Origin of the sequence: Lysobacter capsici (genome assembly GCF_014779555.2) — a bacterium.
Lineage (GTDB): Bacteria > Pseudomonadota > Gammaproteobacteria > Xanthomonadales > Xanthomonadaceae > Lysobacter > Lysobacter capsici.
In genome coordinates, this window is the sequence record NZ_CP094357.1 from 3,208,826 (window position 1) to 3,266,496 (window position 57,671).

Annotated in this window: 49 protein-coding genes (2 of these 49 running past the window's edge); 24 read left to right on the top strand and 25 right to left on the bottom strand. The window is 67.2% G+C overall.

The genetic code is table 11. The features are described from left to right. Positions 1–834, top strand: partial view of an alpha/beta fold hydrolase gene (locus IEQ11_RS12955; protein ID WP_191820695.1) — the 3' portion only. It extends 45 nt beyond the left edge of the window; 834 of the gene's 879 nt are visible here — the last part of the coding sequence; its start codon lies beyond the left edge, outside the window; the stop codon is at positions 832–834. A 406-nt stretch (positions 835–1,240) separates the two neighbouring features. On the opposite strand, the gene IEQ11_RS12960 is transcribed toward IEQ11_RS12955, so the two are convergent. The 6 genes from IEQ11_RS12960 to IEQ11_RS12985 form a co-directional block, all read right to left on the bottom strand. Next, entirely contained in the window at positions 1,241–1,981 is a 741-nt protein-coding gene (locus IEQ11_RS12960; protein ID WP_191820696.1) for a DUF2058 domain-containing protein, read from the bottom strand. Positions 1,982–1,991: 10 nt separating this feature from the next. After that, positions 1,992–2,228, bottom strand: a complete 237-nt coding sequence (locus IEQ11_RS12965; protein ID WP_191820697.1) for a SlyX family protein — start codon at positions 2,226–2,228, stop codon at positions 1,992–1,994. A gap of 25 nt (positions 2,229–2,253) precedes the next feature. Next, positions 2,254–3,600 carry a UDP-glucose dehydrogenase family protein gene (locus tag IEQ11_RS12970; RefSeq protein ID WP_057921738.1) on the bottom strand — a complete coding sequence of 449 codons (1,347 nt, stop codon included), beginning with the start codon at positions 3,598–3,600 and terminating at the stop codon, positions 2,254–2,256. A gap of 152 nt (positions 3,601–3,752) precedes the next feature. Beyond that, positions 3,753–4,598 (bottom strand): FKBP-type peptidyl-prolyl cis-trans isomerase, encoded by an 846-nt coding sequence (locus tag IEQ11_RS12975; RefSeq protein ID WP_222837684.1) that lies wholly within the window; start codon positions 4,596–4,598, stop codon positions 3,753–3,755. Between the two features lie 151 nt (positions 4,599–4,749). Next, positions 4,750–5,694, bottom strand: coding sequence for an FKBP-type peptidyl-prolyl cis-trans isomerase (locus IEQ11_RS12980; RefSeq protein WP_057921740.1), 945 nt, complete (start codon positions 5,692–5,694; stop codon positions 4,750–4,752). 259 nt (positions 5,695–5,953) lie between these two features. Further along, positions 5,954–6,595: a glutathione peroxidase gene (locus IEQ11_RS12985; protein WP_191820698.1), complete on the bottom strand. Its 642-nt coding sequence runs from the start codon at positions 6,593–6,595 to the stop codon at positions 5,954–5,956. Positions 6,596–6,731: 136 nt separating this feature from the next. Between IEQ11_RS12985 and IEQ11_RS12990 the strand changes: the two genes are divergently transcribed. The 7 genes from IEQ11_RS12990 (at position 6,732) to IEQ11_RS13020 (ending at position 12,053) form a co-directional block, all read left to right on the top strand. Then, on the top strand, positions 6,732–7,226 hold the full coding sequence (locus tag IEQ11_RS12990; RefSeq protein WP_036104169.1) for a hypothetical protein: 495 nt from the start codon (positions 6,732–6,734) through the stop codon (positions 7,224–7,226). A gap of 4 nt (positions 7,227–7,230) precedes the next feature. Then, positions 7,231–7,614, top strand: a complete 384-nt coding sequence (locus IEQ11_RS12995) for a GntR family transcriptional regulator (RefSeq protein ID WP_036104172.1) — start codon at positions 7,231–7,233, stop codon at positions 7,612–7,614. Further along, entirely contained in the window at positions 7,611–8,495 is an 885-nt protein-coding gene (locus IEQ11_RS13000; RefSeq protein WP_036104174.1) for an ABC transporter ATP-binding protein, read from the top strand. Before IEQ11_RS12995 ends, IEQ11_RS13000 begins: the two co-directional genes overlap by 4 nt. Then, a complete protein-coding gene (locus IEQ11_RS13005) occupies positions 8,492–9,538 on the top strand; it encodes an ABC transporter permease (protein ID WP_096414645.1) in 1,047 nt (348 codons plus the stop codon). The genes IEQ11_RS13000 and IEQ11_RS13005 overlap by 4 nt, the downstream gene beginning before the upstream one ends. A 121-nt stretch (positions 9,539–9,659) precedes the next feature. After that, positions 9,660–10,436 carry a DUF4097 family beta strand repeat-containing protein gene (locus tag IEQ11_RS13010; RefSeq protein WP_191820699.1) on the top strand — a complete coding sequence of 259 codons (777 nt, stop codon included), beginning with the start codon at positions 9,660–9,662 and terminating at the stop codon, positions 10,434–10,436. Between the two features lie 76 nt (positions 10,437–10,512). Beyond that, complete coding sequence (locus IEQ11_RS13015; RefSeq protein ID WP_191820700.1) at positions 10,513–11,064, top strand: YggN family protein; 552 nt, start codon at positions 10,513–10,515, stop codon at positions 11,062–11,064. An 83-nt stretch (positions 11,065–11,147) separates the two neighbouring features. Beyond that, positions 11,148–12,053 carry a DUF6708 domain-containing protein gene (locus IEQ11_RS13020; protein ID WP_191820701.1) on the top strand — a complete coding sequence of 302 codons (906 nt, stop codon included), beginning with the start codon at positions 11,148–11,150 and terminating at the stop codon, positions 12,051–12,053. Between the two features lie 87 nt (positions 12,054–12,140). Here the strand turns inward: IEQ11_RS13020 and yiaA are convergent, their stop codons facing one another. Next, entirely contained in the window at positions 12,141–12,551 is a 411-nt protein-coding gene (gene yiaA, locus IEQ11_RS13025) for an inner membrane protein YiaA (RefSeq protein WP_096414649.1), read from the bottom strand. A gap of 314 nt (positions 12,552–12,865) precedes the next feature. Next, positions 12,866–13,606 carry a FadR/GntR family transcriptional regulator gene (locus IEQ11_RS13030; RefSeq protein ID WP_228464396.1) on the bottom strand — a complete coding sequence of 247 codons (741 nt, stop codon included), beginning with the start codon at positions 13,604–13,606 and terminating at the stop codon, positions 12,866–12,868. A gap of 329 nt (positions 13,607–13,935) precedes the next feature. Between IEQ11_RS13030 and IEQ11_RS13035 the strand changes: the two genes are divergently transcribed. Further along, the gene (locus IEQ11_RS13035) at positions 13,936–16,152 is read left to right on the top strand and encodes an alpha-galactosidase (RefSeq protein ID WP_191820702.1); all 2,217 of its coding nucleotides are present in this window, start codon (positions 13,936–13,938) and stop codon (positions 16,150–16,152) included. A gap of 115 nt (positions 16,153–16,267) precedes the next feature. Here IEQ11_RS13035 and IEQ11_RS13040 read toward each other — a convergent pair whose 3' ends face one another. The 12 genes from IEQ11_RS13040 to IEQ11_RS13095 all read right to left on the bottom strand — a co-directional run bounded on the left by IEQ11_RS13040 (position 16,268) and on the right by IEQ11_RS13095 (position 32,756). After that, positions 16,268–17,161 (bottom strand): aldose 1-epimerase, encoded by an 894-nt coding sequence (locus IEQ11_RS13040; protein WP_191820703.1) that lies wholly within the window; start codon positions 17,159–17,161, stop codon positions 16,268–16,270. Positions 17,162–17,185: 24 nt separating this feature from the next. Beyond that, positions 17,186–17,446, bottom strand: coding sequence for a hypothetical protein (locus IEQ11_RS13045; RefSeq protein WP_191820704.1), 261 nt, complete (start codon positions 17,444–17,446; stop codon positions 17,186–17,188). Positions 17,447–17,490: 44 nt separating this feature from the next. Next, positions 17,491–19,053, bottom strand: coding sequence for a sodium:solute symporter family transporter (locus IEQ11_RS13050; protein WP_191820705.1), 1,563 nt, complete (start codon positions 19,051–19,053; stop codon positions 17,491–17,493). Between the two features lie 114 nt (positions 19,054–19,167). Then, positions 19,168–20,052 (bottom strand): 2-dehydro-3-deoxygalactonokinase, encoded by an 885-nt coding sequence (locus tag IEQ11_RS13055; protein ID WP_191820706.1) that lies wholly within the window; start codon positions 20,050–20,052, stop codon positions 19,168–19,170. Then, positions 20,049–20,966 (bottom strand): SMP-30/gluconolactonase/LRE family protein, encoded by a 918-nt coding sequence (locus IEQ11_RS13060; protein WP_191820707.1) that lies wholly within the window; start codon positions 20,964–20,966, stop codon positions 20,049–20,051. The genes IEQ11_RS13055 and IEQ11_RS13060 overlap by 4 nt, the downstream gene beginning before the upstream one ends. Positions 20,967–20,983: 17 nt before the next feature. After that, positions 20,984–22,132: a galactonate dehydratase gene (gene dgoD, locus IEQ11_RS13065; protein WP_036104198.1), complete on the bottom strand. Its 1,149-nt coding sequence runs from the start codon at positions 22,130–22,132 to the stop codon at positions 20,984–20,986. Continuing rightward, a complete protein-coding gene (locus tag IEQ11_RS13070; RefSeq protein ID WP_191820708.1) occupies positions 22,129–22,761 on the bottom strand; it encodes a 2-dehydro-3-deoxy-6-phosphogalactonate aldolase in 633 nt (210 codons plus the stop codon). Before IEQ11_RS13070 ends, dgoD begins: the two co-directional genes overlap by 4 nt. Positions 22,762–22,772: 11 nt before the next feature. After that, on the bottom strand, positions 22,773–23,552 hold the full coding sequence (locus tag IEQ11_RS13075; RefSeq protein ID WP_191820709.1) for an SDR family oxidoreductase: 780 nt from the start codon (positions 23,550–23,552) through the stop codon (positions 22,773–22,775). Continuing rightward, on the bottom strand, positions 23,549–26,764 hold the full coding sequence (locus IEQ11_RS13080) for a glycoside hydrolase family 2 TIM barrel-domain containing protein (RefSeq protein WP_228464398.1): 3,216 nt from the start codon (positions 26,762–26,764) through the stop codon (positions 23,549–23,551). The genes IEQ11_RS13075 and IEQ11_RS13080 overlap by 4 nt, the downstream gene beginning before the upstream one ends. Continuing rightward, on the bottom strand, positions 26,764–29,508 hold the full coding sequence (locus IEQ11_RS13085) for a TonB-dependent receptor (protein ID WP_191820711.1): 2,745 nt from the start codon (positions 29,506–29,508) through the stop codon (positions 26,764–26,766). Before IEQ11_RS13085 ends, IEQ11_RS13080 begins: the two co-directional genes overlap by 1 nt. Positions 29,509–30,486: 978 nt before the next feature. Next, on the bottom strand, positions 30,487–30,666 hold the full coding sequence (locus IEQ11_RS13090) for a hypothetical protein (RefSeq protein ID WP_096414655.1): 180 nt from the start codon (positions 30,664–30,666) through the stop codon (positions 30,487–30,489). A gap of 563 nt (positions 30,667–31,229) precedes the next feature. Continuing rightward, positions 31,230–32,756, bottom strand: a complete 1,527-nt coding sequence (locus IEQ11_RS13095) for an aspartate ammonia-lyase (RefSeq protein WP_191820712.1) — start codon at positions 32,754–32,756, stop codon at positions 31,230–31,232. 389 nt (positions 32,757–33,145) lie between these two features. Here IEQ11_RS13095 and purB point away from each other — a divergent pair, with 389 nt between their 5' ends. The 3 genes from purB (at position 33,146) to IEQ11_RS13110 (ending at position 36,610) form a co-directional block, all read left to right on the top strand. Continuing rightward, a complete protein-coding gene (gene purB / locus IEQ11_RS13100; protein WP_191823918.1) occupies positions 33,146–34,522 on the top strand; it encodes an adenylosuccinate lyase in 1,377 nt (458 codons plus the stop codon). A 670-nt stretch (positions 34,523–35,192) separates the two neighbouring features. Further along, entirely contained in the window at positions 35,193–36,143 is a 951-nt protein-coding gene (gene bla / locus IEQ11_RS13105; RefSeq protein ID WP_191822714.1) for a subclass B3 metallo-beta-lactamase, read from the top strand. A 68-nt stretch (positions 36,144–36,211) separates the two neighbouring features. Continuing rightward, positions 36,212–36,610 (top strand): VOC family protein, encoded by a 399-nt coding sequence (locus tag IEQ11_RS13110; RefSeq protein ID WP_191822713.1) that lies wholly within the window; start codon positions 36,212–36,214, stop codon positions 36,608–36,610. A gap of 13 nt (positions 36,611–36,623) precedes the next feature. Here the strand turns inward: IEQ11_RS13110 and IEQ11_RS13115 are convergent, their stop codons facing one another. Beyond that, positions 36,624–37,304: a YoaK family protein gene (locus IEQ11_RS13115; protein ID WP_046656720.1), complete on the bottom strand. Its 681-nt coding sequence runs from the start codon at positions 37,302–37,304 to the stop codon at positions 36,624–36,626. Between the two features lie 273 nt (positions 37,305–37,577). Between IEQ11_RS13115 and IEQ11_RS13120 the strand changes: the two genes are divergently transcribed. The 9 genes from IEQ11_RS13120 to IEQ11_RS13160 all read left to right on the top strand — a co-directional run bounded on the left by IEQ11_RS13120 (position 37,578) and on the right by IEQ11_RS13160 (position 49,340). Further along, positions 37,578–38,849, top strand: coding sequence for a cupin domain-containing protein (locus tag IEQ11_RS13120; protein ID WP_191822712.1), 1,272 nt, complete (start codon positions 37,578–37,580; stop codon positions 38,847–38,849). Beyond that, positions 38,846–39,748: a GNAT family N-acetyltransferase gene (locus tag IEQ11_RS13125; protein WP_191822711.1), complete on the top strand. Its 903-nt coding sequence runs from the start codon at positions 38,846–38,848 to the stop codon at positions 39,746–39,748. The genes IEQ11_RS13120 and IEQ11_RS13125 overlap by 4 nt, the downstream gene beginning before the upstream one ends. A 476-nt stretch (positions 39,749–40,224) precedes the next feature. Further along, a complete protein-coding gene (locus IEQ11_RS13130) occupies positions 40,225–43,059 on the top strand; it encodes a 2-oxoglutarate dehydrogenase E1 component (protein WP_036104223.1) in 2,835 nt (944 codons plus the stop codon). Between the two features lie 66 nt (positions 43,060–43,125). Beyond that, positions 43,126–44,340, top strand: a complete 1,215-nt coding sequence (sucB, locus tag IEQ11_RS13135) for a dihydrolipoyllysine-residue succinyltransferase (protein WP_036104227.1) — start codon at positions 43,126–43,128, stop codon at positions 44,338–44,340. 143 nt (positions 44,341–44,483) lie between these two features. Then, complete coding sequence (gene lpdA / locus IEQ11_RS13140) at positions 44,484–45,908, top strand: dihydrolipoyl dehydrogenase (RefSeq protein ID WP_191822710.1); 1,425 nt, start codon at positions 44,484–44,486, stop codon at positions 45,906–45,908. Between the two features lie 139 nt (positions 45,909–46,047). Beyond that, the gene (locus IEQ11_RS13145; RefSeq protein ID WP_096414665.1) at positions 46,048–46,641 is read left to right on the top strand and encodes an LOG family protein; all 594 of its coding nucleotides are present in this window, start codon (positions 46,048–46,050) and stop codon (positions 46,639–46,641) included. Positions 46,642–46,789: 148 nt separating this feature from the next. Further along, entirely contained in the window at positions 46,790–47,776 is a 987-nt protein-coding gene (locus IEQ11_RS13150) for a hypothetical protein (RefSeq protein WP_191822709.1), read from the top strand. Between the two features lie 139 nt (positions 47,777–47,915). Then, positions 47,916–48,908 carry a YhdH/YhfP family quinone oxidoreductase gene (locus tag IEQ11_RS13155; RefSeq protein WP_057921758.1) on the top strand — a complete coding sequence of 331 codons (993 nt, stop codon included), beginning with the start codon at positions 47,916–47,918 and terminating at the stop codon, positions 48,906–48,908. Positions 48,909–48,968: 60 nt separating this feature from the next. Beyond that, positions 48,969–49,340: a response regulator gene (locus IEQ11_RS13160; RefSeq protein WP_036104242.1), complete on the top strand. Its 372-nt coding sequence runs from the start codon at positions 48,969–48,971 to the stop codon at positions 49,338–49,340. Between the two features lie 633 nt (positions 49,341–49,973). On the opposite strand, the gene IEQ11_RS13165 is transcribed toward IEQ11_RS13160, so the two are convergent. Continuing rightward, the gene (locus tag IEQ11_RS13165; protein WP_036104424.1) at positions 49,974–50,882 is read right to left on the bottom strand and encodes a DnaJ C-terminal domain-containing protein; all 909 of its coding nucleotides are present in this window, start codon (positions 50,880–50,882) and stop codon (positions 49,974–49,976) included. Positions 50,883–51,043: 161 nt separating this feature from the next. Between IEQ11_RS13165 and IEQ11_RS13170 the strand changes: the two genes are divergently transcribed. Both IEQ11_RS13170 and IEQ11_RS13175 read left to right on the top strand, forming a co-directional pair. Continuing rightward, positions 51,044–51,520, top strand: coding sequence for a peroxiredoxin (locus IEQ11_RS13170; protein ID WP_191822708.1), 477 nt, complete (start codon positions 51,044–51,046; stop codon positions 51,518–51,520). A 104-nt stretch (positions 51,521–51,624) separates the two neighbouring features. After that, entirely contained in the window at positions 51,625–52,212 is a 588-nt protein-coding gene (locus IEQ11_RS13175) for a ferritin-like domain-containing protein (protein ID WP_096414668.1), read from the top strand. 94 nt (positions 52,213–52,306) lie between these two features. On the opposite strand, the gene IEQ11_RS13180 is transcribed toward IEQ11_RS13175, so the two are convergent. Beyond that, entirely contained in the window at positions 52,307–53,359 is a 1,053-nt protein-coding gene (locus tag IEQ11_RS13180; protein WP_247024539.1) for an adenosine deaminase, read from the bottom strand. Between the two features lie 231 nt (positions 53,360–53,590). Between IEQ11_RS13180 and IEQ11_RS13185 the strand changes: the two genes are divergently transcribed. Beyond that, positions 53,591–54,259: a zinc metalloprotease gene (locus IEQ11_RS13185; RefSeq protein ID WP_191822706.1), complete on the top strand. Its 669-nt coding sequence runs from the start codon at positions 53,591–53,593 to the stop codon at positions 54,257–54,259. Positions 54,260–54,299: 40 nt separating this feature from the next. Here the strand turns inward: IEQ11_RS13185 and pbpC are convergent, their stop codons facing one another. Beyond that, a complete protein-coding gene (gene pbpC, locus IEQ11_RS13190) occupies positions 54,300–56,693 on the bottom strand; it encodes a penicillin-binding protein 1C (protein ID WP_191822716.1) in 2,394 nt (797 codons plus the stop codon). 175 nt (positions 56,694–56,868) lie between these two features. Next, positions 56,869–57,671, bottom strand: partial view of a hypothetical protein gene (locus tag IEQ11_RS13195; RefSeq protein ID WP_057921761.1) — the 3' portion only. It continues 202 nt past the right edge of the window; 803 of the gene's 1,005 nt are visible here — the last part of the coding sequence; its start codon lies off the right edge, out of view; its stop codon occupies positions 56,869–56,871.

Here is a 57,671-nt window from a genome sequence, read left to right on the forward strand (position 1 = left end):
CCCGTCTACGGGGTGATGCTGGACGCGCTCGCGTCGCGGTTCCGGATCGAGCGGCCGGCGCGCATCGGCCACGACCCGCGCTACCCGGTCAGCCTGGACTGGCCGCATCTGGTCGACGAACTCGCGGCGCGGGTCGAAGCGGCCAGCGGCGACGCGCGCCGGATCTGGCTGGTCGGGCATTCCCTCGGCGGCTACCTGAGCCTGCTGGCCGCGCACCGGCTGTCGGGCTCGGCGCTGGCCTCGCGCCTGGCCGGCGTGGTCATGCTCGACTCGCCCTTGATCGCCGGCTGGCGCGCGCGCCTGGTCTCGCTCGGCCGCCGCACCGGCCTGGACAATCTGGTGATGCCCACGCGCGCGACCTTGCAGCGGCGCAAGCACTGGCCCGACACCGACGCGGTGCGCAGCCACTTCCTGGCCAAGCCGGCGTTCGCGCGTTGGGATTCGCGCGTGCTCGAAGCCTACGTCGAGCACGGCACCCGCCGCGCCGACGACGGCGCGCGCGAGCTCGCGTTCGAGCGCGAGATCGAATACCAGATCTATCGCAGCCTGCCGACCACCTCGTTGAGCGGGCTGACCCCGAAGCTGCGGATTCCGGTCGGTTTCCTCGCCGGCACCCGTTCGCGCGAACTGCGCAATGCCGGCACCGCCGCGACCCGGCGACTGGTCGGTTCGCGCTGGGCCTGGATCGAGGGCAGCCATCTGTTTCCGATGGAGCGGCCGCTGGAAACCGCGCAGGCGGTGGCGGCGATGATTGATCGGATTATTGGGCCGGCGCAGGGAGATGTGGCGGCGGACGCTGCGGTTGTGTCGCGGTCGCGGGCGGTTGGGGCTTAGTCTTAGTCGTTGATTCGCGGGGGTGGAGCGAATCCCCGCGCCGTTGGCTCATCAGCTTCGTTCAAATACGCCAGGCGCGTGCCCCCTCTACAAAGTGGGCAATGGGTTGCGGCGGCTTCGGTGCGACAGCGGCAACGCGTTGCGACTTGAGGCTTCGCGCCTGCCGTCGTGGCCCGTTGAATAGCGGCCTGGCGATAGCCGAAGTCCACTTCGCGCAAGCACTGGACAGCTACCGCTTCTGTTCAACGCGAGCGCTGCGTGGCCGCGACGAATCAACCTTGTGGAAAATCGGCAGCCCACTTTGTAGAGGGGGCGGCGCCCGGCGCAGCCCCTTTATCGGGTCGAACCTCAGCGCGGGGATTCGCTGTTGCTGTTGCTTTCGCAACAACAACCTCCCCTATCCCACTCACCAGACCAGATCGTCCGGCACCTGATACTGCGGATCGGCGTACGGATCGTCCTCGGCCGGCGCGTTCGGGTCGACCTTCAACGCCACCGCCTGCGGGAAGATCTCTTCGGCCTGCGCCAGCAAGGCCGCCGTCACCAGCACATAGCGGCCTTCGAGCTGCAGCACGCCCAGTTCGCCGGCGTTGAGCTGCTTGAGCTGCTCGGCGTTGACGTAGACCCGCTTGATCTTGCCGCCATACGGAAAATGCCGGGCGATTTCGGCATCGGCCTGGTTCAGGCCCTGGCCCTTGACCAGTTCGGTGAGCTTGGCCCGCGCTTCGCGGCGCAGGCGCGCCTCTTCCTGCTTGGCCTGCTCGGCGGCGATGCGTTCGTCTTTCTCGCGCTGGGCGCGGATCGCGTACGCCTTGGCCAGATCGATGTCCTCGCGCGTGCGCGGCTTGCCCGGCGCGCCCGGACGCGGACCGCGCTGGTCGGGCCTGCGGCCTTCGCCGGGCCTGGACGCCGGTCGCGCCTGATCGCCTCGCGCGCCGTCGGGCCGCGCGCCGGGCGGTTTGCCGGAACGCTGCTCGCCGGGCTTGCGCGCGCCGTCGTGGCGCGGGCCGGGTTTGTTGTTGCCGCGCGCGGCGTCGGCCCGGTCAGGGCCGCCACGGCGGTCGTCGCCCTTGCGCTCGCTGCGCTCGGGCTTGGGCGCGGGCTTGAAGCCCAGGCCCAACAGTTGATCGCGAAGTGTGTCGCTCATTGCTCGGTGTTCAGTAGTGCGGCGGGGGTGGTTCGCTGCCGACATCGCCGGTCAACGGGCTGGCGGCCATCGCGGCGCGCAGGTGCTTGATCTCTTCCAGCGCACGGAACAGCAGCAAGGTGTTGCGTGCTTCCTCGCTGCGCGCGGCGGCGAGCGCATCGCTCAATTCGCCCAGCGCATGCTCTTGGAACGCGAGGCGCGTCTCCAGATCGACCAGGCGCTGTTCAAGTTCGGAGCTCACGGGCATTGCATCCATCGGCGGCGAAGACGGCTCATGCGCCGTCGATCAGGATCGAGCGGCCGCGGCCGATGCCGTAATAGGCCAGGTCCGCCGCTTCGACTTCGTCGGGATGGTACAGGTTGCGTCCGTCGAAGATCACGCCGTCGGCCAGAGCCTGGCGGACGCGGACGAAATCCGGGCTGCGGAACTGCTTCCACTCGGTCACCACCACCAGCGCGTCGGCGTCGGCCAGCGCGGCGCGGGCCGAGTCGCACAGGACCAGGTCCTCGCGCTCGCCGAAGATGCGATGCGCTTCCTCGTTGGCTTCCGGATCGTAGGCGCGCACGCGCGCGCCGGCCTGCCACAGCTGGGCCAGCAAGGTGCGGCTGGACGCTTCGCGCATGTCGTCGGTATTGGGCTTGAACGCCAGCCCCCACACCGCGAAGGTCTTGCCCGCGATCGGCCCGCCGTAATGGCGCTGGATCAGTTCGAACAAATGGCCCTTCTGGTTGTCGTTGACCGTTTCCACCGCGTCGAGCAGGTGCGCGTCGTAACCGTGCTGCTGCGCGGTGCGCGACAACGCCTGCACGTCCTTGGGGAAACAAGAGCCGCCGTAACCGGCGCCCGGGTAGATGAAGTGCCAGCCGATGCGCGGGTCCGAGCCGATGCCCTGGCGGACCATCTCGATATCGGCGCCGACTTTCTCGGCGATGTTGGCGATCTCGTTCATGAAACTGATCTTGGTCGCCAGCATGGCGTTGGCGGCGTACTTGGTCAGTTCGGCCGAGCGCAGGTCCATGACCACGATGCGCTCGTGATTGCGGTTGAACGGCGCGTACAGGCGCTTGAGCTTTTCCACCGCGAGCGGATTGGCCGCGCCGATCACGATGCGGTCCGGCCGCATGCAGTCGGCGACCGCATCGCCTTCCTTGAGGAATTCGGGGTTGGAGGCGACATCGAAAGCGACATCCACGCCGCGCGCCGCCAGTTCGCGGGCGATGGTCGCCTCGACCTGGTCGGCGGTACCGACCGGCACGGTCGACTTGTTCACGACGACGACCGGGCGTTCGATATGCCGGCCGATGGTCGACGCCACCGACAGCACGTACTTGAGATCGGCGCTGCCGCTTTCGTCGGGCGGCGTGCCGACCGCGATGAAGATCAGATCGGCGTGGCCGATCGCGGCGGCCGCGTCGGTGGTGAAGTGCAGACGGCCGGCGGCGTGGTTCGCCTTGACCATCGGCTCCAGGCCGGGCTCGTAGATCGGAATCACGCCGCGCGTGAGGCCCTCGACCTTGGCCGCGTCGATATCGACGCAGACCACGTCGTGGCCGACATCGGCCAGGCAGGTCCCGGTGACCAGGCCGACATAACCGGTGCCGAAGATGGTGACGCGCATGCGTTGGTTCTCGTTCTAGGTGAAGCGAACAGCGGGAATCGACCGCGGAAATGAAACAGGGAACAGGGAATGGAACGATCCCGCGCGCTGGCGCGTGAACCGTCCATTCCCCGTTCCCATCGGTGCTGTCGGCTTAGGCCCGCTTCATTGCGTCAATGCTTGTGGCCGTCGCCCATCGCGGCCGATTCCGCGCCGCCCGCAGCGCCCGGACCGCCGGCGTCGCCCTTGACGATGTCGAGCAGTTCCACGTCGAACACCAAGGTCGCGTTCGGGCCGATCGGGCCGCCCGGGGTACCCTGCTCGCCGTAGCCGAGCTTGCTCGGGATCCACAGCTTGAACTTGCTGCCGACCGGCATCAGCGCGATGCCTTCCTGCCAGCCCGGGACCACCGCGCCGAGCGGGAACACCGCCGGTTCGTTGCGATCGTAGGAGCTGTCGAAGGTCTTGCCGTCGAGCAAGGTGCCCTTGTAATGCACGCGCACGGTGTCGCTGACCTTGGGCTTGGCGCCCTTGCCTTCGGTGAGGATCTGGTACTGCAGGCCCGAGGCGGTGGTCACCACGCCCGGCTTCTTGCCGTTGGCGGCGAGGAACTTCTCACCGTCGGCCAGGTTGGTCTTGGCCAGCGCGACCATCTTTTCCATCTGCTTGGTGCGGACCTTTTCCTGCAGGCGCTGACGGATCTGCTGGGCTTCCTCGTCGGTCAACAGGGCCTTGTCGCCCTTGATGTTGGCCTGCATGGCCTTCTGCAGCACGGCCAGGTCCAGATCGTCCTTGAGCAGTTCCAGCGAACGGCCCATGTCCATGCCGATCAGGTAGCTGTCTTGTTCCTTCTCGGTCTTCATGCCGCCGAGCACCTTGACCTCGCTCTTGCCGTCGGCGGACTTCTCGCCGGGCTTGGCCTCGGCCGCCTTGTCGCCGGCCGGCTTGCCGGCCTTGTCGCAACCCGACGCGAACAGCGCCATCGAGGCGACCGCGAACGCGAGGGCGGTGTTACGCATGAAAGGCTTCATCAAACTGCACTCCTGAAAGACTGAATATCCGGAAGGTGGGAAACCGCGCCGGCTGCACACGTTGCCGGCCGGCAACTGAACGCTACGCGTCTGCGCGCGTCCGCCGCCGCTCCCGGCCGCGACCCGCGCAGCGGGAGGATTACAGGATGTCGAGCAACTCGACCTCGAAGGTCAACGTCGCGTTCGGACCGATGCTCGGCGGCGCGCCGTTCGCGCCGTAGGCCAGTTCGGCCGGAATCCAGAACTTGAACTTGCTGCCGACCGGCATCATCGCCAGGCCTTCCTGCCAGCCCTGGATCACGCCGTTGACCGGGAATTCGGCCGGCTGGCCGCGATCGTAGGAGCTGTCGAAAGTCTTGCCGTCGAGCAAGGTGCCCTTGTAGTTCACGCTGACCTTGTCGGTCGGCTTGGGACGCTCGCCCGAGCCCTGGCGCAGGATCATGTATTGCAGGCCCGAGCCGGTCACGAACACGCCCTTGACCTTCTTGTTCTCGGCCAGGAACGCCGCGCCGTCCTTGAGGTTCTTCTCGCCGGCCGCGGCCGCTTCGGCCTTGGCCTTGGACTGCATGCGCTCGCTGAAATTGGTCAGCAGGGTGCGCGCCTCGCCCTCGGCCAGCAGCGGCTTGCCGCCGCCCAGCGAGGTGCGCACGGCCTGCACCAGCACCGGCACTTCGATTTCGGTTTTGATCTGCTGCAGCGCCGGGCCGACCATGAAGGTGCCGATCAGCAGGCCAACCTTGCCCTTGTCGACCGCCGGCGGCTGCGAGCCCGGCGCGGCGCCCGCGGCCGGCTTGCCGTCGCGCGCGGCGATGCGCGCGCGCAGGGCGGTGTCGACGGTGCGCGCTTCGTCCTGGGTGATCAGCGGCTTGCCGCCGTCGAAGACGTTCTTGACCGCGCGTTCGAACGCGGCGGTGTCCAGGTCCGGGCCGACCGGCTTGAGCGAGGACGCCACGTCCAGGCCGATGGCATAGCTGATTTTTTCACGGTCGTTGGCGAGCACGGACTTGTCCTGGGCAGAGGCGGCGCCGCTCACGAGCGCTGCAGTAGTGATCAACACGGCTGCGCCGCGCACGAAAGCCTTCATCGGGGTAGAGCTCCTTAAGTTGCAAATCTCTGAATGTTCCAGGGGCGAACCCGGAGCGATGGATCGATACGCCGCGACCGGGCGTCAGCCCGACATTGTCGCGGGCCGGCGCTATGCCGGCAATGTTCCAGTGTGACGGCGGACAAGCCGCTAAGTTCCTGGCGACGAAAGGCGCGGACGCGGCGAAAACCCGACCGCGTGCGCAGATTCGCGCGCCTGTGCGCGCCTGCGATGGCGCGCGAGTGGCGATCCGCGCCGCTCAGGGCGACTTCTTCGCCGCCGCCGAGGTCGACGCCGAAGCCGCCCCGCCCTTCGCGCGCGGCGCGCCGAGCGCGCGCTCGATCGCCGCGACGATGCTGGGATCGTCCGGGGTGACCTTGCTGCCGTAACTCGCGATCAACTTGCCGTCGCGGCCGATCAGGTACTTGTGGAAATTCCACTTGGGCGCCTCGCCGGCGGCCTTGGCCAGGTCCTTGTACAGCGGCGTGGCTTGATCGCCGATCACGTGCACCTTCTCGAACATCGGGAACTTGACCCCGTAGGTCAGGGTGCAGAACTCCTGGATCTGTTTTTCGTCCTCGAACTCCTGGGCGCGGAAATCGCCCGACGGGAAGCCGAGCACGGCGAAACCCTTCGCCTTGTACTTGGACTGCAGGCCTTCCAGGGCCTCGAACTGCGGGGTGAAACCGCATTTGCTGGCGGTGTTGACCACCAGCACCACGTCGCCGCCATAGGCCTTGGCCAGATCGACCGGCACCTTGCCGGCCAGCGGACGGAAGCTGCGATCGAGCAAGCCGCCGCCGGCCGCGGCGGCGCTGCCGGCGGCCAGAACCAGGCACACCAGGACGGAAAGGCCGGCGATACGGGCCGGGCGCGGACGGGAAAGCGACGGGAGGGTCATCGGGGCGGGCTCGCAGGGGCGATGGGGACGGCGGGCGCCAAGTATGACTTCAGTTGGGTCAAGAGCGATTGACTCAACGTGCTTTGGTGTTATAGTTGCATACAACACCGGCCCACTAACGAGCAGGACGTTCAAGATGAACCGCAAGCTCCACAACTCGATTTCCGCCCTGATGGCCGCCGGCGGCGCCCTGGTGCTGGGCCTGGTGGTGATGATGCCGGTGCCCAATCCGGCGCTGGGCTCCCCGGCCGGCATGGCCGCGCTCGCCGCCGACGCCCCGGCCACCCGCCCGCTGGAACTCGACCTGGGCGTGGTCAAGGCCCAGATCGGCTTCGACCGCGCCTTCGTTGAACGCGCCAAGGCGCGCTCCAGCGATGTCGTCCAGGTCGCCCGCCGGATCGAGGCGCGCGCCCAGCAACTCGAAAGCAACACCAGCGCGGCCGGGATCGCCGCCTTCGCCGGCGGTCTGGCCAGCGAAGTCGCCGACCTGAGCGCGGTGGCCAACACCCTCGAATCCACCCCTGCCGCGGAGTCGGCAAGCAACGAAACCAAGCGCAAGGCCGGGACCGCCGCGCGTCGCAACCGACGGAATCTCGTGATGCCTTATTTCTCCTTCTTGTCGCGGGGCTGAACCCATGACCGCAATCCAATGGAGCGACGGCGCTCCGATCTATCGCCAGCTCAAGGAACGCGTCGTCGCGATGATGCTCGACGGCGTGCTCAAGCCCGGCGATGCCCTGCCCTCCGTGCGGCAGGTCGCCGCGGAATATCAACTCAATCCCATCACTGTCTCGCGCGCCTACCAGGAGTTGGCCGACGAGGCGTTGGTCGAAAAACGCCGAGGACTGGGCATGTACGTGACCGAAGAAGCTTCCAGGAAATTGCTCATGAACGAGCGCGAACGCTTCCTGCACGAGGAATGGCCGCTGGTCCTGGAACGCATCGCGCGATTGGGCCTGCGCACCGAGGAACTGCTCGGCGGCGTCAGCAACGGCAACGACAAGGCGGACGCACCATGACCAATGCCATCCACATCGATCCGGGCCACATCATCACCGCGCGCGGCCTGCGCAAGGTGTATCGCAACAAGCTCGCGCTCGACGACACCAGCTTCGACATCCCGGCCGGCCGCATCGTCGGCCTGATCGGCCCCAACGGCGCCGGCAAGACCACCGCGCTCAAGGCGGTGCTGGGACTGATCGCGTTCGACGGCGAACTGTCGGTGCTCGGCCGCGACCCGCGCACCCAGCGCGACGAACTGATGCGCGACGTGTGCTTCATCGCCGACGTGGCGGTGCTGCCGCGCTGGCTGCGGGTGCGCGAGGCGATCGACTTCGTCGCCGGCGTGCATCCGCGCTTCGACCGCGCCAAGTGCGAGCGCTTCCTGCACGGCACCCAGCTCAAGCCGGACCTGCGCGTTCGCGAAATGTCCAAGGGCATGATCGTGCAACTGCATCTGGCGCTGGTGATGGCGATCGACGCGCGCCTGCTGGTGCTCGACGAACCGACCCTGGGCCTGGACATCCTGTATCGCAAGCAGTTCTACCAGCGCCTGCTGGAGGATTACTTCGACGAGAACAAGACCATCATCATCACCACCCACCAGGTCGAGGAGATCGAACACATCCTCACCGACGTGATGTTCATCCGCGACGGCAAGATCGTGCTCGACTGCCCGATGGAACAGCTCAGCGACCGCTTCGTCGAAGTATTGGTCGACCGCGACAAGGCCGACCACGCCAAGATCCTCGGCCCGCTCGACGAACGCGCCCTGCCCTTCGGCAAGACCGTGATGCTGTTCGACGGCGTGCCGGCCGCGCAACTCAGCGGACTGGGCGAAACCCGCACGCCGGGCCTGGCCGACCTGTTCGTCGCCACCATGAAGGGGACCTACGCATGAATGCCACCCACGACGACCTCCAGGCCCCTCCCGCCGCCCGTCCGATGACCACGATCACGCCGCTGCAGACCTTCAAGATGCTGCTCAAGCGCGAATACTGGGAGCATCGCGGCGGCTTCGTATGGGGCCCGCTGATTGCCGGCGCGATCGCGATCGTGCTGGCGGTCATCACCGCGATCGGCCTGTCCGCGGCGTTCCACTACTACATCGGCAAGGGCGACGCGCACGGCGTCAACCTGGACTTCTCCAGCAAGGCCGAATCGGCCGGCCAGATCGGCGATCTCGCCCTGAGCGGCGGCCTGGCCATGGTGTTCATGGTGTTCGTGTTCGTGGTGTTCTTCTACGCCCTGGGCTCGATCTACGACGAACGCAAGGACCGCAGCATCCTGTTCTGGAAATCGCTGCCGGTCTCCGACACCCAGGCGGTGCTGTCCAAGCTGTTGTGGGCGCTGGTGCTGGCGCCGGTGCTGGCCGCGGCTATCGGTCTGCTGGTCGGACTGGTGCTGTGGGTCCTGGCCTGGTTGACCGCCGTGCTCAACGGCGTCGACGGCGCCTCGGCGATCTTCGTGCAGGCGCATCCGCTGCGTGTGGTCGCGCAGGTGCTGCTGTCGCTGCCGGTGTACGCCCTGTGGGCCCTGCCGACCGTCGGTTGGTTGATGTTGTGCTCGGCCTGGGCGCGCAGCGTGCCGTTCATCTGGGCGGTGGTGATTCCGCTGCTGGCCTGCGTGTTCATCGGCCTGGTCAACGTGTTCCTGGCGATCGTCACGCCCGACACCGGTTTCCCGGCGCTGCGTCTGGCCTACATCATCGGTTACCGCGGCTTGTTGAGCGTGGTCCCCGGCAGCTGGATGCTCAGTCCGCAGATCGCCAGCGACGCCCAGCGCGCCGCCGTCGACGGGCCGCAGGCATTGACCCAGTCGTCGATCGACTTCACCACCAACCTGCACGCCCTGACCACCATCGACCTGTGGGTCGGCGCGGTGATCGGCGCGGCGATGGTCTACGGCGCGATCCGTCTGCGCCGCTGGCGCGACGAAGGCTGATCGAGCGTCCGCCACCCGCCGCTCTCGCATGAGCGGTGGGTGGCCGGCTCTAACATCATCGATTGCAACCATCGCCGCTTCGCCCGCATCAAGACCTCGACCCTTTCATTCGGAGCACACGATGCGACACACCCTTCTTCTGCCGGCCGCCCTCGTGCTCGCCACGGCGAGCCTGCTGCCGCTCGCCGCCCAGGCCGGCGAACGCTGCGAACATTCGCAGCCGCGCAATCTGCAACTGGATCTGGCCGGGGTCAAAGCGGTGGTGTTCGAGATCGGCTCCGACGACCTGATCGTCACCGGCGCGCCAGGCGCCCGCGCCGCGGTCACCGGCCGGGCCTGCGCCTCGGACGCTGACGACCTGGCCGGCATGACCCTGGTGCAGACACGGGTCGGCGACAAGCTGGTGGTCCGCGCCGAGCATCGCTACAGCATCAACTTCGGATTCAACGGTTACCGCTACATGAAGCTGCAGGCCAGCCTGCCCGACAGCATGCGGGTCCAGCTCAAGCTCGGTTCCGGCGACGCCAGGATCGACAACGTGGCCGGGCTGAGCATCGACCTGGGCTCGGGCGATGTCGAAGCGCGCAACGTGCGCGGCGTGACCACCGCCGACATCGGTTCGGGCGATGTCGATCTCGAACGCATCGGCTCGCTGCAGGTGATCTCGGTCGGCTCGGGCGATCTCAAGGCCAAGCATATCGGCGGCGGCGCCAAGCTCGGCTCGATCGGTTCGGGCGACGTCGAACTGAGCCAGGTCGGCGGCACGGTCGAACTCGATCGCCTGGGCTCGGGCGATCTGGTCGTCGACGATGTGCGCGGCGATCTGACCGTGCGCAAGGTCGGCAGCGGCTCGGTCGCCCACCACGGCGTCAGCGGCCGCGTCGACGTAGACAAGTGAATACGTAACCCGTTATTTTGCGCGCGGTGTCGTGCCGCGCGCTTTCTTCCTCCGCACCATCTCTCGGAATCCCGCCATGAAGGCCATGAACGCTTCGCTGTCGCTGCTGTTGCCGGGCCTGCTCGCCGTGGCGCTCGCCGCCGGTTGTTCGCCGGCGCCGACCGCGCCGGCCGACGTGCACGGCTCGCCGCTGGGCTTCCTCAAGATCGACGACCAGCACGTGCAACTGCGCAACGGCAACGCGGTGGCGCGGATCGCCGCCGACGGCGCGCTCAGCATCGACGGCCGCGCGGTCGCCCTGACCGCCCCGCAGCAGGCGCTGAGCAAGAGCTACTACACCCACGCCACGGCGATCGGACTGGAAGGCGCGGCGATGGGCAAGGCCGGCGCGCAGTTGGCCGGCAAGGCCGTCAGCGGCGCGATCGAAGCCGCGTTCAAGGGCGGCGATCCCGATCAGGTCGGCAAGGACGTCGACGCGCAGACCGCGGAGCTGGAGAAGAAAGCCCAGGCCATGTGCATGCACGTCGCCGAGTTGCACACCACGCAACAGGCCCTCGCCGCCAGCCTGCCCGCGTTCAAGCCGTTCGCGCGTCTGGACGCGACCACGTCGCTGGATTGTCAGAAGTAATACCCGAACCCGCGCGCCTTGCGGCGATCGCGGCCGACCCGAATACTGCACGCCATTCGGGTCTGGACAAGGATCGATCGGCGATGGCGCAAGATCAGGGACGGCTGCTGCCGCCGGTGGAATATTGGTACGAGGATCAGCCGCGCGGCGACGCGCCGCCGCGCGAGGTGCCGTCGGCCAACGGCAATCTGCGCCACATCGACGCGAACTATCTGGAGCTGTCGCGCACCGAGGTCCTGATCAGGGGCATGGGGATTCTCGGCGGCTGCTTCGCGCTGGGTATTTTTGCCTACGGCCTGTTTCCGAGCTCATGGAGCCACTGGACCGTGTGGGACATCGCGCTGTCGATCGCCTCGGTCGGCGTGGTCGCGCTTGCGCTGTTCTGCGTTCGCCTGGACATCGCGGTGCCTTCCGATACGCCGGTGCGCTTCAATCGCGCCCGCGGCAAGATCTACATTTACGAACACACCTGGAAAGCCAATCCCTTCGTGCGCTGGCCGCACAGCATCAAGGTTTTCGACTGGGCCGATACCCACGCCGAGATCACCCGTCAGGCCGGTCGCAGCGTGCGTTACGCGTTGTTTCTCAGTCGCTGCAAGCCGGGCACGCTGGAAGTCGTCGATCGCATCCAGCTCGGCGGCCAGAGCATCGACGAAGCCCAGATGCGGCGCATGTGGGATTACTGTCGCGTCTACATGGAGCATGGCCCGGCGAACCTGCCGCCGCAGACGCCGCGGCTGGACGACGTCGATTTCCGCCGCAGCCTGTTCTTCTTCATGCCGTTCCTCGATCCGAGCGCGGAAGGCGCGGCCTGTCGCCAGCGCATGCACCTCATCGAATGGCTCGCCAGCCTGGCGTTGTTGCCGATGTTCTGGTTGCTGCTGCCGCTTGGCCTGATGCGCTACCTCGCCTTGCGCCTGGCGCCGAGGCCACAATGGCCGGCGGAACTGGACGCGCAATCGCGCGGCGCGCCGACGGCGGCCGCGTGACTGTTTGCCAGGCACGCGCCTGACAGGTGTCGGCCGCGGCGACACCGCGATCCAGCGCGGATCGCGGTGCGGAACGAGCGTTGCGGCTTACTCGTACTCGTCGGCCGTGCCGCTGTCGCGGGTGTTCTTCTGCACCGCGATAGCCGCGAACAGGCTCAGCGCGTAGGCCATGGCGTAAAAGCCTTTCTCGCTCAGGCTGATGCCGGCATTCCACAGGCCGATGCACAGCAACACCAGCGCGCTCATCACCGACGTCCAGGCCAGGCCGTAGTAGATGTTGGTGACCGGGATGCCTTCCATCCGGTCGCGCACCGCCTTTTGCACCGACACGGCCGCGAACAGGCCGTACAGCAGCAAGGTCAGGTAGTAACCCTTCTCGTTGAGCAGCATCTGCGTGTTCCACAGGCCGACCAGATAGGCCAGCGCGCCCAGCATGAGCGCGGTCCACGAAGCGCCGACGAAAGCCGCGGTCGGCTTATGGGAGATGGCACGGTTCATTTTGCTTCCTTGTCGAAAGTATCGGCTGACATAAGCCACTGTGCGCCGGCCCATGACGCGGCCGGCTTACCGTGCGAGCGCTCCCAGCTCGCGCCGCCACTATGCCGATTGCCGTGAACGCTGTCACCTGCGCATGGCGCCGTCGTCCGGCATCGAATGGCCGGACGTGACAGATGGCGAGGGTCTGTCTTTGACTCGGCCCGCGCTGCCGGCGCGCCATCGCTATCGCCCGGGCAGGCCGGACTTCGTCGCGACAGCGGTTCGATCGAACCGGGATCAGGCCGCGTGGCTTAGCGCCGCGCAGCGCTGCGAACTTATTTGCCGGATCGGACCGGCGCTTTGGTTACGCGCTTGCGCGGCTTGCCCTGATCGGCCTCGCGCGCCTGCGCATCGGCGATCAGCACCAGCACGTCGTTGATGATGCTCGACATCGTCGCGTGCGCGGCGACCGCATCGCCGGCCTTGATCGCATCGAGCACGCGCCGGTGCGCGGGAATGCTCGCGGTGTGGCCCTTGATGCGATTGGTCAGCTGGATCGAGATGCGCAGCGCGGTGTTCACCAGTTCGTGCAGTTGCACGTAGAACGGGTTGCCGGTGGCATCGAGGATGGCGACGTGGAAGGCGACATCGGAGGTCAGATGATCGTCCTCGCCGCGCTCGGCGGCGATCATCCGCTCCAGGCCGCGCTCGATGCCCTTGATCGCCTCGGCGTCGGCGCGGCGCGCGGCCAGGGCCGCGGCGGTGGGCTCGATGCCCAGCCGCATCTCGGTGAACGATTGCAGCAACTTGTAGGAGAACTTGCGCTCGAGCATCCAGCGCAGCACGTCGGCATCCAGCAGGCTCCAGCTGCGCTCGGGCTGCACCACGATGCCGCTGCGCGGGCGCGCCGACAGCATGCCCTTGGAGGTGAGCATCTTGATCGCTTCGCGGGTGACGCCGCGGCTGGTCGAATAGGCCTCGGAAATTTCCGCCTCGGTGGGAAAGCCGCTTTCGGCGAAACGGCCCAGCACGATTTCCCTGCCCAATGCATCGAGCAGCTGTTCCGTCAGCGTCATGCGGCCGCTCAACTGCGATCGTCCGGCGGACTCGATAGGAGGCATCTTCCGAAATGCTCGATGTGGGGTGGGTACGATATTCGCGACGCCGAACCGTTCCGGCAAGCACCCAGGCCTTGTTCGCGGACACGATAGCACGCGACCCGACATCGGCAGACGCGCGGATGCGCGGGTTTCCGGTTCGTCTCGCCGACTCGCCTGGCCCGATTCCGACGCCGACGCTCGCGTGATCCGCGGCGCAAGCGCGACGCGAGGGCGACGGTCGCGGCCGGGTCGACATCGCTATATTTGTATGATAAATACGATAATGATCAGACGGAGGGGTCTGCATGGGTTCGTTCCTGCTTCGCGCCGCGGGCGGCGCGGCGTTCATCGTGTTGTGCTCGCTTCCCGATTTGGCGCGGGCGTCGGTGGTTTTCGATGCGCAGACCCGGGTCTTTCGCCTCGACGGCGGCCAGGTCACCTACGCCTTCGGCATCAACGAGGTCGGCCAGTTGCAGGCCGTGCACTGGGGCGGACGGCTCGCCGCCGGCGATCCGCTCGGCCCGGTCAAGGCCTTGCCCGGCCACGCCAGCTTCGATCTGTCCGCATCGGTCACGCCGCAGGAATTTCCGGCCCAGGGCGGCGGCATCTATAGCGAGGTCGCGCTCAAGCTCGCGTATGCCGATGGCAATCGCGACACCGTGCTGCGCTACGTCTCGCATCGCATCGAAGGCGATGCCCTCGTCATCAAGATGAAGGACATCGCCGCGCCGCTGCAGGTGAGTCTGCGCTACACCATCGATGCGGACACCGGCGTGGTCGGGCGTTCGGCCTCGATCGAGAATCAGGGCGACACGCCGGTGCGCATCGATCAGGCCGCGTCGGCCTCCTACACCCTCGCGCCCCAGAGCGACTACCGCCTGCATCACCTCACCGGCCGCTGGATCGGCGAATGGACCTTGCAGCAGCGCCCGGTCACCGAAGGCGCGACCGTGCTGGAAAGCCGGCGCGGCTCCACCGGTCAGCAGAACACGCCGTGGTTCGCGATCGACCGCGACGGCATGTCGACCGAAGAAAACGGGCCGGTGTGGTTCGGTGCGCTGGCGTGGTCGGGATCGTGGCGGATCAGCATCGACAAGGATCAGCTAGGTGCGGTGCGCGTGGTCGGCGGCTACAACCCTTACGATTTCGCCTACCGCCTCGCGCCCGGCGAAACCCTGGATACGCCGGTGTTCTACGCCGGCTATTCCGAACGCGGCATGGGCGGCGCCTCGCGCCTGATGCATCGTTTCCAGCGTGAACACATCCTGCCCGGCAACGGCAAGCCGCGGCTGCGTCCGGTGCTCTACAACAGTTGGGAAGCCACCGAGTTCGCGGTCGACGAAGCCGGCCAGATGGCCCTGGCCGAGAAAGCCGCGCGAATCGGCGTGGAGCGTTTCGTCATGGACGACGGCTGGTTCGGCGCGCGCAACAGCGACAAGGCCGGCCTGGGCGATTGGACCGTCAATCCGAACAAATTCCCGAACGGACTCAAGCCGCTGATCGACAAAGTGCATGGCCTGGGCATGGAGTTCGGGCTGTGGGTCGAGCCGGAAATGGTCAACCCCGACAGCGATCTGTACCGCGCGCATCCGGACTGGGCGATCCAGTTTCCCGGCCGTCCGCTGACGCCGGCGCGCAATCAGCTGGTGCTCAATCTCGCCCGGCTCGATGTGCGCGATCACTTGTTCAAGGTGCTCGACGAGCTGGTCACCCGCAACGATATCCAGTTCCTGAAATGGGATTACAACCGCAACTGGTCCGAACCGGGCTGGTCGCAACTGGCGCCGGAAGACCAACCCAAGCTCTACGTCGAGTACGTGCGTAATCTGTACTGGATCCTGGCCGAGCTGCGCCGCAAGCATCCGAAGCTGGAGATCGAATCGTGTTCGGGCGGCGGCGGCCGCGTCGACATGGGCGTCATGGCCTTCACCGATCAGGTGTGGCCGTCGGACAACACCGATCCCTACGACCGGCTGAGCATGCAGGACGGTTTCAGCCACGCCTATGCGCCGGCGGTGATGATGGCCTGGGTGACCGATTCGCCGAACTGGGTCAACAAGCGCGAGACCTCGCTGGACTATCGCTTCCTGTCGTCGATGCAGGGCGGCCTGGGCATCGGCGCCAATCTCAATCATTGGAAGGACGCAGATTTCGCCACGGCCAAACGCATGGTCGAGGCGTACAAGGGCATCCGCCGCACCGTGCAGCAAGGCGATCTGTACCGGCTGCTGTCGCCGTGGGACGGCGGCCGCCGTTCGGCCACGCTGTCGGTTTCGCGCGATCAAAAGCAGGCGGTGTTGTTCGCGTTCTTGCATAGCGGGACCAAGGCGCTGCCGGATCCGGCGATCCGTTTGCGCGGGCTTGATCCGGGCAAGCGCTATCGCATCGCGCGCGTGGGTGGCGGCGAGCGGCCTGAATCAGCGCCGATTGAAGCCAGTGGCGCGTACTGGATGGAGCATGGGGTGCCGGTGAGTTTGCGCGGCGACTTTCAGGCGGCTGCGTATGTGTTCGAGGCGAAGTGACGGGCGGCTCGGTACGTAACGGCATTCGCGCCTTTGGCGCTCGGGCCCTCACCCCTGCCCTCTCCCGCCTTGCGGGAGAGGGAGCTCGTCGGCTTTCGAATGGCGTCGATAGCCGCTAATTCGGCTCGCATTCGATAGCGGTAAAACGAAAACGCCGCTGCACACGCGCTCCGGGCGCCAGCGCGGTCATGCCGTGTGCGAGCGCGCCGCCGGGCAGATGGACCGCGTCGATCGCGTGATCGACCGGTTCGAAGCAGAAGAAGTCCGCGCCCACCGGCGTGTACAGCACGAAGCGGTCGACGTCGCTGTCGATATCCAGCCCCAGTCGGCGACGCGGCCAGCGGATGCTCGCCCGGCCCGACCAACCGACGAAACCGTGATCGACGCAATCGGCGGGCAGCACGCGCGCGTCGTCGAATCGCCAGTGTTCGGGAATGTCGGCCAGCTCGGTCGGCAAAGGCGTGCGGCCATCGTTGAGCCAGACCCGATCCGCCGGCGCGCGCAGACGGGTGTCGGCGTCGCGCGGAAAGAACGGGTGCAGACCCAGTCCGAACGGCAGGCTCGCCAGGCCGATGTTGACCACGCTGAGCGACACCTCCAGCGCGCGTTCGCGCAGCCGGTAACGCAGGTTCGCGCGATAGCGATAGTCGCGAGCCGAGGTTTCGTCCAATGTCAGCAAGGCCTCGTCCGCGGCGGCGTAGGCGACGCGCCAGGCGCGTTGCCAGCCGCTGCCGTGAATCGGCCAGGGCTCGTCGTCGCGGTTGCGCGGCAAGTCGATGCGGCGTCCGTCGAACTCGAAGCCATCGTCGGAGATGCGGTTCGACCATGGCAGCAACGGATAGCAGGTCAATCGGTTGGAGTCAGGAACGACACCGTCCGGCGACGGCGCGAACGGGCTGGGACGCATCAGCGGCGCCAGTCGGCCATCGATGACGGCGTCCAGACCGAGCAGAGCGCCGCCCCACTCGGGCGCGATCCGCGCGCGCAAACCGGCGCTGGCCAGCATCATCGCCTGCACCGCCGTGCGCGCCGGTCAGCGCGCGCCGATCCGGTACGTCGCGGCGGCAGGCGGCGCCAACGAGCCGTCGCCCGGATGCTGTTGACGGCTCAACAGATCGCGCACCGCGTATTGCCTGGACGTGTCCAGATCCATTTCGGTCCGGCGGTGCGTCGATTCCCAATTGTTGAAACTCCTGCGCGGCGTAGCTGCCAGCGCGCTTGTGTCCGACGCCCACGCGGGCAGCTGACTCGACCCCAGGATCATGACGACAGCGAACGCAAACAGCTTGCTCAAACGCGTGGATCGCATGCGAATTCTCCCGGGAAGATCGACCGCCATCACCAGAACACGGCGTACAACACGGCCACTATCACCACCACGATGAGCGCACCGAGGTTGAAACTGGTCGGGGTGCGGTAACTCACGTCGTCGGTGCGGATCAGATCGCTGCCGGTCCGTGTCTTGCTCAACAGCGACACCACCACCGCCAGCACCAGCGCCAGCAGGAATACCACGCCGACGCGATTCATGAACGGATAGTCCGGCCACATCACCCGCACCGCGATCGACAGCAGCACCGATCCGATCGCCGCGGCCAGCGCGCCGGCTTCGTTGGCGCGTTTCCAGAACAGGCCCAGCAGGAAGATCACGGTAATGCCCGGAGTGAAGTAACCGGTGAAATCCTGGATGTACTGGAAGGCCTGATCGAAACTGCCGAGCAAAGGCTTGGCCGCGAGCATGCCCAGCGCCACCGCGATCAGCGAGGCGACGCGGCCGACCCGAACCAACGTCGCCTCGTCCTGATCCGGACGCAGCTTGGCGTAGAAATCCAGGGTGAAGATGGTCGCCACCGAATTGATCTTGGACGCCAGCGACGCCATGATCGCCGCGATCAAGGCCGCGAACACCAGGCCGAGCACGCCGGTCGGCAGCAGACCCATCATGGTCGGATAGGCCTGATCGGGCTTGCTCAAGCCCGGCGCCAGCACCACCGCGGCGATGCCCGGAATCACCACGATCACCGGCACCAGCAACTTCAGGAACGCGGCGAACAGCACGCCCTTCTGCGCCTCGGCGATGTCCTTGGCCGCCAGTCCGCGCTGGATGATGTATTGATTGAAGCCCCAGTAGCTGAAATTCATGATCCACAAACCGCCGAGCAACACGCCCAGGCCCGGCAGATCCTTGTAGTAGGGATTGTCGCGGCTCAGGATCATGTGGAAACGCTCGGGCTGGACCTCCAGCAGGTGTCGGAAACCGGCGATCACGCCCTGCCCGTCGCCGATGCGGTTCAAGGTCAGCGCGGTGATCATCAGCCCGCCGAGCACCAGCAGCGACACCTGCACGATGTCGGTCAGCGCCACCGCCTTGAGCCCGCCGTAGACCTGATACGCCAGGGCGAAACCGCCGAGCAGCAGCAAGGCGTAGATCTGGTCCATGCCGGTGACCTGGCTGACCGCGATCGAGCCCAGCCACAGGATCGAGGTGAGATTGACGAACACATACAGGATCAACCAGAACACCGCCATGACGATGCGGATGGTGCGGCCGTAACGGTTCTCCAGGAACTGCGGCATGGTGTAGATGTTGTTGCGCAGGAACACCGGCAGGAAGAACTTGCCGACGATCAGCAAGGTCAGCGCGGCCATCCATTCGTAGGATGCGATCGCCAGGCCCAGCGCATAGCCCGAGCCGGACATGCCGATGATCTGCTCGGCGGAGATGTTGGCCGCGATCAGCGACGCGCCGATCGCCCACCACGGCAGGGACTTGCTGGCCAGGAAATAATCCTGCGCGTTCTTGCGGTGTCCCTGTTTCTCCCGCGACACCCACTGCGCCAGCAAAAAGATCCCGGCCAGATAGCCCAACACGATCACGACATCCAATGCGGACAGCATCATTCGCCTCTCTCTTCCTGGGTCCGGCGATGCGGCCTGCCGGTGATTGACTGCGAAACCACGGAAACCACGAAAAACTAGATTCGCGCACGGCCGCGGCCGCGACGCGACGGATCGTCACGCCATCGGCAGACCGCGCTGTCGCGCCAGCGCATACAGGCCGCGCGCGGACACCTGCTCGTCGTGTACCTGCACGCGATGACCGCGACGGGTCAGCGCGGTCGTGTAAGGCTCCAGCAAGGCCGGCGGCGCGATCAGATGCACGCTCTGCGCCGACGCCGGCAGCCCGCGCAGCTCATGGCCGATCAACAGGCCGGACAGGAACGAGCGCAACGCCGAGGCCGGCAACACGTCGAACAAACCGTGCGTGCGCACCGCGAACAGATGCTCGATCAGATCGCCATCCAGGACGGCATGATCCAGCCCTCTGGCGAAGCCTGGCGCATCGTGCGGCCCGGGCTGCATCAGACGGCCGAGGATGCTGTGCTGGCTCAACACCTGGAACAGTTCGCCGGTCATGGCGGTGGAGAAATCGCGGATGCGGCCGTCGTCGATACGCAGATGCTTGCAGTGGGTGCCGGCCAGGCAGGCCAGATGCGAACCGGGTCCGAGCCGGTCGAGCAATCCGCAGATCTGAGTCTCTTCGCCGCGCATCACATCGTGGACGCCGTCGGCATGAACCACGCTCAGGCCCGGCGCGATCCACAGCTCGCGGTCGCGCAGAACCGACGATTCGATCCGGCGCATGCCCTGGGCGATCTCGTCCAGCCCCGCCGGACACGCCACATAAGCGACCTCGTGCCAGCCTTGGCGGCTGCCGACCATGCCGGCCATCGCCACGACCCGTTCGTCCCAACCCCGCACGACGTCCTCGAGCACCGCTTCGAAACGGCCGGCGGATGCGAGCACGCCCTGATCGGAGCGGCGCGCGTCGATCACCTGCCCCCGCGGATCGAGCCGGAACGCGCGCAGGCTGCTGGTGCCCCAATCGATCGCGATCATCGGTCGTCGAACCTCGCTTCGGCCAGCCCGCGCACGCCCGGCACCGAAGCGACGAACACGCCGCCCGCCTCGGGCTGCAGGTCCAATTCGGCGTCGTCGAGTTCGTCGCGCGCGGTGCTGATGTAGATCCGATCCAGCGCGGGGCCGGCGAAACTCAGGCAGCTGACGTTCGAGGTCGGCACCTGCACGCTGCGATCGATATGGCCGTCGCGGGCGTAACGGACCACGCGGCCGGCGCCCCAATGCGCGCTCCACACTTGGCCGTCGCGATCCACCGTCGCGCCGTCGGGAGAAGCGGGTGCGTCCACCCGCGCGAACACCCGCGGCTCGCCCACCCTCGCCGTCTCGCTGTCGTAGGCCGCGCGCATGATCCGGCCGCTGCGCGAATCGCAGTAATACAGGCCGCGCCCGTCCAGGTCGAAACACAGGCTGTTGGGAATCGCCACGCCGGGCAAGTCCAGCACGCGCAGGCCGTGGCTCAGCGAATACTGATGGAACCGGCCGATCGGCAGGCGCCGCGGATCTTCGTTGAGCGTGCCGAACACGAAGCGGCCGTTGCGGTCGGCGCGGCCGTCGTTGATGCGCAGCGTCGGCTGGTCCGCATCGACCGGCACCAAGGCCTGCACCGGCAGATCCTCGGCATGCTCGGCCTGACTCGGGTCGGCGAAGTACAGGCCTTTCGCCAATCCCAGCAGCAATCGGCCCGATTCGCACAGCGCGAACGATCCCAGTCGATCCGGCAAACGCCAATGCCGTACCTGTCCGCTCTGCGGCCGGTAGCGCCACAAGCGCGCGGCATGGATGTCGGTCCACCACAGCGCCTGCTCGCGTTCGCACCACAGCACGCATTCGCCGAGCCGGCAGCGGCTGTCGACGGCCAGCGTCGCCACGGATTCGTGCGCGGACTCATGCATCGGCGCGACCATCGCCCTCACCACTCCGCCACGCTCCCGTCGGCGTGGCGCCACAGCGGGTTGCGCCAGTCCGACACTTCGCGGCTGCGTTCGATCACCCGCGCCTCGTCGATTTCCAATCCCAGTCCGGGCAATACGAACGGACGCACCGAGCCCTGCTCCATCGCGAAGGCGTCCTTGTTGACGATGTAATCGAGCAGTTCGCCGTCGGCGTTGTAATGGATGCCGATGCTCTGCTCCTGCAGCACCGCGTTCCAGCTGGCGAAGTCCACGTGCAGGCACGCGGCCAGCGCGATCGGACCCAGCGGGCAATGCGGCGCCAGCGCGACATCGTAGGCTTCGGCCATCGCGGCGATCTTCATGCATTCGCTGATGCCGCCGGCATGCGACAGATCGGGTTGCACGATCGCCAGGCCGCCGGCATGCAGCACGTTCTTGAATTCGAAGCGCGAATACATGCGCTCGCCGGCCGCGAGCGGAATGGCGGTCTGCGCGGCCAGGCGCGGATAGTATTCGGCCTGTTCGGCCAGCACCGGTTCTTCGATGAACAACGGCCGGTAGGGTTCGAGTTCGCGGATCAAGGTCTTCGCCATCGGCCAGCCGACCCGGCCGTGGAAGTCCAGGCCGAACTCGATGCTGTTGCCGAACACGGCGCGGATCTCGGCGACCTTGGCCACCGCCGCGTCGATCGCGCGGCCGGTGTCGAGCAGGCCGAGTTCCTCGCAGGCATTCATCTTGAACGTATCGAAACCCAAGGCAAGGCGATCGCGGATCTGCGCGATGATGTCGGCCGGTCGATCGCCGCCGACCCAGCAATACGTCTTCATGCGATCGCGCACCAGACCGCCGAGCAGCTGATACACCGGCACGCCCAAGGCCTTGCCCTTGATGTCCCACAAGGCCTGGTCGATGCCGGCGATGGCGCTCATGAACACCGCGCCGCCGCGGTAGAAACCGCCGCGGTACATCGTCTGCCAATGGTCGTTGATGCGCGCCGGATCCTGGCCGATCAGCTGTTCGCCGAGCTCGGCGACGGCCGCTTCGACCGTGCGCGCGCGGCCTTCCACCACCGGTTCGCCCCAACCCACGAGGCCTTCGTCGGTCTCGATCTTGAGGAACATCCAGCGCGGGGCGACGCGGTAAGTGCTGAGTCGGGTGATTTTCAAGGGCGCGCGCTCTGGTAGGCATCGACAAAAAGACCGCCGCGTTCGCGGGTGAGCGCGGGCGATTGACCGGGGGTGTACAGATCGCTGCCTAGTCCGGCGCCGACGCAGCCGGCTTGCAGGAAACCGGCGAGGTTGTCGGGGGTGACGCCGCCGACGGCGAACAGCGGCACCTGCGGCGGCAATACCGCCTTGATCGCGCGCACGTAAGCCGGGCCGAAGTGGCTCGCCGGAAACAGCTTGAGTGCCTGCGCGCCCGCGGCCAGCGCGGCGAAGGCTTCGCTGGGCGTGGCGAAACCGACGGCGCAGGTCAGGCCGCGCTGCACCGCATGGCCGATCACCGCGACATCGGTGTTCGGCGTGACCATCAATCGCGCGCCGGTCGCGGCCAACGCATCCACGTCGGCCGGGTTCAACACGGTGCCCGCGCCGATCACCGCGCGCTCGCCGGCGATGGCGAGGGCGAGTTCGACGCTGCGCAGCCATTCGGGCGAGTTGGTCGGGATCTCGATCAGGCCGATTCCGGCGTCGATCAACGCCAGCACATGCGCTTCGACCTCGGCCGGCGCGATGCCGCGCAGGATCGCGATCAAGGGACGCCGGGCGCTCCAGTCCACGGACGATTCAGTCATGGGCGCGGTGATCATTCGTGATACAGCTGGGTGCGCCCGCCATCGATGACGATGTCGGTGGCGTTGATGAAACGCGCCTCGTCGCTGGCGAGGAACAAGGCGGTGTAGGCCACCTCGTCGGGTTCGCCGATCCGCCGCGGCGGCAGCAGCTCGGTCTGGCGGCGGCGCGCGGCCTCGGGATCAGGCTGCGACGACAGCCAGCGCTCGATGCGATCGGTCAGGATCAATCCGGGCGAAATCGAATTGAACCGCAGGCCATGCGCCGCGTACTCCAGCCCCAGCGCCTTGGTCAGCCCGATCAGCGCGTGCTTGGCGACCGGATACGGGAACGCGCCGGGGATGATCTTGTGGCCATGCACCGAGGCGATGTTGACCACCGATCCGCGCCCGTGTTCGAGCATGATCGGCAACGCGGCGCGGCTGAAATTCCAGGCGCCGCCGAGGTTGATCGCCAGATTGCGCCACCAGTCGTCCGGCGCCAGGGTCAGCGGATCGCCGAACACGTCCACGCCGGCGTTGTTGATGACGGCATCGATGGTGCCGAACGTCTGCGCGGCGCGGTCGACGAAGGCCGCGACCGCATCGGCGTCGGCGACATCGCCGGCGACGAACAGTTCGCAGGCCGAGGTCCGCCCCGCTGGCGGCGGCGCGCGATCGTAACCGGCCACGCGCGCGCCGTGCTCGACGAACAATCGGGCGATCGCCGCGCCGATGCCGTTGGACGATCCGGAGACCAGGACCGATTTTCCGGCCAGACGTTGCCCGGGTACGGAGGGAGTGCGGTCGCTCATCGATTCGCCTCGGTGCCGGCCTGGACCGGCGTTATGCGGAACTGGTAGCGCGAAGGCGCCACCGGAATACGGTACTGCGAATGCGGCTGGCCGACCTTGCTCCACGAATCGTCGCCGCCCAGGCCGATCTGGCGTTCGTCGATCATCAGCGAGACGTGCTCGCGCGCGACGATGTCGCTGCTGTGCGCCTGCCCGATCGGCTTGCGGTCCAGATCGTCGTACGGGAAGGCCAAGGCATTGACCGACAACGGCTTGGCGCCGGTCACCCGGATGCCGACGCCGTCCTTGGCGCTCAGCGTGAGCCAGCGCACATCGACCTTGTTGCCGGTTTCCTGCGGGCGGATGTAGTCGTGGTTCTGCTCGGCGATCTTGCCGGCATACACGCCGATCTCGGCGCCGGTGTAGCGATCGGCGTAGCTCTCGTGCGGGCCGCGGCCGTACCAGCTCAGCTCGGTGACGCGGCTGGGCATGGTGAACATCAGCCCCAGGCGCAAGGGATCGGGCAAGCCGGCGTACAAGGGCTTGAACTCGCCGGTGACGTCGACCGAACCGTCGCGCGCCATCGCGTAATCGACCGTGTACTGCACGTCCGGCGCGGCGGTATCGCCGCCGATATCGAACGCCACCCGCACGCGCGCGCCGCCGTCGCCCTCGCGTTGCACCTGCACGACGCGGACACGGCGGGTTTGCGACAGCGGTTTCCAGATCTGATGGCTGGCGTAGACGCCGGTGCCGATGTCGTTGTCGGTGGGCGCGCGCCAGAAATTCGGCGCGCCGCCTTGCAGCAGGGCTTGATCGTTATAGGCGTAGCGCTGGATCAGGCCGGTGGCGCGATCGATGCGCAGTTCGACGCCGGCGGCACGCAGGGTCGCGGCCTGCGCCGTATCGCTGACCGCGACTTCGGCACCCGAACCCGCGATGGCCGGCAATGACGGCGGCGGCGACAAGGCGAACTGTTCCCACGCCACCACATGCCCGGCCGGCACCAGCGGCACCGTGTCGGCGCGGGTGCGCGCGCGCAATGTCAGCAGGTATTCCGCGCCGGGGCGCTTGGTCAGCGGCGGCACAGCGAAGTCGACCGTCTGGCTGCCGTCGGCGGGCGTGGACAAGGCCGGCCCCTTGCCTTCGCGCACGATCCGGCCGTTCTCGCGCAGTTGCCAGTCGAAATCGAAACCGCTCAGATCGATGAAGTTATGCCGGTTGCGCACGGTGAAACGGCCGGCCGCGGCGTCCACGGCTTCGAACTGGATCGGCCCGTAAACCTTGCTCAACTCGTGCAGATGCGGGTTGGGCGTGCGATCGGGTTGCAGCAGGCCATCGCCGAATTCGATCGCCTCCGCGCCGGACGGATTGGGGCCGTAATCGGCGCCATAGGCCCAGTACGCGCGGCCGTCGTCGCTGCGCTTGAGCATGCTCTGGTCGACCCAGTCCCAGATGAAACCGCCCTGCAGCCGGTCGTGAGCGTAGATCGCATCCCAGTACAGCTTCAGGCCGCCCAGGCTGTTGCCCATCGCGTGCGCGTATTCGCACAGGATCAGCGGCTTGCCCGCGAACTCCGGATGGGTCGCGTAATCGACGATGCGATCGGCCGGGTCATACATCGGCGCGTAGAAATCCACGTAGGGTTCGGGCAGGTGCTGGGCATACAGGGTGCCGTGGCCGAGGTAGCTCACCAGCCGCGTGGTGTCGTGCGTGTGCAGCCAGTTCGCCGCGTTGGCGAAGTTCGGCCCGGTGCCGGCTTCGTTGCCCAGCGACCAGAAGATGATCGAAGGATGGTTCTTGTCGCGCTCCATCATGCGCTGGACCCGCTCCAGATGCGCGCGCTCCCAGCGCGGGTCGTAGCCCAGCTGGACCTGGTCGCGCGGCCGCATACCCTCGTCGCCCTTCTGCATGTAGCCGTGCGATTCGATATTGGCCTCGTCCATCACGTACAGGCCGTACTCGTCGGCCAGCGCGTACCAAAGCTCGGCGTTGGGATAGTGCGAGGTGCGCACCGCGTTGACGTTGTTGAGCTTCATCAACTCGATGTCGCGCCGCATCGAGGCCTCGGAGATCACATGAAAGGTCACCGGGTCATGCTCGTGCCGATTGACCCCGCGGATCTTGATCGGCTTGCCGTTGACCCGCACCAGGCCGCCGGACACCTCGACCGTGCGAAAACCGATCTTGACCGCGCTGGCCTGCACCAGACGGCCGCCGGCATCGTGCAGCTCCAGCAGCAAGGTGTAGAGGTTCGGCGTTTCCGCGGTCCACGGGCGCACGCCTTCGATCGTGCCCGCCAGATTCAGCGTGCGTGGTTTCGACGACGGCTCGACCGCCGCCTCGCGCGTCAGCACGACGCGGTCGCCATCGAGCACGCTGGCCTTGACCCGGCTCGCCGCGGCGTTGCCGGTGACGCTCAGGTCCAGATTCAGTTCGCCGTTGCGATAACTCTTGTCCAAAGTGGTGCGGGCGAAGAAATCGCGCAGCCAGGTGCTCGGCGCGGCGAGCAGATAGACATCGCGCTCGATACCGCTGACCCGCCAGAAATCCTGATCCTCCAGATAGCTGCCGTCGGACCAGCGATACACCTGGATCGATACGTTGTTGGCGCCGGCGCGCAGATGGCGGGTGATGTCGAATTCGGCCGGCAGCTTGGAGTCCTCGCTGTAACCGACCTGCTTGCCGTTCACCCACACGTAGTACGCCGCGCCGGCCGCGCCGATGTGCAACAGCACCTGACGCCCATCCCACCCCTGCGGCACGGTGAAATCGCGCCGATAGGATCCGACCGAATTGATCGCGTGCGGAATAAAGGGCTGATTGGCCGGAAACGGATAGGTGATGTTGTTGTACAGCGGCTGGCCGTAGCCCTGCGCCTGCCACATCGACGGCACCGGAATGGTCTTCCAGGCCGATACGTCGAACTCGTCGCGATAGAAATCCATCGGCCGCTGGTCGACGCTCGGCGCGAACGCGAAGCGCCAATCGCCGTTGAGGTCGAGGAAGTAACGCGAATCGGCGATTCGACCGGCACGCGCGAGCTGCACCGACTCGAACGGGAACGAGGTGGCGCGCATCGGTTCGCGATCGATCGCGTTGACCTCCGGACGCTCCCATTCGGCCACCTGCGTGGACGCCTGCGGCGCGGGCGCCGCCTGCGCCCCCGCCAGGGCGCACAACGCCAGCAGCACGAACAGACCGCGACCGACGCGACGGATGGGCGTGCGCATCACCATGATCCACGGATACCGAAGGACAGCGCGCGGCCGTTCGCCGCGACCCACTGCGGACGGCTTTCGTAGCGCGAATACGCCGCTTCGGTCTCGTCGTTGACGTTGGTGGCCTCGGCGAATAGCGAAACGTTGTCGTTGAGCTTGAAATTGGCGCTCAGATCGATCTGCCCATACGGCTTGACCGTGGTCGGCTCGCCCTGCGATCCGCGCACCGCCGAGAGGTATTCGTCGCGCCAGTTGTAGGCCGCGCGGAAACCGACCCGGCCCTTTTCGTAGAACACGATCAGATTGCCCGAATTGGCCAGGCCCACCACCGCGAACTGACCGGTGGCGATGGACGGATCGAAGCTCTGCTTGCTGTCGACGTAGGTGTAGTTGGCCTGCAGGCCCAGGCCGTCGAACGGCGCCGGCAGCCGGTCGAAGGTGTACTGGAACGACAGCTCGGCGCCCTTGACCACGGCGGTATTGGCGTTGACCGGCAGGGTTTCCATGAACGGATAGCCCTGGATCGTGGTCGGCCGGGTCACGTTGGTGACGAAGTTCTCGACCTTCTTGTAGAAGCCCGCCAGGCCTAGGTAACTGGTGTCGTTGAAGTACCACTCCGCGCCCAGATCGTAGTTGCGCGCCTTGTAGGGCTTGAGATCGATGTTGCCGGTGTTGATCGACCCCGGGCCCGGCGGACGCACGCCGATGTCTTCGCTGATGCGCAGGCTGGTCAGGGTCGGCCGGGTCAGGGTGTCGGACGCCGACGCGCGCAGCACCACGTTCTCGCGCAGATTGATGCGGAAGTTCAACGACGGCAGCCAGTCGTTGTAGCTGGCGCTGCGCGAGATCGGAATCGGCGGAGTGAAATGCACCTGGGCGTTGGTCGGATCGCCCGGCGTGCCGGTGATCGATTCCACCTGCGAGGACACCGCGCGCGAAACCGCATCGGTCTTGACGAAGCGGATGCCCAGGTTGAGCGTCCACGGCATGTCGTAAAAGGTATTTTCGAGTGTGGCCTGGGCAAACGCCGCGTACGACTTCTCCTCCACCAGCCATTGGCTTTGCGGCACCGGCATCGCCCTGAAGCCGCCGTATTTCTGCAAGGCATCGGCGATGCGCTGGGCGCGGCCGGGATCGTTGGGATCGTAGAACTCGCCGCCCGGCGCGAACTGGTTGTACGCCGCCGGGCTCGACAGGAAGTCGAAGTAGCGCTGCGGATCGAAGGTCAGCCACTGGGTCGGCGCGCCGGTGGAGACGCCGTTCACCAGCGAGCCGGCATTGAACACGCTGGCCAGTTCGCTCGGCAGCCGCACCGCATAACCGCAGTACGCGCAGTTCAGATCGCTGTCGGAGGTGCGCACGGTGACGCTGTCCTTGGTCCGCTTGGAGCCGGAGATGCCGAACTGCAACTGCGACAAGGTGCCTTCGATGAAGTTGCGGGTCAGGCTGACCTTGCCTTCGTACAGCTCGTCGCTGCGGTTGTCGCCCTCGCGGTCGACGAAATGCGCGCGCAGGTCGGAGGTGTCGGTGGTCGGCAACAGATTGGAATAGCTCGGAAACGCGCCGGGATTGAGACTCCAGGTCGGATTCACGCCGACATTGCGCGCGCCCATCACCATGAAATAGCCCTTGCCGCCGCTGTTTTCCTCGGCCTTGGAATAGGAGCCGTCGAAGTCCAGCGAGGTCTGCTCGCCGACCTGCCAGGCGACGTTGACGCCGAGCTGTTGGTTGACGGAGTTGCGCGGGCTCGACGAGACGATGTGATCGTTGGCCAGCCCGCCGGTGTTGCGGCGGACGAACGAAGTGGCGGTGCCGTTGGCATCGACGCTGGCCTGCTGGACGTCGGCGGGGTCGGTGTACAGGCCGAAGGCGTTGACCTTCGAATCGATCTCGTACTTGGAGTACATGGCGTCCACGCCCACCCGCACGTTCTCGCTCGGCAGCCAGTCGATCGCCGCGTTCACGCCGGTGCGGGTGCGCTGTTCCTGGTTGACCTTGTATTGCAGGGTGCGCGGCACGGCGACGTTGTTCAGGCCGCTCACGCCGTTGATGCCGTTGCCGCCGGTCAACCAGCCTTCGTCGTCGATCACCTCGCTGGTGTGATCGCGCTGGTAGCGCACCACCCCGAGCAAGGCGCCGAAGGTGCCGTCGGCGTTGGTGTCGCTGATCAGGCCGGAGAACTTAGGCTTGGTTTCGCCCGACAGGCTGTCGCGCACGGCCGACACGCTGCCGGCGACGTGCAGGCCCTTATCGTCGAGCGGACGCCGGGTCTTGATGTTGACCGTCGCGCCGATGCCGCCTTCGCTGAGATTGGCCTGCGAGGTCTTGAACACCTCGGCGGTGCTGATCAGTTCCGACGGCAGCACGTCGAAGCTGAATTCGCGCCCGGCGTTCTCGGTCGCCATGGTCCGGCCGTTGAGCAGCACGGTGTTGAACTCCGGCCCGAAGCCGCGCACGGTGATGAAGCGCGATTCGCCGCCGGAGCGGTCCACCGATACGCCGGCGATGCGCTGCAGCGAGTCGGCGACGTTCTGATCGGGGAACTTGCCCACGTCCTCGGCCGACACCGCATCGACGGTGCCGATGGCGTCCTGCTTGAGCGCCTGCGATTTCTGGATGCTCGCGCGGGTGCCGCTGACCACCACCGCGCCGAGCGTGGTCGGGTCTTTGTCGGCGCTTTCGGCCGCCGCGGCGGTCGGCGCATCGGCGGATTGCTGCGCTTGCGCGGCCTGGGCGACGACGGCGGACATCGCCATCGTGACCATCAGCGCGTTGCGGACACGAAGTGCGTTACGAACGGAAACGGTCAGTGCTGATTGATGCATTACCCTGCCCCGGCTGAACAGCGACATTGGCTGTTGATTGACGATCGACCGGACCTCGCCCCCGCTCGGTCCCTCCCTGCGCGACCGCCCCGGCTGAGCCGGTCGGTCGTGCTGTCCTATTTGTAGGATAAATAGTATTTATGGGATCAATGCCGATGCAAGCTGCACCGCAGCATGGAGTGCGCCGTGCTTGGCCGGTGCCGCGATTCGGGGAACATGACTCGACGCGTTGACGTGATCTAAGTCATCGACTCGACGCTGATACACGCTCGGTGACATGGTTCGCAGCGATTACGCCACAGCATGCAGTCTGCTTCGCACGCGATCGGCACGACGTTGCGAGTCCTCGCACGATCCTGCCATCAGATGCAGACGCAAACACATCGGACCTGGCTCGCAGACGCGCTCGGCGAGCCCGTCGGGTAAAGGCCGTCGTTCTGTCCGGATGCCTTCTTGAATACTTGGCCCGTGGGCTTGGCTTGCTCGCCACTCCGACTCACGCCGGCCCCGCGACCACGAACCTCTCGTCCGCGCACGGCGCTGCCGGTCGGCGCCCGCAACGCGCGGGGAAAGGCGAATGGAAAACCACGGACGGCATGGAGCCGCTGCTTCGTCGTGATCGAACGAATCGGCAAGCGCCATCGCGCAGCCGATCGAATCGCGACGCATCACGAACGCCCGCCCGAAAGCGCCGCGCGATGCGCACGGCGACGTCAATGCTGAAGGGTGCGCCCGCGACGGGCGACTTGGACGGCCGCAAGGATGGTGTCATCGCAATGCGGGCGTGCTTGGGCTTGCACTTCACCGACACCGCAGACCGAGGGTCTGCGATGGCGGGGCTGTCCGGATCCGCCGGCGGGCGGAACCGGACCCCGGACCAGGCGTGCCCCCCGGCCCGGGACGGGTGGATCAGTGCGCCGGCTTGACGCTGGCGACGGCGGCCTTGGCCGCGTCGGCGGCGACAGGAGCGACCTGGGTGGCCACATCGGCCTTTATGTAATCGCCGATTGGCCTGTCCTGCGGCGCGCAGGCGGCACAGGCGAACAGCGACACGACGGCGGCGTACCGAAAGAAAGTCTTGGACATCATGAGCGAGGCTCCATGGTGATGGCTGACCGGATCGGGGCGATCCGGGGTTCGGGGGAAAACACGTTGCGCGGACGCATCCGGCGGCTCGAGCAACGATGCACATAAAACCGCAAACATAACCCTGGCATTACGGACCGATTACCGCTCAATAACCGCCCATCGCTGCCCGGCGTTCGCGGACTTGCCCGGCGGCCTGGGCCGCCGTATTCGCGATAAACCCACACAACGCGGGCCTGTCGCGAAATCCGTCACGCGCGGGAAAGACACCGGAACCCGAAAATCCCGTCGCGCGCTGCCTGCTTTCGCACGCCGCGCCGCCGCTTTCCCGCCGCAGCGGGAGATTATCGCGCACTAACGCGCGAATATCCCCGAACACGCCCCGAGCATATCCAAGCGCCAGCGCCTGAAAACCCCACCTCGGTCGCGAAACTAAATCCTGGAACAATTCGATCCAGCGCGGCCGCGGGCCGCGCCTTCCCCAAGGCTCGGCCGCGACGACGACATCCGCTGCAGACTCTAATCACACTCTGACATGAATTGAAGCAGGCGACGTTCACCCAGGCTCAACCGCCCCCGCCACCGCCGCCACCGGCCTGGATGCCGCCGCGGGTCAGCCGGGCCGGATCGAGCAGGCGGCGCAGCTGTTTCTCCGGCAGCCCGGTGACCTCGATCGCCACCTCCAGCACCGGCCGACCTTCCTTATAGGCCTGTTTGGCGATCGCCGCGGCCTTCTCGTAACCGATCAGCGGATTGAGCGCGGTGACCAGGATCGGATTGCGGTCGAGCGCCTCGCGCACATGCGCCTCGCGCGCGCGCAACCCGGCGATCGCGCTGTCGGCGAGCAGACGCATGGCGTTGCCGAGCAGACGGATCGAATCGAGCAGGTCGTAGGCGATCAGCGGCAGCATCACGTTGAGCTGGAAATTGCCGCTCTGCCCGGCCACGGTGATCGCTGCGTGGTGACCGATCACCTGCGCGCAGACCATCGCCATCGCCTCGGGAATCACCGGATTGACCTTGCCGGGCATGATCGAACTGCCCGGCTGCAGCGCCGGCAGTTCGATCTCGCCCAGGCCGGCCAGCGGGCCGGAATTCATCCAGCGCAGGTCGTTGGCGATCTTGGTCAGGGCCACCGCCAGGGCGCTGAGCTGGCCGGACAGTTCGACCGCATCGTCCTGCGCGGCCAGGCCTTCGAACTTGTTCGCCGCCGATTCGAAGCGGGTGCTGGTCGCGGCCGACAGCGCCTTGGCCATGGCCTTGCCGAACCGCGGGTCGGCGTTGATGCCGGTGCCGATCGCGGTGCCGCCGATCGGCAGCCGGCGCAGGCGCTTGAGGCTGTCTTCGATGCGCGCCTGCGCGGAATCGAGCTGCGCGGCCCAGGTGTCGAACTCCTGGCCGAACGTCAGCGGCATGGCGTCCATGAGATGGGTGCGGCCGGTCTTGGTCGTACCCGCCAGTTCTTTCGCCCGCTTGCCGATGGTCTTGCGCAGATGCGCCAGCGCCGGCAGCAGGGATTCGACCACCGCCAACTGCGCCGACACCCGGATCGTGGTCGGAATCACGTCGTTCGAGCTCTGGCCCAGGTTGACGTGATCGTTCGGATGGATCGCGTGCTTGCCCGCGCGCGAGGCCAGGGTCGCGATGACCTCGTTGGCGTTCATGTTGCTCGAGGTGCCCGAGCCGGTCTGATAGACGTCGATCGGGAAATGCGCATCGAAGCGGCCGTCGGCGACCTGCGCCGCGGCCGCGCCGATGGCCTTGGCCACGCCGGCGTCGAGCAGGCCGAGCCCGCCGTTGACCTGGGCCGCAGCGGCCTTGACCAGCGCCAGCGCGCGGATGAATTCGCGCGGCATCGGCACGCCGGAGATCGGGAAGTTCTGCACCGCGCGCTGGGTCTGCGCGCCCCACAAGGCATCGCTAGGGACGCTGAGCTCGCCCATGCTGTCGTGTTCGCGGCGGAAACCGGGCGTGGCCGTGGCTTGCGCGGGTTTGCCGGATCTGCCGGATGCCGGCTTGGTCCGGGGCTCGACCGAGGTCGGAGCCGAGTTCCTGGCGGATTTCTGCGCCGAATTGCGGGATTTAGTCGCCATTGCCAACTCCATTAAGTCGTGGGGTGACGCTGAGTCGTGGGGGACGCGCGACCCATGGGCCATGCGTCGCATCGAGTGGTCGGGGACGCGGCGGTGCTCCGCAACAGCGAAGACCGCGCCGTGCTGGCATTACGACTGCGCTGGCGGGCGTCATGATCGCCGCGACCGCGAGGCGCGTCGAGTGCGCGCGGGTATTTCGCCCGATCCGGTGAGGTCCCAATCGCGCGAAGCTTCCTGTAGGAGCGGCGCGAGCCGCGACTGCGGGGCCTCATGTTCGCGCCGCAAACTGGTGACCCCGCGGTCGCGGCTCGCGCCGCTCCTACAGGGGCGCCCGGCACGCCGCGGGGCCTGGGGTAGAATGGCGGACTGTTTCCCGTCCTGCGTGTGCCATGTCCGCCGACCCCCAGACCGCTTTGCTCGCCCTGTCCCCGCTCGATGGCCGCTACGCCGGCAAGGTCGATGCGCTGCGGCCGATCTTTTCCGAATTCGGCCTGATCAAGGCCCGCGTCAAGGTCGAGGTCGAGTGGCTGCTGGCGCTGGCCAACGAGCCGGGCATCGTCGAGCTCAAGCCGTTCTCCGAGGCCGCCGCGGCGCGTCTGCGCGCGCTGGCCGACGGCTTGTCGGTCGAGGACGCGGCGCGGGTCAAGGAGATCGAGCGCACCACCAACCACGACGTCAAGGCGGTCGAGTACCTGATCAAGGAGCGGCTCAAGGACGACGCCGAGCTGGGCCCGGCGCTGGAGTTCGTGCATTTCGCCTGCACCAGCGAGGACATCAACAACCTCAGCTACGCGCTGATGCTCAACCAGGCCCGCCAGCACGTGCTGCTGCCGCGGCTGGACGAACTGATCCAGGCCCTGCGCGCTATGGCCCACGCCCACGCCGCGCTGCCGATGCTGTCGCGCACCCACGGCCAGACCGCGTCGCCGACCACGGTCGGCAAGGAACTGGCCAACGTGGTCGCGCGCCTGCAACGCCAGGGCGAGACCCTGGCCGGCGCGCAGATGCCGGGCAAGATCAACGGCGCGGTCGGCAACTACAACGCCCACGTTTCGGCTTATCCCGATATCGACTGGCCGGTGTTCTGCGAGCGTTTCGTCGCCTCGCTGGGCCTGGATTGGCAGCCCTACACCACCCAGATCGAACCGCACGACGGCATCGCCGAGCTGTGCGACGCGCAGCGCCGGATCGATACGATCTGCATCGACCTGTGCCGCGACGTGTGGGGCTATATCTCGCTGGGGTATTTCAAGCAGGCGGTCAAGGCCGGCGAAATCGGCAGCTCGACCATGCCGCACAAGGTCAACCCGATCGACTTCGAAAACGCCGAAGGCAATTTCGGCATCGCCAACGCGCTGTTCGAGCACTTCGCCGCCAAGCTGCCGATCAGCCGCTGGCAGCGCGATCTGACCGATTCGACCGTGCTGCGCGCGCTCGGCACCGCGTTCGGCCACGCCCTGATCGGCGTCGACGCGCTGATGCGCGGCCTGGGCAAGCTCAGCGTCAATCCCGAACGCCTGGCCGCCGACCTCGACGCGTCCTGGGAAGTGCTGGCCGAAGCGGTGCAAACGGTGATGCGTCGCCACGGTCTGCCGAATCCGTACGAACAGCTCAAGGCGCTGACCCGCGGCCAGGGCATCAACCAAGCCTCGATGCGCGAGTTCATCGCCTCGCTGGAGTTGCCGGCCGACGACAAGCAGCGTTTGCTGGCGATGACCCCGGGCAGCTACACCGGTTTGGCCGAGCGGTTGGCGCGCGAGATCTGATTCGGCCCAGGCATCCCACCGTTGCTCTTCGCAGGTACGTACCTACCTGTAGGAGCGGCGCAAGCCGCGACCGCCAATACCCAACTACGCCGAAACTTGCGCCGTAGCCGCATTACCGCGGTCGCGGCTCGCGCCGCTCCTACAGTCGCTCCGGCGGGGCTACGTTTCCTCCTGTAGGAGCGGCGTAAGCCGCGACCGCGAATACCCAACTACGCCGAAACTTGCGCCGTAGCCGCATTACCGCGGTCGCGGCTCACGCCGCTCCTACAGTCGCTCCGACGGGGCTACGTTTCCTCCTGTAGGAGCGGCGCGAGCCGCGACCGCGAACATTCAACTACGGCGAAACCCGCGTCGTGACCGCATTGCCGCGGTCGCGGCTCACGCCGCTTCTACAGTCGCTCCGACGGGGCTACGTTTCCTCCTGTAGGAGCGGCGCGAGCCGCGACCGCGAACACTCAACTACGGCGAAATTCGCATCGTGACCGCGAATACCCAACCGCGCCGAAACTTAGGTCGCGGCCGCATTGCCGCGATCGCGGCTCACACCGCTCCTGCAATCGCCAGGACGCGGAAGCAAAAATCCAGCTTGCTGTTGCCACAATTTCTTTTTGCTTCGCGCTGCATCCGAATCGGAGATAGTGATCGCCACTGTCCTGCAAGGGTTTCGCACATGCGTTTTCGTACCGGCGTGTTGGCCGTTTCGCTCGTTTCATCGCTGCTCGCGGCCTGCGCGAGCGCGCCGCACGCCGACAAGACCCGCATCGCGACGGTCGTTCTGCCCGCGCCCTGCTCCGCCGATCCGAGCTGGGACGAGCCGACCGCGCCGCGCCACATTTACGCCAACACCTGGTATGTAGGCACCTGCGCGATCAGCGCGATCCTGATCACCTCCGACGCCGGTCACGTCCTCATCGACGGCGTTACCGACAAGGCCGCGCCGCGGATCGAGGCCAACATCCGCGCGCTAGGTTTCGAACCGGAGGACGTGCGTTACATCGTCAGTTCGCACGAACACCTCGATCACGTCGGCGGGATCGCCCGCCTGCAACGCGACACCGGCGCGAGCGTGGTCGCGCGCGAACCCGCCGCGACCGCGCTGGAACGCGGCCACAGCGATCGCAGCGATCCGCAGTTCCTGAGCGTGGCGAAGTTTCCGCCGGTCGCTTCGGTGCAACGCATCGGCGACGGCGAGACCCTGCGCGTCGGGCCGCTCGTGCTGACCGCTCACGCCACGCCGGGCCACACCGCCGGCGGCACCAGTTGGACCTGGTCCTCGTGCGACGGCGCGGTCTGCCGCGCCATGATCTACGCCGACAGCGTCACCCCGTTCTCCGACAAGGTCTATCGCTACAGCGAAAACGCCGGCATGGTCGCGGCCTTCCGCAACAGCCTGACGACCATCGCCGAGTTGCCCTGCGACATCCTGTTGACGCCGCATCCCAGCGCAAGCCGATTGCTCGAACGCCTGGACCCGGCCTCCGGCGTCGCCCTAGCCGACACCAATGCTTGCCGCGCCTACGCCGCGACCGGCACCGAGAAACTCGACGCGCGCCTCGCCAAGGAACGGGCCGGCCGGGCCGGCAACGTGCCGAGTCACGAGAAGCCCGCGCCCAGTCATTGAAACGCGTCGCCACGCCGCCTTAGCGCGGCCCGCGCGACACTCCTGTCTTGATCCTCCGGAGCGTGACGATGCAGCAGCTGATCAATATCGACGTCCCCGACCTCGACGCGGCGATGCGTTTCTACACCCAGGCCTTCGGCTTGCACGTCGGGCGCAGACTGGGCGCGGAGGTGATCGAACTGCTCGGCGGACAGGCGCCGATCTATCTGTTGCGCAAACCCGAGGGCTCGGCCGCCGCGGGCGACGACGTCCGCCGCTACGCGCGGCATTGGTCGCCGCTGCATCTGGATGTGGTGGTCGACGACCTCGACGCGGCCTTGCGCAGCGCATTGACCGCCGGCGCGCGCCAAGAAGGCGCGATCCGCGGCGCGAACTGGGGCCGGATCGTGCAGATCGCCGATCCGTTCGGCCACGGTTGGTGCCTGCTGCAGTTTTTGGGACGCGGCTACGACGAGATCGCCGACTGAGCGCGTCCCAAGCTCACCCGCCTTGCACGGGCCTGCGCAACGCCCAGTGCCGGTAAAGCGCATACGACACCCCGGTGATCCCGGTCAGCATCGCCGGGACATACAAGGCCCGGTAGCTCCACGCCTGAAACAACACCGCGCCGATCGCGCCGCCGGCCAGGAAGCCGCAGATCACCACCAGGCACAGCCACACCCGTCGCGTGCCGACCGGCAGCCCGCGCAGCCAATGGCCCAGCGCGACGCCGACGTCGGTGAACAAACCGGTCAAATGGGTGGTGCGGATCAGCGCGCCGCTGTAGGTCGTGGCCATCGCATTCTGCAGGCCGCAGGCGACCGCGGCGAGCATCACCCCCGCATGCACGTCGCGCTCCATCAGCGGCACCGCCGCGAACAGACAGGCCGCCTCCACCGCCAGCACCACGCCATAGCGACGACCCAGCTTCAAGGTGCTGTCCTGGATGATCAGGCCGCTGAGCACCGCGCCGAACACGAACGACAACGCGACCAGGACCAGATCCAACGCCACCCGGCCCTGGCCGTGAGCGAGCGCGACCCCGAGCAAGGTCGTGGTGCCGGTCAGATGCGTGACCGCCTGGTGCTCATAGCCGAGATAACCGATGGCATTGATCATGCCGGCGATCGCGGCCAGGCAGGCCGTGCCGATCCAGACCCACCGCGGCAGTACGATTCCCATTGCGTCCCCCTGGTCCTCGTCAGTTTAGCCGCCACGGTCGGCGCTCGAACTTCGGGCCGCGCCTTCGCTGCGGCTCGATCGCATCGACTCGGGCCAAGTCCAGCAGCCCAAGCCGGCCCGCAAAGGCCGGACAGCGGCGAATTCCGATCACCGCGCACACCTATAAAGCGGGCCGAACCGACCGGTTCGGTGACGCACGCGCCGCACCCGGCATCGTCACATCGGCGACAATGCCGTTATCCGCGCGAACCGAGCGCGATCCGATCTGTAGCCATGGCCAAGAAACCCGTCGCAAGCCCCGCCCGCCGCCAGACCGCCGCTCCGGCGATCGAGGTCGACGCGGCCGCCCATCCGCCGCTGGGCATGAGCCCGGCCGTGTTCCTGCGCGATTACTGGCAAAAGCGCCCGCTGCTGATCCGCAACGCCTTCCCCGGCCTGCAGTCGCCGATCCAGCCCGAGGACCTAGCCGGCCTGGCCTGCGAGGAAGGCGTGCTGGCGCGGGTGATCGAGCACGATCGCGAGCGCGATGTGTATTCGCTGCGACATGGGCCGTTCGAGGAAGCCTTTTTCCCCGGCCTGCCGGGACAGGACTGGACGCTGCTGGTGCAGGACGTCGACAAGTGGGACGCCGACGTCGCCGCGCTGCTGCCGGCGTTCGCTTTCCTGCCGCGCTGGCGCATCGACGACATCATGGTCTCGTTCGCCGCGCCGGGCGGCTCGGTCGGCGCGCATGTCGACCAGTACGACGTGTTCCTGCTGCAGGCCCAGGGCCACCGGCGCTGGCAGATCGACGCGCGGCCCGATGCGCCGCAGGACTTCCGCCCCGACGCCGACCTCAAGCTGCTGCGCGAATTCGACCCCAGCCACGACTGGGTGCTCGGCCCCGGAGACATGCTGTACCTGCCGCCGGGCGTGCCGCACCACGGCGTCGCGCAGGACGCCTGCCTGACCTTCTCGGTCGGCATGCGCGCGCCCTCGGCCGCCGAGCTGATGGGCGATTACATCGACACCCTGGCCGGCGAAGCCGACGACAGCCTGCGCTATCGCGACCCGGATCTGAGCCCGCCGCGCGATCCCAACGAGATCGACGCGACCGCGATGGGCCGGGTGGTCGAGGCCTTGAACGCGATGCGCATGAACGACCCCGACCGCCTCGGCGACTGGTTCGGCCGTTTCATCACCGTGTACCGCGCCGCCGGCGAGGTCACCGCGGGCGGCGATGAGCCGCGCTCGCGGATCGAGATCGAATGGGACCTGGAACGCGGCGCCTCGCTGTGGCGGCATCCGTGGTCGCGGATGGCCTGGCGCAAGGCGCATGCCAAGGGCCAGGCCGCGCGGCTGTACGTCAGCGGCCAGGAATTCGCCCTGCCCGCGCGCGACGCCCAGGCCATCGCCGCGGCGGTCGAGATCGATGCCGAAGCCTATTCGGCGCTGTCCGAGACCGGCCGCGCCTGCGTGCAGGAACTGATCGCCGGCGGCCATTACCGTCTCGGCCTGGACGATGACGGCGACGACGACGGCGAGGACGCGGGAGACGGCGAATGAGCGCGGGGTTCCAGGTCGTCGCGGTGCTCGATTACGCCGCCGCCTTGCCGGCGCTGAGGCAGGTGCGCGAGACCGTGTTCGTGCAGGAACAAAATGTCCCGGCCGAACTGGAACTCGACGCCCACGACCCGCTGTGCCAGCACGTATTGGCATTCGCCGACGACGGCACGCCGATCGGCACCGGCCGGCTGACCCCGGACCGGCGCATCGGCCGCATGGCCGTGCTCGCCCCGTGGCGCGGCCGCGGCGTCGGCGAGGCCTTGCTCACGGCGCTGCTGCAACGGGCCGGCGAGCTGGGCTGGCGCGAAATCACCCTGCACGCGCAATTGCCGGCGCAGCGGCTCTACGCGCGTCACGGTTTTCTGCCGTACGGCGAGCGCTTCTTCGAGGCCGGGATCGAACACCGATCGATGCGCCTGCTGCTGGGCGCGGCCAACCCGGTCGAGACCCGCGACGCGGCCCTGGCGGCCATGCTCGGAGTGATCGCCGGCGCCCGCCGCGGCCTGTCGATCTACAGCCGCGAACTCGACCCGGGCCTGCTCGACCGCACCGATGTCACCACCGCGCTGCGCCGGTTCGCCACCGGCGGCGGCGTGACCCGCATCGTGCTGCACGACCCGGCCGCGCCGCAGCGCGCCTTGGCGCCGTTGATCGGCCTGGCCCAGCGCCTGCCCAGCGCGTTCGCGTTCCGCGCGATCGAGGAGCCGGTCGACCAGACCTACGCCTCGGCCTATGCGGTCAACGACCGCGACGGCTGGTACTACCGCACCCTGGGCAATCGTTTCGACGGCGAGACCCGGCTCGACGGCGGCCCGCGCGCGCGCCAGCTGCGCGCCCACTTCGATCCGGTGTGGGAACGCGCGCGGCCGTGCAGCGAGTACCGGGCGCTGGGAATCTGAAGACCCGAAGCCAGCGAACCTCAGCCCCTGCGCATGCGCAAGGTGCCCGGAACAGACAGGGCCACCTTGGCGAAAACGGCCTCAACCTCGACGGGCCATGTCGCTCGGCGCGCGGCCACGGCATCGCGGACCGGCCCGTGTCGAGGAAAGGCCACCTGCAGAAAACCTCCGCGGCCTGGTCGAGAGATATCGTTTTCATCGACATGCCCTGGGGCTCGCGGACCTGCCCGCCCCACCCTTGGCGCTTGAAACGCCGCGGCCCCGACCCAAGACCTGAGCGGCATTGCCGGAACGGTCCGAATCGCGCTTATCGACCCCGCGATCGACGAAATCGAACCGAATCGGCCACTTAGACGTAAGTAGTTATGCCGCTGGGCTTAACACTACCGCTATAATTCTCAGCCTTGTCCGCGCCCAGCGCCTCCGTGCGCCCGCGCGACGCCACTTCCGCCCCCAAGAGTTTCCCGATAGCCATCGTGGACAGCCTCCTCAAGCAGTTTTCGCAATCCTCGCAACTCGGCGCCAACGCCGCCTTCATCGAAGACCTGTACGAGCAGTACCTGGTCGATCCCGACAGCGTCGGGGCCAAGTGGAAAAGCTACTTCGACGGCTTCAAGGGCCGCGAAGCCGGCGATGTTCCGCATTCGGCCGCGATCGAGAGCATCGCCCAGGCCGGCAAAGCCGCCGCCCGCGGCGCGATCGCCTCCCCGGCCGGCGGACCCAGCGGCAGCGACGAGCGCGAACGCGCCGTCGGCAAGGTCATCACCGCCTACCGTTCGCGCGGCCACCTGGCCGCCGACATCGACCCGCTGGGCCTGCTGGTCAAGCCCGACGCGCCGGACCTGGCGCTGGGCTTCCACCGTCTGTCCGAGAGCGATCAGTCGGTCGAATTCTCGACCGGCGGCGTGGCCGGCCAGGAGCGGATGAAGCTCGGCGACCTGCTGACCCTGCTCAAGGCCACCTACACCGGCCCGATCGGCGCGGAGTTCATGCACATCGCCGACGCCGAACAGCGCCGCTGGATGTACGAGCGCCTGGAAACCGCGGCCGGCAAGTACGGCCGCAGCGTCGAGGACAAGAAGCGCATCCTCGAGCGGCTGACCGCCGCCGACGGCCTGGAGCGTTACCTGGGCACCAAGTACGTCGGCCAGAAGCGCTTCTCGCTGGAAGGCGGCGACGCGCTGATCCCGCTGATGGACGTGACCATCCGCCGCGCCGGCGAACAGGGCGTGCAGGACGTGGTGATCGGCATGGCCCACCGCGGCCGCCTCAACGTCCTGGTCAACACCCTGGGCAAGCCGCCGCGCAAGCTGTTCGACGAGTTCGAAGGCAAGTTCGAGCACGACGAGCACGCCCACACCGGCGACGTGAAGTACCACATGGGCTTCAGCGCCGACGTCGCCACTCCCGGCGGCCCGGTCCACCTGGCGCTGGCGTTCAACCCCTCGCACCTTGAAATCGTCAACCCGGTGGTCGCCGGCAGCGTGCGTTCGCGCCAGACCCGCCGCGGCGACAAGGGCCGCGCCCAGGTGTTGCCGATCCTGCTGCACGGCGACGCCGCGTTCGCCGGTCAAGGCGTGGGCATGGAGCTGTTCCAGATGTCGCAGGCGCGCGGCTTCGCCGTCGGCGGCACCGTGCACGTGGTCATCAACAACCAGGTCGGCTTCACCACCAGCGAGCGCCAGGACGCCCGGTCCACGCTGTACTGCACCGACGTGGCCAAGATGGTCGGCGCGCCGATCCTGCACGTGAACTCCGATCACCCCGAAGCGGTGGTGTTCTGCGCCGAGCTGGCGCTGGACTTCCGTCAGCGCTTCGGCCGCGACGTGGTCATCGACCTGGTCTGCTACCGCCGCCACGGCCATAACGAGGCCGACGAGCCGGCCGCGACCCAGCCGCTGATGTACCAGGTGATCCGCAAGCACAAGACCCCGCGCGAGCTCTACGCCGAACAGCTGGTCGGCGAAGGCACGCTCAAGGCCGAGGACGCGCAGGCGCTGGTCGACCAGTACCGCGACAAGCTCGACGCCGGCGCGGTCACCACCGAGCTGGTCGAGGTCAAGCCCGACGAATTCACCATCGACTGGTCCAAGTACCTGTCGGGCAAGCTCAGCGATCCGGTCGACACCACCTTCGATCGCGCCAAGCTCGACGCGCTCGCGACCCAGATCAACGCGGTCGCCGACACCGTCAAGCTGCACCCGCGCGTGGCCAAGATCTACGAAGACCGCCGCAAGATGGCCGCGGGCGAACTGCCCGGCGACTGGGGCTTCGCCGAGAACCTGGCCTACGCCAGCCTGATCAGCGAAGGCTACAAGCTGCGCCTGGTCGGCCAGGACAGCGGCCGCGGCACCTTCTTCCACCGTCATGCGATCCAGCACGAGCAGACCAGCGACGAGTACATCCTGCCGCTGCGCCAGCTGGTCAAGAACCCGTCCGACGTGACCATCATCGACTCGCTGCTCAGCGAGGAAGCGGTGATGGCGTTCGAATACGGCTACTCGACCGCCGATCCCATGACCCTGGACATCTGGGAAGCGCAGTTCGGCGATTTCGCCAACGGTGCCCAGGTCGTGATCGACCAGTTCCTGTCCTCCGGCGAAGCCAAGTGGGGCCGTCTGTGCGGCCTGGTGCTGCTGTTGCCGCACGGCTACGAAGGCCAGGGCCCCGAGCACAGCTCGGCGCGCCTGGAGCGCTTCCTGCAGCTGTGCGCGCTGGAGAACATGCTGGTCTGCGTGCCGACCACGCCGGCCCAGGCCTATCACATGATCCGCCGGCAGATGCGCATGAGCACGCGCAAGCCGCTGGTGGTGATGACGCCCAAGTCGCTGCTGCGCCACAAACTCGCGGTGTCGAGCCTGGACGAACTGGCCGACGGCGAGTTCCAGCATCTGATCCCGGACGCCGCGGCCAACGTCAAGAAGGTCAAGCGCGTGGTGCTGTGCTCGGGCAAGGTCTATTACGACCTGTACGAGCAGGCGCAGAAGGACGGGCTGAACGACGTGGCGATCGTGCGCATCGAACAGCTGTATCCGTTCCCGCGCGAAGCCCTCGCCGCCGAGCTCAAGCGTTTCGGCGCGGCCGCGGACGTGGTGTGGTGTCAGGAAGAACCGCAGAACCAGGGCGCCTGGTACCAGATCCGCCACCACCTGACCGCCTGCCTGGGGCCGAAGCAAGCGCTGCACTACGCCGGACGCGCGCGTTCGCCGTCGCCGGCCGCCGGTCACCTGGCCGACCACATCGCCGAGCAGACCAAGCTGGTCGCCGACGCGCTGGTCAATTCGCTGCACGGAGAATCCAGCGCCGAATAAGGCGCTGGTGCTCCGACGACCCCAATTACGCATACCCACTTACAAGCACTCCAGGATGCCTGCCCCATGAGCACCGAGATCAAAGTCCCCGTTCTGCCCGAGTCGGTCTCCGACGCCACCATTGCCACCTGGCATAAGAAAGTCGGCGATGCGGTCAAGCGCGACGAGAACCTGGTCGACCTGGAAACCGACAAGGTCGTGCTCGAGGTGCCCTCGCCGGTCGACGGCGTGCTCAAGGAAATCAAGTTCGAGGAAGGCTCGACCGTGACCAGCTCGCAGCTGATCGCGATCGTCGAGGCCGGCGCCGCCGCCAGCGCGCCCGCCGCCGAAGCCGCGCCGGCCGCGGCCAAGGTCGACGCGACCCCGGCCGCCGGCGCGCAGCCGATCACGCCCAAGGCCGAAGCGCCGAAGGCCGCCGCCGCGAGCGCCAACGACCAGCTGCCCCCGGGCGCGCGCTTCACCGCGAACAAGGAAGGCATCGACGCGGCGCAGGTCGAAGGCACCGGCCGCAAGGGCGCGGTGACCAAGGAAGACATCCTCAATTACGCCAAGAACGGCGGCGTCGGCAACGCCGCCGGCGCGCGTCCGGAAGAGCGCGTGCCGATGACCCGCATGCGCGCGCGCATCGCCGAGCGCCTGATGCAGTCGAAGAACTCGATCGCGATGCTGACCTCGTTCAACGAAGTCAACCTCGGCAAGGTCATGGCGATGCGCAAGGAACTGGGCGAGTCGTTCGAGAAGGCCAACGGCGTCAAGCTGGGCTTCATGAGCTTCTTCGCCAAGGCCGCGGCCAACGCGCTGCAGCGTCACCCGGTGGTCAACGCCTCGGTCGACGGCAACGACGTGGTCTATCACGGCTATGCCGACATCTCGATCGCGGTGTCGACCGAGAAGGGCCTGGTCACGCCGGTGTTGCGCAATGTCGAGCGCATGGGCTTCGCCGACGTCGAGAAGGCCATCGGCGATTACGCCAAGAAGGCGCGCGACGGCAAGTTGGCGCTGGAAGACCTGCAGGGCGGCACCTTCACCATCACCAACGGCGGCACCTTCGGCTCGCTGATGTCGACCCCGATCGTCAACCCGCCGCAGTCGGCCATCCTGGGCATGCACGCGATCAAGGAACGCGCGATCGTCGAGAACGGCGCCGTGGTCGCCGCGCCGATGATGTACATCGCGCTGAGCTACGACCACCGCATCATCGACGGCAAGGACGCGGTGCTGTTCCTGGTCGATATCAAGAACCAGCTCGAGAACCCGCATCGCATGCTGCTCGGCATGTAATGCAACGAGCCCCTCTCCCGCTTGCGGGAGAGGGGTTGGGGTGAGGGCCTTCCGCAGCAGCGACGCCCTCCCCGCCCCCTCATCCGCCCTTCGGGCACCTTCTCCCGTAAACGGGAGAAGGGAAAAGGAATAAGGAATATCAGATGTCTGAGCAATTCGACGTAGTCGTCATCGGCGCCGGCCCCGCCGGCTATCACGCCGCCATCCGCGCCGCCCAGCTCGGTCTGAAGACCGCCTGCATCGACGCGGCGCTCGGCAAGGACGGCAAGCCCGCGCTCGGCGGCACCTGCCTGCGCGTGGGCTGCATCCCGTCCAAGGCGCTGCTCGACAGCTCGCGCCAGTTCTGGAACCTGCAGCATCTGTTCGGCGAACACGGCATCAGCGCCGACAACGCCAAGATCGACGTCGCCACCATGGTCGGTCGCAAGGACAAGATCGTGAAGCAGTTCACCGGCGGCATCGCGATGCTGTTCAAGGCGAACAAGATCACCCCGTACTACGGCTTCGGCGTGCTGCACCCGGGCAACATCGTCAAGGTCAAGCAGCACGACGGTTCTGAGGTCGAGCTCAAGGGCACCAACGTCATCATCGCCGCCGGTTCGGATTCGATCGAACTGCCGTTCGCCAAGTTCGACGGCGACAAGATCGTCGACAACGTCGGCGCGCTGGACTTCACCGAAGTGCCCAAGCGCCTGGGCGTGATCGGCGCCGGCGTGATCGGCCTGGAACTGGGCAGCGTGTGGAAGCGCCTGGGCTCGGAAGTCACCATCCTCGAAGCCCTGCCCGACTTCCTCGCCGCCGCCGATGCCGAGGTCGCCAAGACCGCGGCCAAGGAATTCAAGAAGCAGGGCCTGGACATCAAGCTCGGCGCGAAGGTCAGCAAGGCCGACATCCAGAAGGACGGCGTGCACCTGACCTACAACGACGGCAAGTCCGATCAGGAACTGGTGGTCGACAAGCTGCTCGTCGCGGTCGGCCGTCGCGCCGCCTCGAAGGGCCTGCTCGCCGAAGGCACCGGCGTCAAGCTCAACGAGCGCGGCCAGATCGAAGTCGACGAGCATTGCCACACCGGCGTCGACGGCGTGTGGGCGATCGGCGACTGCGTGCGCGGGCCGATGCTGGCGCACAAGGGCTTCGAGGAAGGCATCGCGGTCGCCGAACTCATCGCCGGCCTGCCGGGCCACGTCAACCTCGACACCGTGCCGTGGGTGATCTACACCGAGCCGGAAATCGCCTGGGTCGGCAAGACCGAGCAGCAGCTCAAGGCCGAGAACATCCCGTACAAGACCGGCAGCTTCCCGTTCGCGGCGATCGGCCGCGCGGTGGCGATGGGCGAGCCGGCCGGCTTCGTCAAGGTCATCGCCCACGCCGAGACCGATCGCGTGCTGGGCCTGCATCTGGTCGGCGTCGGCGTGTCCGAACTCGTGCACGAAGGCGTGCTGACCATGGAGTTCAACGGCTCCGCCGACGACCTCGCCCGCATCTGCCACGCTCACCCGACCCTGTCGGAAGCGATCCACGACGCGGCGATGGCGGTCGACAAGCGCGCGATTCATAAGGCGAATTAAGCCGGGAATCGGGAATGGAGAATCGGGAATCGGAAGAGCGCAACGCGCCCGTCCGGTTCCCGATTCGCTTTTTGGGCCTCCCGAAACCCGTGTTTGCCGTTCCGATTCCCTATTCCCCATTCCCGATTCCCGCCCCCCCATGAAAAGCATCTGCATCTACTGCGGCTCCAACGCCGGCGCCAAGCCGATCTATACCGAACGCGCGATGGCGCTCGGCCATCGCCTGGCCAAGGACGGCATCGCCCTGGTTTACGGCGGCGGCAACGTCGGCCTGATGGGCGTGGTCGCCGATGCCGTGCTCGAGGGCGGCGGCGAGGTGATCGGGGTGATCCCCGAGCAACTGGTCAACTGGGAAGTCGCCCATCGCGGCCTGAGCAAGCTCGAAATCGTCGGTTCGATGCACGAGCGCAAGGCGCGCATGTTCGACCTGGCCGACGGTTTCGTCGCCCTGCCCGGCGGCTTCGGCACGCTCGACGAAATGTTCGAGATGCTGACCTGGCGCCAGCTCGGCATCGGCAACAAGCCGTGCGCGTTTCTCGACATCGACGGCTTTTATGCGCCGCTGATGGCGATGCTCGACCGCATGGTCGCCGAACGCTTCGTGCATGCCGACCAGCGCAACGACCTGTGGCACGGCGACGACATCGACGCGATGCTCGGCTGGATGCAGGGCTACACCCCGGCCGCGGCCTCGAAGTGGATGGACGAGAAGCGCCGCAAGGCCTTGCGCTGACGCCACGACCGCGCCGGCGGCGTTCGCGCGCCGTCGGTGCGGATGCGTTCGTTGCATGAGCGCGCAGCCCCGCGCCTTGGCGATCGGCGCCCTCGGCAACGCGCCGGGCGACCCCGTATAGTCGGCCAACCCCAGAAAGGATTCGAGGATGGCCCTGACCACCCGCCGCGGATTGCTGGCCGCCTGGCTGATCCTGGCGTTGCTGCCGACCGCCTCGCGCGCGGCCGAGCCGACTAAGCCGGCCGCGCGCAGCGGCGATTGCGACCTGGCCAAGGAACTGCCCGCCGATGCCGACGCGCGCAGCCGCCGCATCGCCTGCGACATCCCGCTCAAGTACCAGAGCGACGTGCTGATCGCCGAGAACGTCGGCAGCCTGATCCGCCGCCACGACATGGCCGCGTGGCTGACCAGCGACGAATTGCTCAAGATCGGCGCGCTGAAGGATTTCCCCGGCTCGCCGAAGGGCTGGCTGACCGACGACCGGGGCGACCGCGTCGACGTGAACTATTTCAGTCAGGACGGCGACACACTGATCTCGTTCGCGCAATCCAGCCTGCACATGCAGCCGTTCGGCGTGCGCGACACCAAGCGTCTGGACCCGCCGCGCCCGGCCAATCCGCGCGAACAAAAATTGATGGCCGCGCAGACCCTGGCGCGCACGCAGAAGCCGCTGTACTGCAGCGACACCCCGCCCAACCTCGTGGTGTTCGACGTCGAGGAAGACCACAAGCCGCAGATCTTCGTGTTCATGATGCCGCCGTGGCAGGACGACGACGTGCCGATGGGCGGCTACACCATGTTCCGCATGGACCAAAGCGGCGAACGCATCCTCGATCACTACGAACAGACCCGCAGTTGCCTCAACTACGACGGCAAGCAGCTGAAGAAGGCGCAGGCGTTCTACGTCAGCCACCTGACCTCGGCCGCGCCGACCATGTTCCACGTGTTCATGAGCCTGCAATATCGCAAGCCGCTGATCGTGTTCACCACCCAGAACCAGTTGCTGTGGAAGGTCGAACTCGGCCGCATCCAGTTGCTCGACAGCGACGACAAGGAATTCAAGCGCGCCCGGAAATGGTCCAAGCGGATCAAGTCCGAGCGCGAGGTGGTGCCTACTTCCAGTGATATTGGTTGAGGTGAGGCGGGAATCGGGAATCGGGAATCGTAAAGAGCAAAGCACGCATCCAGGCTTTTACGATTCCCGACTCCCCATTCCCGATTCCCGGCCCCAAACCCTCAGCTATCATCGCGCCGTACACCACGAGCCCGCGCCGATGACCATTCCCAGCAGCTTCAACGCCTTCCGCATCCACAACGACGCCAGCGGCTACCGCAGCGGTATCGAGCAGGTCACGCTGGACGATCTCGCGCCGGGCGAGGTGGTGATCAAGACCGCGTTCTCGTCGGTCAATTTCAAGGACGCGCTGGCCGGCACCGGCGAGGGCAAGATCCTGCGCCGGTTTCCGCTGGTCGGCGGCATCGACGTCGCCGGGCACGTGGTCGCCTCGCGCGATGCGGGCTTCAAGGAGGGCGATGCGGTCCTGGTGACCGGTTGCGGCCTCAGCGAGACCCGCGACGGCGGCTACGGCGAATACGCGCGCCTGCAGGCGCAGTGGGTGATCCCGCTGCCGGCCGGCCTGAGCCTGCGCGAGAGCATGATCCTCGGCACCGCCGGCTTCACCGCCGCGCTCGCGCTGCATCGGCTGCTCGACAACCGGCAGACGCCCGAACACGGCCCGCTCGCGGTCACCGGCGCCACCGGCGGCGTGGGCTCGCTGGCGCTGGACATCTTCAGCCGCGCCGGTTTCGAAGTGCATGCGATCAGCGGCAAGGCCGATCAGGCCGAGTACCTGCGCTCGATCGGCGCCAGCCAGGTGCTCGACCGCGACGCGCTGGCGACCGCGCGACCGATGGAATCGGTGCGCTTCGGCGGCGGCCTGGACAACGTCGGCGGGCCGATGCTGGCCAGCCTGCTCGCGCAGACCGCGCCCTACGGCAACGTCGCCACCGCCGGACTGGCCGCCAGCGCGGAACTGGACAGCACGGTCATGCCGTTCATCATCCGCGGCGTGTCCCTGCTCGGGATCGCCTCGGCCGGGACCGCGCGCGACATCCGCGACAGCGTCTGGCAGCGCCTGGGCAGCGACTGGAAACCCGCGCACTTGGAGCGGATCTGCACCCGCGAGGTCGGTTTGGCACAGTTGCCGCAGGTCTTTGGTGGCATGCTGGCAGGCGGTTCGGTGGGCCGAACCCTGGTCGTGATCTAGTTGGCATTGCAGCCGCGCGCCGCGTCGCTACAATCGGCCGCAGATCCTTGGGGGAAACACATGGCGCGTATTTTGATCGTCGACGATTCGCCGTCCCAGTTGATGGGCATCCGTCGCATCGTCGAGAAATTGGGGCACGAAGCACTGACCGCGGAAGACGGCGCCGCCGGCGTCGAGGCGGCCAAGCGCGAGCTGCCCGACATGATCCTGATGGACGTGGTCATGCCGAACCTCAACGGCTTCCAGGCCACCCGCTCGATCTGCCGCGAGGCGACGACCAAGCACATCCCGATCGTGCTGGTCACGACCAAGGACCAGGACACCGACCGCGTCTGGGGCATGCGCCAGGGCGCCAAGGCCTACATCACCAAGCCGTTCAGCGAGACCGACCTGTCCGAGATCATCGGCCAGTTGCTGCCCTCGGCCGGCTGAACGGGCGGCGCGGGCGATCCGCGCGGTTTCGGGTAGACACGATCCCGGCTTCGGCCGGGATTATTTTTGGCTGGTCGTGCGCGCCGCCCGACTGTTTTGGCTGGCGTCGGCCGGTTCCGTGCGGCGCTGGGCGCGCCCGCGGGGACGCAATGCACCTGCGCATACCTGAGACTTTCCGGCTCGCGGCGCCCACCTGCCGGCATCACGAGACTATCGGGCTCGCGTCGCATGCAGCTGTTGCCTCCGCGCGACTACCCGCCTGCAACGCGCCCGCCTTCCGTCATCCCCGCGAAGGTGGGGGGCCAGAGACTTCAGAGTTCTGTCGCGGTGAAGCCCTGGATTCCCGCGTTCGCGGGAATGACGGCTTGAAGTGTCGCTGGATATTTGGCTTGCGCCAAAGTAAAGCGGAGCCCGTGTTTACGGGAATGACGGCAAAGAGTTACGGCGCGAATCAACGAAGTAAATCACGCAGGAATCAGTCGCAGAAGTCAGAGCCGTCGCGACCGACACCACGACGACGAAGCCCTAACGATCAACCGCGCATCGCCACGCCAGCGCGCACCATCGCCTTACCCGCGCGCGCCTCACTCCTCGCGACTCACTTCTCACTCCTCAGGACTCACTCCTCACAACTCACTCCCGCCGCCAATCCTCCCCAAACGCCACCCGCATCGTCTCGTACGCCTCATGCTGCGCATCGGTCTGCGGCCGCGGCGCCAGCACTTCGAGTTCGACGATCTGGTCGCCCGCCGGGGTGCCCGGCAGGCCGCGACCGCGCAGGCGCAATTTGCGGCCGGCTTCGGAATTGGCGGGAATCTTCAGGTCGACCGGCCCGCCCAGGGTCGGCACGCTGATCGTCGCGCCCAGCGCCGCTTCCCACGGCGCCAGCGGCAACACGTGGATCACGTTGCGGCCGTCGACTTCGAACTGCGGATGCGCGGCGTATTCGATTTCCAGCAACAGATCGCCGTGCGTGCCCTGCCCCGCGAGCCGGATCAGCTGACCCGGGCGGATGCCCTTGGGCACGCGCACGTCCAGGGTCTTGTTGTTAACCGAAATGCGGACGCTGCCGCCTTCGTGGACCAGTTCCAGCGAGATCGCCAGCTTGGCGCGGGTGTCGCCGCGCGGCGGCGCCGGACGCGCGCCGGCGTTGCCGCCGAAGCCGCCACCGGCCGAGCGCCCGCGACCGAACAGATTCTCGAAGAAATCGCTGAAGCCGCCGCCCGCGCCGCCACCGGCGAAGATTTCCTCGAAATCCGGATTGCCGCCGCCATAGCCGCCGCCGAAGCCGCCCGGCGGCGCCTGCACTTCGTCGCCCGGCCGATAACCGCGCGCGCGCAGTTGATCGTAGGCGGTGCGCTTTTGCGGATCGCGCAAGGCCTCGTAGGCTTCGTTGACCGCCTTGAATTTTTCTTCCGCGCCGGCCTCCTTGCTGACGTCGGGATGGTACTTGCGCGCAAGCCGGCGATACGCCGTCTTGATCTCGGCTTCGCCCGCGCTGGGCTCCAGGCCCAAAGTTTCGTAGTAATCCTTGAACTGCATCGATCGCTCCGGCGGCGTCGCGCGGCCGCGGCGCTGTCCGCCCAGCCCGCCTTGACGCATCATTAACCCGACAGCATGGCGACTATGACCGCGATTTCAAGTCGTTGACGCGGTGTTTAGACCCGCCTGCCTAGACTCGCACCCACTATCAGGAGAACCCCATGAGCATCCAGGTCGGCGAACGCCTGCCCGAAGTCGTACTCAAGCGCATCAACCAGGGCATCGAATCGGTCGACACCCGGGCCCTGTTCGGCGGCCGCAAGGCGGTGCTGTTCGCGGTGCCCGGCGCCTTCACCCCGACCTGCTCGGAAAAGCACCTGCCCGGTTTCGTCCAGCATTTCGAGGACTTCCGCGCCAAGGGCATCGAAGTGGCCTGCCTGGCGGTCAACGACCCGTTCGTGATGCAGGCCTGGGCGCAGAGCCAGCACGTGCCCGACGGCATGATCATGCTGTCCGACGGCAACGGCGACCTGACCCGCGCGCTCGGCCTGGAACTCGACGCCAGCGCCTACGGCATGGGCTCCCGCGCCAAGCGCTTCGCGCTGTACGCCGACGACGGTGTGGTCCAGCAACTGCACGTCGAGGAACCCGGCGAATACCGCGTGTCCTCGGCCGAGTACATGCTCGAACAGGTCTGATCGCCACGACCGCCGCGGGCCCGAATGCATCCGGGCCCGCGTTCTTCCCGCCCACCACGCCAGCCTGAGGTTCCCTGCCCTTCCCCCGACTGCCAGGAGACGTCATGTCCGCCAAGCCCGTCAGCAAGCTATCGACGCACAAACCCGCCGCGAAACCGTCGGCCTTCGTGACCGATATCGCCGCCATCCGCGCCCGCGCCCGCAAGCACATCGAGGACGGCGCGATCACCGACAGCTACACCGCCGATCGCGAAGCGGTGATCCGGCTGCTCAACGAGGCCCTGGCGACCGAGATCGTCTGCGTGCTGCGCTACAAGCGCCACTACTTCATGGCCAGTGGGCTGATGGCCGACGCGGTCAAGTCCGAATTCCTCGAGCACGCCAACGAAGAACAGGCGCATGCCGACCTGATCGCCGAACGCATCGTGCAACTCGGCGGCGAACCCGACCTCAATCCCGACGTGCTGTCCAAGCGCTCGCACGCCGAATACGTCGAGGGCAGCGACCTGCGCGACATGGTCAAGGAGGATCTGGTCGCCGAACGCATCGCGATCGACAGCTACCGCGAGATCATCAACTTCATCGGCGACAAGGACACCACCACCAAGCGCATGATGGAGAGCATCCTGGCGCAGGAAGAAGAACACGCCGACGAACTGGCCGACATGCTCGACGGCTGGACCGGCCGCTGAGCGACGCGTCCAGGTTCCGCAAAAAACAACCCCGCCGAACGCGGGGTTGTTTGTTTGCGCGGATAGCTCGCCCGGCGCGAAGCGCGCTTGCCGGTCAGAACGTGGCGAACACCTGATCGAGCCGGTCCATGTAGGCGCGCTTGGCCGAGGCGTCGATGAAGCTGCCCTCGAAGCTGTTGGCCGCGAGTTGCCACGCCTGCCGCGCGCCCAGGCCGGTGGCGGCGAAGGTCTCGGTGAAGTTCTGGTTGACGTAACCGCCGAAATACGCCGGATCGTCGGAATTGACCGTGGCGACCAAACCCGCGTCGAGCAAGGCGCCGAGGTTGTGCTGAGCCAGGTCCGGGAACACGCACAGTTTCAGGTTCGACAGCGGGCATACCGTCAGCGGGATGCGGTCCTGGGCCAGACGCTGCATCAGCGCCGGGTCCTTGACGCTCTGCACGCCGTGATCGATGCGCTCGACCTTGAGCACGTCGAGCGCGCTCCACACATAGGCCGGCGGCCCCTCTTCGCCGGCGTGCGCGACCAGGCGCAGGCCCAGTTCGCGGCAGCGCGCGAACACTTGCGCGAATTTCTCCGGCGGATGGCCCAGTTCGCTCGAATCCAGGCCCACGCCGATGAACTTGTCGCGAAATGGCAGCGCCTGTTCCAGCGTTTCGAACGCCTCGCGCTCGCTGAGATGGCGCAGGAAGCACAGGATCAGCAGCGCGCTCACGCCCAGCTGCGCCTGCGCGTCGACGCAGGCGCGATGCAGGCCGTTGATCACCGTCTCGACCGCCACGCCGCGCGCGGTGTGGGTCTGCGGATCGAAGAACATCTCGGTGTGCACGACGTTGTCGGCGGCGGCGCGCTGCAGATAGGCCCAGGCCATGTCGTAGAAGTCCTGCTCGGTAAGCAGCACGCTGGCGCCGGCGTAGTAGATGTCGAGAAAGCTTTGCAGATTGCTGAAGGCGTAGGCCTTGCGCAGCGCTTCGACATCGGCGTACGGCACGCTGACGCCGTTGCGCCGGGCCAGGGCGAAGATCAGCTCGGGTTCCAGCGAGCCTTCGATATGCATGTGCAGCTCGGCCTTGGGCATGCGGCGCAGCAGCTCGGGCAGACGCTGCGCGTCGATGCGGCCGAAGTCGTGGGTAGTGCGGGTGGCCACTGGATTCTCCGTGTCGGCGCTTGGTGTGGTGCGAATCGGACGAAAAGCGCCCGGTTCCGGCATTGCGGCCGCCATTGTCGCAGGCCGGGCCGTCTGGTGTGGGCGATGTATAGCATTGCGCGCGGCCCGATGCAGCCCGCCCCGCGTGATGCGTCGCCGCGCCTGCGACAGCAGTCGCAAGCGCGCGTTACCATGCCGCGGTGAACCCGACTCCATCGCTTGTGAACGCCGATGCCGACCGATCGTAGCGAACCGACCTTGTTCCGCCTGTTCGGCGCGCCGGTGAGCTTTCACTGGTCGGTGCTGCTGATCGTGTTGCTGGCGCTGTTGTTCAGTCGCGATCCGGCCACGGTGATGAGCGGCATCGCGGCCTACCTGTCGCTGATCGTCGCCCACGAGGCCGGCCACGCCTGGGTCGCGCGGCATAACCGGCTGCGGGTGCACGCGCTGCGGATTTTTCCGCTGCACGGCGTGTGCAACTACGAAACCGCGCGCACGCCCGGCCAGGAGATCGCGGTCGCCTGGGGCGGTGTCGGCGCGCAGATGCTGTTGTTCGCGCTGGCGATCGCCTTGTCGCTGCTGAGCCCGCACTTGCCCGAACCGCTGCGCTCGCCGCTGGGCGCGGCCGTGCTGGTGTGGGGGCCGATGAACCTGTTGAACGCGATTCTCAACCTGCTGCCGATCGCGCCGCTGGACGGTCGCACCGCCTGGGGCGTGCTGCCATGGGCATTGCAGCGCTTGCGCCGCGAACGCGCGGATCACAAGCGGCCGGCGACCTCGGTGAAACCCGCGCCATCGACAAACGCGTCGTCAAAAAATGCGTCGTCGAACAAGCCAATGTCGAGCAGCGGTTCCGGCGATAAAGTCGTGTCGCTGGACGAACGACGCAAACAGCGCTGAGTCGAGCCGTATAGCGCGCAGTCGCCACGGCGATCGCCGCTCACCGCAATACCCGGAACCTGATCCGCGACCACGCCCCGGTATCGGCCAAGGCGGTCAAGGTGTGATCGCCGACTTCGCCGAAATCGTGATCGAAGCGCGCGCGTCCCTGCGATTCGCCGATCAGCCGGCCATCGAGCAGCCAGCGCACCCGTGCGTCGCTGCCGAGCGCGCGCAGCGACAACCGCAGCGGCGTGGCGTTGCCCGGCGCGCGCGCCAGGGTGGCCAGATCGTCGATGCCTTCGATGCGCAGCTCTTCGATCGCGTCGCGGCCGTCGTCGATGCAGTCGGGCGACAACGCCGGCAGGCGCGCGGCCTTGCGCGTATCCGCCGCGAGCCAGGGCGACGCCAACGCCGGCCAGCGCGCCAGTTCCAGGGCCTTGCGCTCATGCGGCTTGGCGCAATCGGCCGACAGCCGCAAGCCGCTGCGCGCATCGACCTCGTAGCGCTCGATCCCCGCATTCCACAGCCGCGCGTCGCGCTCGGCCAGGGTCGGCGGCACCGAACCGTCCAGGGTCCAGGCTTGCATGCGCCGATGGCATAGCTGCGGCGCGTTCGGGTCCGGCGGCAGGCCCAGCGGCCAGCACACTTCGATCTGTTCGACGTTGGCCGGCTGCGGCCGCGGCGTCGCGTCGCCGCGCTGGCGCGGCAGGCTGTCGATCACTTCGAACAGCAACGGCAGCGCGGTCACCGCGCCGTACTGGCCTGGCAGCGGCGTGCCGTCGGGCCGGCCGACCCACACACCGACCGTGTAACGCCGCGTGCTGCCCAAGGCCCAGGCATCGCGGAAACCGTAACTCGTGCCGGTCTTCCAGGCCACGCGCGGGCGGCCGCTCGCATCGAGCGTCTGCTCGACGCTGCCCGGGCGCGGATTGGCTTCGAGAATTTCGCGCACGATCCAGGCCGCGCCCGGCGACAACAGCCGTCGCTCCAGCACCGGCGCGTCGGGTTGATAGCGCACGCGCCCGGCGACGCCATCGCGATTGAACGCCGCATACGCGCCGACCAGATCTTCCAGTCGCGCGCCGGTGCCGCCGAGGATCATCGCCAGATTCGGCTGCGCGCCGCGCGGCCATTGCAGGTCGATGCCGGCATGGGCCAGCCGCGCCGAGAACCGCACCGGGCCGACCCGATCGAGCAGATCCACCGCGGGCACGTTGAGCGACAGGCGCAGCGCGGTCGCCGCGCCGACCGGTCCGTTGAACGCGGCATCGAAATTGCCCGGCCGGTAGCCGTGGAAGGATTGCGGCGCATCCACGAACAGGCTTTCCGAATGGATCAGCCCGTCGTCGAGCGCGAGCCCGTAAAGAAACGGTTTTAGCGTCGAACCCGGCGAACGCCAGGCCTGGACCATGTCGACATGGCCCAGGCGCGCGGCGTCGCCGAAGGTCACCGAGCCCACATAAGCGCGCGCTTCCAGACTGGCGTTGTCGACAACAAGCAGCGCCGCGGAAGTGCGTTCGGGCAAGCTGGAAAAATACGCCGCGACCCGATCTTCCAGGGTGCGTTGCAACGGCAGGTCGATGGTCGACAGCACCCGCGCCGCCTTGGGATTGGCGAAGCGCAACCGCTGCGCGAGCAAGGGCGCGTAGCGCGGCGGTTGCAGCGAGCGCGCGACCACCGGTTCGACCCGCGCATCCTCGACCTGCGCGCGCGACCACACGCCCAGCGCGGCCATGCGCGCGAGCACCTTGTCGCGGGCCACGCGCGCGCGTTCGGGTTCGCGATCCGGACGCAGCCGGCTCGGCGATTGCGGCAGCACCGTCAGCAACGCCGCTTCGGCATGCGACAGACGCGAGGACGGCTTGCCCAGATAGGCCCAGCTCGCCGCTTCCACGCCTTCGACGGTGCCGCCGAACGGCGCGCGGTTGAGATACAGGGCGAGGATCTGCGGTTTGCTCAGATGCACTTCGAGTTGCAATGCGCGCAGCATCTGCCGCGATTTCGACCACAAGCTGCGCCGGTTCTGCCCGGGCTGCGCATCGAGGATGCGCGCGACCTGCATGGTCAGGGTCGATCCGCCCGACACCACCCGCCCGCTGCGCAGCCATTGCCCGGCCGCGCGCAGCATCGCCACCGGGTTGATGCCCGGGTGCTTCCAGAACCAGCGGTCTTCGTAATTCAGCAGCGCCTGCAGATACAGCGGCGAGACCTTGGCCGCATCGACCGGATACCGCCACACGCCGTCGCGATCGGCGAACGCGCGCAGCGGCGTGCCGTCGCGCGCGACCATCACCGCGCCGGCGTCGCGCGGTTTCGGCAAGGGCAAGAGAAACGCCAGATCCAGCAGCATCGCCGCGGTCGCCAGCAGCAACAGCGCGAGCAGGGCTTTCAGGCCGCGGCGGCGCCAACGCGGCCCGGCCGCCGCCGCGGGCGCGGCATGGCGCGCGGCCATGGCGGCGTCAGGCGATGGGGAGGACGGCATGCGGCGCTCGTTGCGTTTCGCGATGCGCGCGCCTCAGGCCCTCGCGGGCCCGGGCGCGGATGCGATCGCGTGGTGGGTCGATGGATCGATCGCGAATGTCCGCATCGATGAGGCGTCCATCCGCGGCGATGCGAACCGACGGCGATCAGCCGGCGGTGTTCATCGCGACGATCTTCAACTGGCCTTCGATCAGCAGCAGCACCAGGTTCTGGCCGCCGTCGCCCTCGGCCATGCCCAGGTCGACGCGCGCATCGACGATGCGGTTGTCGTTGCTCTCCTCGCGGTCTTCGTCCGGATCGGGCTGCACCACCAGGCCGTAGGTGATGCCGTCCTTGCCCGGCGAGCTCGACGAGGTCGAGCCGCTGGAATCGGTCTTGAGCGGCCGGCCCTGCAAGTCCCCGATCGCGTCCGCGTACAAGTCGGCGCGGTCGTTCGGGAACAGGTCGGTGTAGTACTTCTCGGCCATCGCCCGGTCGATCTTGCCGCCGGCGGCCTTGGCCGCCTTCTCCAGTTCGGTGTCGTAGACCGGCCAGTTCGACGCTTCCAGCGGGAAGGTCATCGCATCGAGCACGACCTTCTTGTCGCGGGCGCGGAATGCGACGCCGAGCGGCTTGAGATCGGCCAGCACGCGCTGCGGCATGGTCTGGTGTTCGGCCTGGACGATGGTCTTGCCGTTCCACTTATAGACGTAATAGTCGGTGGCCTTGGGCCGCGCCGCCGAGCAGATGTCGATCTGGTGCAGGTACAGCTTGCCGGCTTCGATCTTGTCGAGCTGCGGGCAGAAATCCGGCATGTCGGACTGCGGCAACGCCTGCGGGCCGCCGGGACGGGTCATCAGCACGACCAGTTTCTGCATCGCGGCCATGGTCGCGTCCGGGGTGCCGGTGCCGTACAGCACGGCGACGTCGTCCTGGCCGTCCTGATCGATGTCGCCGACCAGTTCGCTGT

Bases quoted from the DNA above. Each gene is read 5' to 3' on its own strand.
- IEQ11_RS12970 (WP_057921738.1), bottom strand. From the start codon at position 3,600: ATGCGCGTCACCATCTTCGGCACCGGTTATGTCGGCCTGGTCACCGGG.
- IEQ11_RS13110 (WP_191822713.1), top strand. From the start codon at position 36,212: ATGCAGCAGCTGATCAATATCGACGTCCCCGACCTCGACGCGGCGATG.
- IEQ11_RS13150 (WP_191822709.1), top strand. From the start codon at position 46,790: ATGGCCCTGACCACCCGCCGCGGATTGCTGGCCGCCTGGCTGATCCTG.
- IEQ11_RS13075 (WP_191820709.1), bottom strand. From the start codon at position 23,552: ATGAGCGACCGCACTCCCTCCGTACCCGGGCAACGTCTGGCCGGAAAA.
- IEQ11_RS13030 (WP_228464396.1), bottom strand. From the start codon at position 13,606: ATGACGCTGACGGAACAGCTGCTCGATGCATTGGGCAGGGAAATCGTG.
- IEQ11_RS13000 (WP_036104174.1), top strand. From the start codon at position 7,611: ATGACCAATGCCATCCACATCGATCCGGGCCACATCATCACCGCGCGC.
- IEQ11_RS13010 (WP_191820699.1), top strand. From the start codon at position 9,660: ATGCGACACACCCTTCTTCTGCCGGCCGCCCTCGTGCTCGCCACGGCG.
- IEQ11_RS12975 (WP_222837684.1), bottom strand. From the start codon at position 4,598: ATGCGTAACACCGCCCTCGCGTTCGCGGTCGCCTCGATGGCGCTGTTC.
- IEQ11_RS12985 (WP_191820698.1), bottom strand. From the start codon at position 6,595: ATGACCCTCCCGTCGCTTTCCCGTCCGCGCCCGGCCCGTATCGCCGGC.
- purB (WP_191823918.1), top strand. From the start codon at position 33,146: ATGTCCGCCGACCCCCAGACCGCTTTGCTCGCCCTGTCCCCGCTCGAT.
- IEQ11_RS12990 (WP_036104169.1), top strand. From the start codon at position 6,732: ATGAACCGCAAGCTCCACAACTCGATTTCCGCCCTGATGGCCGCCGGC.
- IEQ11_RS13040 (WP_191820703.1), bottom strand. From the start codon at position 17,161: ATGATGCTGGCCAGCGCCGGTTTGCGCGCGCGGATCGCGCCCGAGTGG.
- IEQ11_RS13145 (WP_096414665.1), top strand. From the start codon at position 46,048: ATGAAAAGCATCTGCATCTACTGCGGCTCCAACGCCGGCGCCAAGCCG.
- IEQ11_RS12960 (WP_191820696.1), bottom strand. From the start codon at position 1,981: ATGAGCGACACACTTCGCGATCAACTGTTGGGCCTGGGCTTCAAGCCC.
- IEQ11_RS13055 (WP_191820706.1), bottom strand. From the start codon at position 20,052: ATGATCGCGATCGATTGGGGCACCAGCAGCCTGCGCGCGTTCCGGCTC.
- IEQ11_RS13035 (WP_191820702.1), top strand. From the start codon at position 13,936: ATGGGTTCGTTCCTGCTTCGCGCCGCGGGCGGCGCGGCGTTCATCGTG.
- IEQ11_RS12980 (WP_057921740.1), bottom strand. From the start codon at position 5,694: ATGAAGGCTTTCGTGCGCGGCGCAGCCGTGTTGATCACTACTGCAGCG.
- IEQ11_RS13015 (WP_191820700.1), top strand. From the start codon at position 10,513: ATGAAGGCCATGAACGCTTCGCTGTCGCTGCTGTTGCCGGGCCTGCTC.
- pbpC (WP_191822716.1), bottom strand. From the start codon at position 56,693: ATGGCCGCGCGCCATGCCGCGCCCGCGGCGGCGGCCGGGCCGCGTTGG.
- IEQ11_RS13060 (WP_191820707.1), bottom strand. From the start codon at position 20,966: ATGCATGAGTCCGCGCACGAATCCGTGGCGACGCTGGCCGTCGACAGC.
- IEQ11_RS13170 (WP_191822708.1), top strand. From the start codon at position 51,044: ATGAGCATCCAGGTCGGCGAACGCCTGCCCGAAGTCGTACTCAAGCGC.
- IEQ11_RS13185 (WP_191822706.1), top strand. From the start codon at position 53,591: ATGCCGACCGATCGTAGCGAACCGACCTTGTTCCGCCTGTTCGGCGCG.
- IEQ11_RS13095 (WP_191820712.1), bottom strand. From the start codon at position 32,756: ATGGCGACTAAATCCCGCAATTCGGCGCAGAAATCCGCCAGGAACTCG.
- IEQ11_RS13155 (WP_057921758.1), top strand. From the start codon at position 47,916: ATGACCATTCCCAGCAGCTTCAACGCCTTCCGCATCCACAACGACGCC.
- bla (WP_191822714.1), top strand. From the start codon at position 35,193: ATGCGTTTTCGTACCGGCGTGTTGGCCGTTTCGCTCGTTTCATCGCTG.
- IEQ11_RS13050 (WP_191820705.1), bottom strand. From the start codon at position 19,053: ATGATGCTGTCCGCATTGGATGTCGTGATCGTGTTGGGCTATCTGGCC.
- IEQ11_RS13070 (WP_191820708.1), bottom strand. From the start codon at position 22,761: ATGACTGAATCGTCCGTGGACTGGAGCGCCCGGCGTCCCTTGATCGCG.
- IEQ11_RS12965 (WP_191820697.1), bottom strand. From the start codon at position 2,228: ATGCCCGTGAGCTCCGAACTTGAACAGCGCCTGGTCGATCTGGAGACG.
- IEQ11_RS13175 (WP_096414668.1), top strand. From the start codon at position 51,625: ATGTCCGCCAAGCCCGTCAGCAAGCTATCGACGCACAAACCCGCCGCG.
- IEQ11_RS13080 (WP_228464398.1), bottom strand. From the start codon at position 26,764: ATGCGCACGCCCATCCGTCGCGTCGGTCGCGGTCTGTTCGTGCTGCTG.
- lpdA (WP_191822710.1), top strand. From the start codon at position 44,484: ATGTCTGAGCAATTCGACGTAGTCGTCATCGGCGCCGGCCCCGCCGGC.
- IEQ11_RS13085 (WP_191820711.1), bottom strand. From the start codon at position 29,508: ATGGCGATGTCCGCCGTCGTCGCCCAGGCCGCGCAAGCGCAGCAATCC.
- IEQ11_RS13115 (WP_046656720.1), bottom strand. From the start codon at position 37,304: ATGGGAATCGTACTGCCGCGGTGGGTCTGGATCGGCACGGCCTGCCTG.
- sucB (WP_036104227.1), top strand. From the start codon at position 43,126: ATGAGCACCGAGATCAAAGTCCCCGTTCTGCCCGAGTCGGTCTCCGAC.
- IEQ11_RS12995 (WP_036104172.1), top strand. From the start codon at position 7,231: ATGACCGCAATCCAATGGAGCGACGGCGCTCCGATCTATCGCCAGCTC.
- IEQ11_RS13160 (WP_036104242.1), top strand. From the start codon at position 48,969: ATGGCGCGTATTTTGATCGTCGACGATTCGCCGTCCCAGTTGATGGGC.
- yiaA (WP_096414649.1), bottom strand. From the start codon at position 12,551: ATGAACCGTGCCATCTCCCATAAGCCGACCGCGGCTTTCGTCGGCGCT.
- IEQ11_RS13125 (WP_191822711.1), top strand. From the start codon at position 38,846: ATGAGCGCGGGGTTCCAGGTCGTCGCGGTGCTCGATTACGCCGCCGCC.
- IEQ11_RS13090 (WP_096414655.1), bottom strand. From the start codon at position 30,666: ATGATGTCCAAGACTTTCTTTCGGTACGCCGCCGTCGTGTCGCTGTTC.
- IEQ11_RS13005 (WP_096414645.1), top strand. From the start codon at position 8,492: ATGAATGCCACCCACGACGACCTCCAGGCCCCTCCCGCCGCCCGTCCG.
- IEQ11_RS13020 (WP_191820701.1), top strand. From the start codon at position 11,148: ATGGCGCAAGATCAGGGACGGCTGCTGCCGCCGGTGGAATATTGGTAC.
- IEQ11_RS13120 (WP_191822712.1), top strand. From the start codon at position 37,578: ATGGCCAAGAAACCCGTCGCAAGCCCCGCCCGCCGCCAGACCGCCGCT.
- IEQ11_RS13165 (WP_036104424.1), bottom strand. From the start codon at position 50,882: ATGCAGTTCAAGGATTACTACGAAACTTTGGGCCTGGAGCCCAGCGCG.